At 63.5% G+C, this 57,671-nt stretch carries 52 protein-coding genes, 1 tRNA gene and 2 riboswitches (2 of these 55 cut by a window edge); of the genes, 18 read left to right on the top strand and 35 right to left on the bottom strand.

Annotated elements, in window-relative coordinates; all coding sequences use genetic code 11:
- The 15 genes from CI15_RS05445 to flhD form a co-directional block, all read right to left on the bottom strand.
- Positions 1–755, bottom strand: partial view of a DUF3443 domain-containing protein gene (locus CI15_RS05445; RefSeq protein ID WP_062125061.1) — the 5' portion only. 562 nt of this gene lie to the left of the window's left edge; the window shows 755 of its 1,317 coding nt (coding positions 1–755); its start codon is at positions 753–755; its stop codon lies off the left edge, out of view.
- Between the two features lie 14 nt (positions 756–769).
- Positions 770–1,318 (bottom strand): DUF2844 domain-containing protein, encoded by a 549-nt coding sequence (locus CI15_RS05450; RefSeq protein WP_062125063.1) that lies wholly within the window; start codon positions 1,316–1,318, stop codon positions 770–772.
- 338 nt (positions 1,319–1,656) lie between these two features.
- On the bottom strand, positions 1,657–2,367 hold the full coding sequence (gene cheZ, locus CI15_RS05455) for a protein phosphatase CheZ (protein WP_062125065.1): 711 nt from the start codon (positions 2,365–2,367) through the stop codon (positions 1,657–1,659).
- Position 2,368: 1 nt separating this feature from the next.
- Complete coding sequence (cheY, locus tag CI15_RS05460) at positions 2,369–2,764, bottom strand: chemotaxis response regulator CheY (protein ID WP_018418782.1); 396 nt, start codon at positions 2,762–2,764, stop codon at positions 2,369–2,371.
- A 61-nt stretch (positions 2,765–2,825) separates the two neighbouring features.
- Positions 2,826–3,914: a protein-glutamate methylesterase/protein-glutamine glutaminase gene (locus CI15_RS05465; protein ID WP_062126096.1), complete on the bottom strand. Its 1,089-nt coding sequence runs from the start codon at positions 3,912–3,914 to the stop codon at positions 2,826–2,828.
- A 5-nt stretch (positions 3,915–3,919) separates the two neighbouring features.
- Positions 3,920–4,645 carry a chemoreceptor glutamine deamidase CheD gene (cheD, locus tag CI15_RS05470; RefSeq protein WP_062125067.1) on the bottom strand — a complete coding sequence of 242 codons (726 nt, stop codon included), beginning with the start codon at positions 4,643–4,645 and terminating at the stop codon, positions 3,920–3,922.
- Positions 4,642–5,613, bottom strand: a complete 972-nt coding sequence (locus CI15_RS05475) for a CheR family methyltransferase (RefSeq protein ID WP_062125068.1) — start codon at positions 5,611–5,613, stop codon at positions 4,642–4,644. Before CI15_RS05475 ends, cheD begins: the two co-directional genes overlap by 4 nt.
- A gap of 204 nt (positions 5,614–5,817) precedes the next feature.
- Complete coding sequence (locus CI15_RS05480; RefSeq protein WP_062125070.1) at positions 5,818–7,674, bottom strand: methyl-accepting chemotaxis protein; 1,857 nt, start codon at positions 7,672–7,674, stop codon at positions 5,818–5,820.
- Positions 7,675–7,768: 94 nt separating this feature from the next.
- Complete coding sequence (locus tag CI15_RS05485) at positions 7,769–8,296, bottom strand: chemotaxis protein CheW (protein ID WP_062126097.1); 528 nt, start codon at positions 8,294–8,296, stop codon at positions 7,769–7,771.
- A 78-nt stretch (positions 8,297–8,374) separates the two neighbouring features.
- On the bottom strand, positions 8,375–10,720 hold the full coding sequence (cheA, locus tag CI15_RS05490; protein WP_062125079.1) for a chemotaxis protein CheA: 2,346 nt from the start codon (positions 10,718–10,720) through the stop codon (positions 8,375–8,377).
- A gap of 103 nt (positions 10,721–10,823) precedes the next feature.
- A complete protein-coding gene (locus tag CI15_RS05495) occupies positions 10,824–11,201 on the bottom strand; it encodes a response regulator (RefSeq protein WP_062125081.1) in 378 nt (125 codons plus the stop codon).
- Positions 11,202–11,283: 82 nt separating this feature from the next.
- Positions 11,284–12,291, bottom strand: a complete 1,008-nt coding sequence (gene motB, locus CI15_RS05500) for a flagellar motor protein MotB (RefSeq protein ID WP_062125083.1) — start codon at positions 12,289–12,291, stop codon at positions 11,284–11,286.
- A gap of 21 nt (positions 12,292–12,312) precedes the next feature.
- Positions 12,313–13,173: a flagellar motor stator protein MotA gene (gene motA / locus CI15_RS05505; RefSeq protein WP_062125085.1), complete on the bottom strand. Its 861-nt coding sequence runs from the start codon at positions 13,171–13,173 to the stop codon at positions 12,313–12,315.
- Between the two features lie 136 nt (positions 13,174–13,309).
- Positions 13,310–13,960 (bottom strand): flagellar transcriptional regulator FlhC, encoded by a 651-nt coding sequence (gene flhC, locus CI15_RS05510; protein ID WP_062125086.1) that lies wholly within the window; start codon positions 13,958–13,960, stop codon positions 13,310–13,312.
- Positions 13,960–14,280, bottom strand: coding sequence for a flagellar transcriptional regulator FlhD (gene flhD / locus CI15_RS05515; RefSeq protein ID WP_062125088.1), 321 nt, complete (start codon positions 14,278–14,280; stop codon positions 13,960–13,962). The genes flhC and flhD overlap by 1 nt, the downstream gene beginning before the upstream one ends.
- Before the next feature lie 801 nt (positions 14,281–15,081).
- On the opposite strand from flhD, the gene CI15_RS05520 reads away from it, so the two are divergent.
- Positions 15,082–16,146, top strand: coding sequence for a glycosyltransferase family 4 protein (locus tag CI15_RS05520; protein WP_062125090.1), 1,065 nt, complete (start codon positions 15,082–15,084; stop codon positions 16,144–16,146).
- Positions 16,147–16,448: 302 nt separating this feature from the next.
- On the opposite strand, the gene CI15_RS05525 is transcribed toward CI15_RS05520, so the two are convergent.
- A complete protein-coding gene (locus CI15_RS05525) occupies positions 16,449–16,751 on the bottom strand; it encodes an H-NS histone family protein (RefSeq protein ID WP_013090908.1) in 303 nt (100 codons plus the stop codon).
- A gap of 282 nt (positions 16,752–17,033) precedes the next feature.
- Here CI15_RS05525 and aqpZ point away from each other — a divergent pair, with 282 nt between their 5' ends.
- From aqpZ to CI15_RS05540, 3 genes are all read left to right on the top strand, one after another.
- Positions 17,034–17,774 (top strand): aquaporin Z, encoded by a 741-nt coding sequence (gene aqpZ, locus CI15_RS05530; RefSeq protein WP_062125092.1) that lies wholly within the window; start codon positions 17,034–17,036, stop codon positions 17,772–17,774.
- Positions 17,775–17,947: 173 nt separating this feature from the next.
- Positions 17,948–18,715, top strand: a complete 768-nt coding sequence (locus CI15_RS05535; RefSeq protein ID WP_062125094.1) for a histidine phosphatase family protein — start codon at positions 17,948–17,950, stop codon at positions 18,713–18,715.
- Positions 18,716–19,002: 287 nt separating this feature from the next.
- Positions 19,003–19,296, top strand: coding sequence for a PXPV repeat protein (locus CI15_RS05540; protein WP_062125096.1), 294 nt, complete (start codon positions 19,003–19,005; stop codon positions 19,294–19,296).
- 101 nt (positions 19,297–19,397) lie between these two features.
- Here CI15_RS05540 and CI15_RS05545 read toward each other — a convergent pair whose 3' ends face one another.
- Together CI15_RS05545 and CI15_RS05550 are read right to left on the bottom strand one after the other, a co-directional pair.
- A complete protein-coding gene (locus tag CI15_RS05545) occupies positions 19,398–20,219 on the bottom strand; it encodes a Cof-type HAD-IIB family hydrolase (protein ID WP_062125098.1) in 822 nt (273 codons plus the stop codon).
- A gap of 48 nt (positions 20,220–20,267) precedes the next feature.
- Complete coding sequence (locus tag CI15_RS05550; RefSeq protein ID WP_062125100.1) at positions 20,268–21,158, bottom strand: glucosamine kinase nucleotide-binding domain-containing protein; 891 nt, start codon at positions 21,156–21,158, stop codon at positions 20,268–20,270.
- 140 nt (positions 21,159–21,298) lie between these two features.
- Here CI15_RS05550 and CI15_RS05555 point away from each other — a divergent pair, with 140 nt between their 5' ends.
- Positions 21,299–21,907 (top strand): DNA-3-methyladenine glycosylase I, encoded by a 609-nt coding sequence (locus tag CI15_RS05555; RefSeq protein WP_062125101.1) that lies wholly within the window; start codon positions 21,299–21,301, stop codon positions 21,905–21,907.
- A gap of 122 nt (positions 21,908–22,029) precedes the next feature.
- Complete coding sequence (locus tag CI15_RS05560; RefSeq protein WP_062125103.1) at positions 22,030–22,455, top strand: hypothetical protein; 426 nt, start codon at positions 22,030–22,032, stop codon at positions 22,453–22,455.
- A gap of 101 nt (positions 22,456–22,556) precedes the next feature.
- On the opposite strand, the gene rpsU is transcribed toward CI15_RS05560, so the two are convergent.
- Entirely contained in the window at positions 22,557–22,769 is a 213-nt protein-coding gene (rpsU, locus tag CI15_RS05565) for a 30S ribosomal protein S21 (protein WP_006050883.1), read from the bottom strand.
- A gap of 413 nt (positions 22,770–23,182) precedes the next feature.
- Positions 23,183–24,127: an aldo/keto reductase gene (locus CI15_RS05570; RefSeq protein ID WP_062125104.1), complete on the bottom strand. Its 945-nt coding sequence runs from the start codon at positions 24,125–24,127 to the stop codon at positions 23,183–23,185.
- A gap of 322 nt (positions 24,128–24,449) precedes the next feature.
- Between CI15_RS05570 and CI15_RS05575 the strand changes: the two genes are divergently transcribed.
- A complete protein-coding gene (locus CI15_RS05575) occupies positions 24,450–29,339 on the top strand; it encodes an O-linked N-acetylglucosamine transferase family protein (protein ID WP_062126100.1) in 4,890 nt (1,629 codons plus the stop codon).
- Positions 29,340–29,442: 103 nt separating this feature from the next.
- Here the strand turns inward: CI15_RS05575 and CI15_RS05580 are convergent, their stop codons facing one another.
- From CI15_RS05580 to CI15_RS35155, 12 genes are all read right to left on the bottom strand, one after another.
- Entirely contained in the window at positions 29,443–30,117 is a 675-nt protein-coding gene (locus CI15_RS05580) for a DapH/DapD/GlmU-related protein (RefSeq protein ID WP_082814172.1), read from the bottom strand.
- 23 nt (positions 30,118–30,140) lie between these two features.
- The gene (locus tag CI15_RS05585; protein ID WP_062125106.1) at positions 30,141–31,286 is read right to left on the bottom strand and encodes an aromatic ring-hydroxylating oxygenase subunit alpha; all 1,146 of its coding nucleotides are present in this window, start codon (positions 31,284–31,286) and stop codon (positions 30,141–30,143) included.
- Between the two features lie 12 nt (positions 31,287–31,298).
- Entirely contained in the window at positions 31,299–32,468 is a 1,170-nt protein-coding gene (locus tag CI15_RS05590; protein WP_241495796.1) for an FkbM family methyltransferase, read from the bottom strand.
- 21 nt (positions 32,469–32,489) lie between these two features.
- Positions 32,490–33,407: a hypothetical protein gene (locus CI15_RS05595; protein WP_062125109.1), complete on the bottom strand. Its 918-nt coding sequence runs from the start codon at positions 33,405–33,407 to the stop codon at positions 32,490–32,492.
- Positions 33,408–33,426: 19 nt separating this feature from the next.
- The gene (locus tag CI15_RS05600; protein WP_062125110.1) at positions 33,427–34,626 is read right to left on the bottom strand and encodes an FkbM family methyltransferase; all 1,200 of its coding nucleotides are present in this window, start codon (positions 34,624–34,626) and stop codon (positions 33,427–33,429) included.
- The gene (locus CI15_RS05605) at positions 34,623–35,738 is read right to left on the bottom strand and encodes an aromatic ring-hydroxylating oxygenase subunit alpha (RefSeq protein ID WP_062125111.1); all 1,116 of its coding nucleotides are present in this window, start codon (positions 35,736–35,738) and stop codon (positions 34,623–34,625) included. The genes CI15_RS05600 and CI15_RS05605 overlap by 4 nt, the downstream gene beginning before the upstream one ends.
- Before the next feature lie 4 nt (positions 35,739–35,742).
- Positions 35,743–36,387 carry an acetyltransferase gene (locus CI15_RS05610; protein ID WP_062125113.1) on the bottom strand — a complete coding sequence of 215 codons (645 nt, stop codon included), beginning with the start codon at positions 36,385–36,387 and terminating at the stop codon, positions 35,743–35,745.
- A 1-nt stretch (position 36,388) separates the two neighbouring features.
- Positions 36,389–37,144: an SDR family NAD(P)-dependent oxidoreductase gene (locus CI15_RS05615; protein ID WP_062125114.1), complete on the bottom strand. Its 756-nt coding sequence runs from the start codon at positions 37,142–37,144 to the stop codon at positions 36,389–36,391.
- 2 nt (positions 37,145–37,146) lie between these two features.
- The gene (locus tag CI15_RS05620; protein ID WP_241495797.1) at positions 37,147–38,160 is read right to left on the bottom strand and encodes a ketoacyl-ACP synthase III; all 1,014 of its coding nucleotides are present in this window, start codon (positions 38,158–38,160) and stop codon (positions 37,147–37,149) included.
- A gap of 28 nt (positions 38,161–38,188) precedes the next feature.
- Positions 38,189–38,431, bottom strand: coding sequence for an acyl carrier protein (locus tag CI15_RS05625; protein WP_062125117.1), 243 nt, complete (start codon positions 38,429–38,431; stop codon positions 38,189–38,191).
- Complete coding sequence (locus CI15_RS05630; RefSeq protein WP_062125118.1) at positions 38,428–39,549, bottom strand: DegT/DnrJ/EryC1/StrS family aminotransferase; 1,122 nt, start codon at positions 39,547–39,549, stop codon at positions 38,428–38,430. The genes CI15_RS05625 and CI15_RS05630 overlap by 4 nt, the downstream gene beginning before the upstream one ends.
- 91 nt (positions 39,550–39,640) lie before the next feature.
- Complete coding sequence (locus CI15_RS35155; protein WP_075643656.1) at positions 39,641–41,317, bottom strand: glycosyltransferase family 2 protein; 1,677 nt, start codon at positions 41,315–41,317, stop codon at positions 39,641–39,643.
- Between the two features lie 365 nt (positions 41,318–41,682).
- Here CI15_RS35155 and CI15_RS05640 point away from each other — a divergent pair, with 365 nt between their 5' ends.
- From CI15_RS05640 to fliT, 3 genes are all read left to right on the top strand, one after another.
- Positions 41,683–42,900 (top strand): flagellin, encoded by a 1,218-nt coding sequence (locus CI15_RS05640; RefSeq protein WP_062125119.1) that lies wholly within the window; start codon positions 41,683–41,685, stop codon positions 42,898–42,900.
- Positions 42,901–43,048: 148 nt separating this feature from the next.
- The gene (fliD, locus tag CI15_RS05645) at positions 43,049–44,620 is read left to right on the top strand and encodes a flagellar filament capping protein FliD (RefSeq protein WP_062125121.1); all 1,572 of its coding nucleotides are present in this window, start codon (positions 43,049–43,051) and stop codon (positions 44,618–44,620) included.
- Between the two features lie 19 nt (positions 44,621–44,639).
- Complete coding sequence (fliT, locus tag CI15_RS05650) at positions 44,640–44,939, top strand: flagellar protein FliT (RefSeq protein WP_062125122.1); 300 nt, start codon at positions 44,640–44,642, stop codon at positions 44,937–44,939.
- A 92-nt stretch (positions 44,940–45,031) separates the two neighbouring features.
- Here fliT and gcvA read toward each other — a convergent pair whose 3' ends face one another.
- Positions 45,032–45,937 carry a transcriptional regulator GcvA gene (gcvA, locus tag CI15_RS05655; RefSeq protein WP_062125123.1) on the bottom strand — a complete coding sequence of 302 codons (906 nt, stop codon included), beginning with the start codon at positions 45,935–45,937 and terminating at the stop codon, positions 45,032–45,034.
- Positions 45,938–46,030: 93 nt separating this feature from the next.
- Here gcvA and CI15_RS05660 point away from each other — a divergent pair, with 93 nt between their 5' ends.
- Positions 46,031–46,870, top strand: a complete 840-nt coding sequence (locus tag CI15_RS05660; protein ID WP_062125124.1) for a DMT family transporter — start codon at positions 46,031–46,033, stop codon at positions 46,868–46,870.
- A gap of 19 nt (positions 46,871–46,889) precedes the next feature.
- Positions 46,890–47,612 (top strand): sulfite exporter TauE/SafE family protein, encoded by a 723-nt coding sequence (locus CI15_RS05665; RefSeq protein WP_062125126.1) that lies wholly within the window; start codon positions 46,890–46,892, stop codon positions 47,610–47,612.
- 285 nt (positions 47,613–47,897) lie between these two features.
- On the opposite strand, the gene CI15_RS05670 is transcribed toward CI15_RS05665, so the two are convergent.
- Positions 47,898–47,973 (bottom strand) — tRNA-Arg (locus tag CI15_RS05670).
- A gap of 307 nt (positions 47,974–48,280) precedes the next feature.
- Between CI15_RS05670 and CI15_RS05675 the strand changes: the two genes are divergently transcribed.
- Complete coding sequence (locus CI15_RS05675) at positions 48,281–49,174, top strand: c-type cytochrome (protein WP_062125127.1); 894 nt, start codon at positions 48,281–48,283, stop codon at positions 49,172–49,174.
- Positions 49,175–49,294: 120 nt separating this feature from the next.
- Here CI15_RS05675 and CI15_RS05680 read toward each other — a convergent pair whose 3' ends face one another.
- Positions 49,295–51,385 carry a UvrD-helicase domain-containing protein gene (locus tag CI15_RS05680; RefSeq protein WP_062125128.1) on the bottom strand — a complete coding sequence of 697 codons (2,091 nt, stop codon included), beginning with the start codon at positions 51,383–51,385 and terminating at the stop codon, positions 49,295–49,297.
- Between the two features lie 308 nt (positions 51,386–51,693).
- Between CI15_RS05680 and CI15_RS05685 the strand changes: the two genes are divergently transcribed.
- The 5 genes from CI15_RS05685 to gcvP all read left to right on the top strand — a co-directional run.
- Positions 51,694–52,743, top strand: a complete 1,050-nt coding sequence (locus CI15_RS05685; RefSeq protein ID WP_062125129.1) for an oxidoreductase — start codon at positions 51,694–51,696, stop codon at positions 52,741–52,743.
- A gap of 216 nt (positions 52,744–52,959) precedes the next feature.
- Complete coding sequence (locus CI15_RS05690; RefSeq protein WP_062125131.1) at positions 52,960–53,310, top strand: hypothetical protein; 351 nt, start codon at positions 52,960–52,962, stop codon at positions 53,308–53,310.
- A 207-nt stretch (positions 53,311–53,517) separates the two neighbouring features.
- Positions 53,518–53,621, top strand: a riboswitch (glycine riboswitch).
- A 22-nt stretch (positions 53,622–53,643) separates the two neighbouring features.
- Positions 53,644–53,806, top strand: a riboswitch (glycine riboswitch).
- An 80-nt stretch (positions 53,807–53,886) separates the two neighbouring features.
- Positions 53,887–55,005 carry a glycine cleavage system aminomethyltransferase GcvT gene (gene gcvT / locus CI15_RS05695; RefSeq protein ID WP_062125132.1) on the top strand — a complete coding sequence of 373 codons (1,119 nt, stop codon included), beginning with the start codon at positions 53,887–53,889 and terminating at the stop codon, positions 55,003–55,005.
- A gap of 61 nt (positions 55,006–55,066) precedes the next feature.
- Positions 55,067–55,447 (top strand): glycine cleavage system protein GcvH, encoded by a 381-nt coding sequence (gene gcvH, locus CI15_RS05700; protein ID WP_062125133.1) that lies wholly within the window; start codon positions 55,067–55,069, stop codon positions 55,445–55,447.
- An 82-nt stretch (positions 55,448–55,529) separates the two neighbouring features.
- Positions 55,530–57,671: the 5' portion of an aminomethyl-transferring glycine dehydrogenase gene (gene gcvP, locus CI15_RS05705; protein ID WP_062125135.1), read on the top strand. 795 nt of this gene lie beyond the right edge of the window; only the first 2,142 of its 2,937 coding nucleotides appear in the window; the start codon lies at positions 55,530–55,532; its stop codon lies beyond the right edge, outside the window.

A 57,671-nucleotide genomic window follows, 5' to 3' on the forward strand; every position in this document is an offset into this window, starting at 1 on the left:
AGCGGCACCGCCGTGCGGCTGCATGCGATGCCGTTCGGGCAGGCGAAGTAGTTGCTGTAGTTCGCCGCGGTCGCCGGGTTCGCGCACGTCGCGCCGCAGTCGGTCGGCGCGGTACCGACGCCGAGAATGCCAGTCGCGCCGAGATCGCTGACCGTGTTTTCGGCCGAGCCGTTGCCGCAGCCGCTCGTGGGTGTCGTGCTCGCGGCCTTGTCGCCGATGATCTGCAGCGGGATGCTGCTGGTCGTCGTTTCGCCGCCCATCGTCACGAGCGCGGTGCGCACCGAGCCCCACGTGAAACCGTCCGCGAACGTCGCGCACTCGGCGAGCTGCGCGCCGCTGCCGGCGATCGTGCTGACCGGCAACGCGTTGAGCAGCGTCGAATTGAGCACCGAGCCGACCACGCGCAGGCCAAATGAGCCCGTGTCGAGCTGGATGTTGTCGATCTTCTGGCAGTTGGTCGTCGAACCCGGCGCGCAGATCGTCACGCTGACGGTCGGAATGTTGATGACACCCGCCACGCCTCGGCCGACCGTGATGGGCACCGTGTTCGAGGCGTTCGGGGAGATCGGCTGCTGGGTCGGGCTGGCCGGCAGCGATCCGCCGTTCAGGCCGTTCGACGTGCCACCGCCGCTGTTGGAACTGGAGTTGTCGCTGCCACCGCCACCGCCGCAGGCGACTAGCGTCGCCGTGAGCAGCACGGCAAGCATGGCCTGCATCCAGCCTTTGAGTTTCGCGCTCGTGTGCATGGTTCGCATCGTCGTCCTCGCCGTTACTGGATGTCGGAACCGCTGACGCCGGCCGGCAGCTCGGACGGCAGCCAGGCGACGCCGCTAAATGCGCCCATGTGGCCGCCCGAGCGCACCACGAGCCCGCTGTCGTCGACGCTGACCGGGCCGCGCGCATTGCCGCGCGCGGCCCGAACGGCCTTCACACCGGCCACGTACTGCGGGAAATAACTGCCGAGCAGATCGTTGAGATCGGGCATCTGCGGACCATGCCACGAAATGCCGAATACGGCACCGCTCGTAGTGAGATATTCGCGCACGACGGTGCCGTTCCCGAAGGTGGTCTCGCGTACGGTGTAGGAGGCGGAGGTGGAAGACGTGGAGGACGCCGCGCTCGATTCGGAGCGCATGACGCTTTGGGTTGTGCCACTCGCGGGCTGCACCACACGGGACGACACCGAGGCGTCGGAGGGCGGCGTCAGCGGCGCGCTGCCCAGTGCCGCCTGGGCGGACTGTGACGCGGCCAGCGCCAATAACGAACATGGCAAGACCAGCGCCGTGACTCTCCCGGCGCGACGAATACGACTCCACATAGTGATGCTCCTCCCGAGCTGCTTCGCGCTTCGCTGACTGCGCGAACCGGTCGCATGTAGGCAGATGATACGGCACTGCCGCGGCCGTTACGCTGAGGGGTCTCCCTCATCGGGCAACCGCCCGGCATTGTGCTGACCGGGTGCCGTACCGCTTTGACCTCGTAGTATGCCTGCTGATCCTTTCAGCCAACAGCAGCCGCGCTCGCGTGCGCGACTTACCGACAATTACAGGGGGGAACCACACTGAAGCGTTGTATTCAGCGCGCATTAGCTGCGCGCCTCGCGCGAATCGCGGCAAGACCACCAGCCCGGGTCGCGCGCCGGGCCGTTTCAATCGATCAGAAGCCGAGGCTCGCGAGCAGATCGTCGACCTGCGATTGATCCTGCACCACGTCGGTCTTGCCTTCCGGATTGATCTGCGGACCGTTGAGCAGATGCTCGGGACTGCCCGTCGACGACACCTCGGCCTTCAGAGCCGCCGCGTTCGCCGCGAACTGCTCGCGACGCTCGAGCGCGATGTTCTCGACCAGCACCCCGAGCAGTTGCTGCTCGATCAGGTAGACGACGTCGGTGATCTTCTTGATCACCTGGCCGGTCAGATCCTGGAAGTCCTGCGCGAGCATGATCTCCATTAGCTGCGAGTTGGTCGCGCCGGTCGCTTCGGGTACGCCGCGCAGAAAGGTGCGCGTGTCGTTCATCAGCGCGCGCACTTCTTCGCGCTCGATCGGCGCCGCGTACCACTGCTCCCAGCGTGCGTCGAGCTCGCCCGCGTCTTTCTGCAACTGCTCCTGGATCGGCTTCGCAACGTCGATCGCCGACAGCACGCGCTCGGCGGCCTGCTCGGTCATATTGGCGATGTACTTCAGACGATCGCGCGCGTCGGGCACGGCTTCGGCCGCACGCTCGACGTGCTTGTCGAGCCCAAGCTCGCGCATCGAATCGCGCAAGGTGCGCGTCAGTTGTCCGATGCGCGCGAGGATGCGGTCCGACGCGAAGTCGCCGCTGTCATTGCCCGCTTCGGCGCCAGGCGTTTCGGTCGGCGGCGTCACGTCAGCTCCCGGCTTTCGCCATCTTCTCGAGAATCTTGTTGAGCTTCTCGTCGAGCGTCGCGGCCGTGAACGGCTTGACGACATAACCGCTCGCGCCGGCCTGCGCCGCCGCGATGATGTTTTCCTTCTTCGACTCGGCCGTCACCATCAGCACCGGCAGGTGCGCGAGGCTCGCGTCGGCGCGGATTTCCTTCAGCATCGCCAGACCGTCGAGGTTCGGCATGTTCCAGTCGGAGATCACGAACTCGTAGCTGCCGCTGCGCAGACGCGCGAGACCGGCCGCGCCGTCCTCAGCTTCGTCGACGTTCGAGTAGCCCAGTTCCTTGAGCAGGTTGCGGACGATCCGGCGCATCGTCGGAAAATCGTCAACCACCAGAATCTTCATTCCCTTATCCATTTCTATCCCTTTGCTTGATCCATGTTGCGGCGTTCGACCGCGTCATTCCATCCGGCACGCATCATACCCGCTGAACGCGTTCACCCATCGACGACAAACGCGCCATCACGCGCCGGCTCATGTCCGGCAGCGCGGCGATTTCGTCGGCGGCTCCGAGTGCGATCGCCTCGCGCGGCATGCCGAACACGATGCAGCTCGCTTCGTCCTGCGCCAGCGTGTAGGCACCGGCCTTTTTCATCTCCAGCAGACCGGCCGCGCCGTCGCGCCCCATGCCGGTCAGAATCACGCCGACCGCGTTCTTGCCCGCATGCTGCGCGGCCGAGCGGAACAGCACATCGACCGACGGACGATGCCGGTTCACCGGCGGGTCGTCGGACAGGTGCGCAATATAGTTCGCGCCGCTCCTCGCGAGCAACAGATGCGCGTGGCCCGGCGCGATGTACGCGTGCCCCGGCAGCACGCGCTCGCCGTGCTCCGCCTCTTTAACGGTAATCCGGCACAAACCATTGAGGCGTTGCGCAAAAGATTTCGTGAAGCCGGGCGGCATGTGCTGCGCGATCAGCACCGCGGGCGCATCGGGCGGCAGCGGCACGAGCACTTCACGGATCGCTTCGGTGCCGCCCGTCGAGGCACCGACGATGATCAGCTTCTCGGTACTCAGGAGCGGGTTGTTGAACAGCGGCGTGGCGCCGAGCGGCGCCTGCGCGGCGTGCGTGGCCGCATGCTGCGCGGGCGCGGCCTGGCGCACGCGCGCGCGGGCCGCGGCGCGCACCTTGTCGGCGAGCTTTTCCGCGTAGTCGAGCATGCCGTCGCGAATGCCGACCTTCGGCTTGGTGACGAAATCCACCGCGCCGAGTTCGAGCGCGCGCAGCGTGATTTCGTTGCCGCGTTCGGTCAGCGACGAGACCATCACGACCGGCATCGGCCGCAGGCGCATCAACTTCTCGAGAAAGTCGAGGCCGTCCATGCGCGGCATTTCGACGTCGAGCGTCAACACGTCCGGGTTGTGCTGCTTGATGAGCTCGCGCGCGACGAGCGGATCGGGCGCCGTCGCCACCACTGTCATGTCCGGCTGGCCATTGATGATCTCGGTCATCAGGCTGCGGATCAGCGCCGAATCGTCGACGCACAATACCTTGATCTTTTGCACAGCGCTCACGCCTCCTCTGTCGTTCTGGCGTTGTTTGAATGAGTCGGGCGCGGGTTCGCGCCGAACAGTTCGATTCTCGGCCGCGCGGCAGCTGCGGCCGCGGCCGGCTTCGCGAACAGCTCGACCCGCTTGCGCGCGGCAGCGAGCCGCTCGGCGCGCGCTTCGGCGCTTTGCCGCACGAGCGCCTGCTCGCGCTCGGCCACGCCCGCTTCCTGCTGCAAGCGCAACTTCTTCACCATCACCTGGCCGGTGCGCGGCATGAACGCCACCTTGCGCGGGTGCGAGCCCTGCAGGTCCTCGGCGACGATGCGGATCTTTTCGGTGGCCAGATAGCGGCGCACGAACTCCGAGTTGCGATCGCCGATGTTCATCGTCGTCATACCCGCGAGCACCGCGCCGCCGCCGAACACCTTGGCCTCGAAGCGCTCGCGCCGCCCGCCCGCCTTGATCAGTTCGTTGATCAGCACTTCCATCGCGTATGCGCCGTAGCGCATCGAGTCCGACGCCGCCTGCGCGACGTCGGCGCCGTCGTCGGGCAGCATGAAGTGATTCATGCCGCCGATGCCCGCGGTGCGGTCCTGAATGCAGGCCGCGACGCACGAGCCGAGCACGGTCACGAGCACCATGTCTTCGCTCGTCGTGTAGAACTCGTTGGGCAACAGCTTCACGCCGGGGCGCTGAAAGTGGTTGTCGTAGTACAGGTTCGAAGCGATCGGCAGCGTGCTGCTCATGCGGCCACCCCGCTCGGTTGATCCGCGCTGTGTGCGCCGTGCGCGTTGGCGCGTGACGATGCGCGAGCGCCGCCCGCGTCGCGTGTCAGTTCGTAGACGGTCTGGCCGCGCAGCCGGAACGCCTGCGTCACGTACGTGAAGTTTTCCGAATGGCCGGCGAACAACAGGCCGCCCGCTTTCATCAGCGGCTCGAAGCGCGTGAGCACCTGCGCCTGGGTCGGCTTGTCGAAATAGATCATCACGTTGCGGCAGAAAATCGCGTCGAACTGCGTGCGCAACTGGTAATCGCGATCGGTCAGGTTCAGCTGCTCGAAGCGCACGAGCGCGCGCACTTCGGGACGCACCTTGACCATCCCCGCATGCGCGCCCGTGCCCTTCAGGAAGAAGCGCTTGAGCCGCTCGGGCGACAGATGCTTGACCTGGTCGAACTGGTAGACGCCGGCCTCGGCCTTCGCGAGCACCTGGGTGTCGATGTCGGTCGCGAGCACCGATGCCTGGCGCGCGCCGCTCTCGCCGAGCGCTTCGATCAGCGTCATCGCGATCGAGTAAGGCTCCTCGCCCGTCGAGGCCGCCGAGCACCACACGGACACCGGCTGCGCGCGGCGTGGCGCGAACTCGGCGAGGATCGGAAAGTGATGGGCTTCGCGGAAAAACGCGGTCAGGTTCGTGGTCAGCGCATTGGTGAACGCTTCCCACTCGGCCGGATCGTTTTCCGCTTCGAGCAGATCGAGATACTGGCGGAACGTATCGATGCCACGCGCGCGCAAGCGGCGCGCGAGGCGGCTATACGCCATGTCGCGCTTGTGATCCGACAACGAGATGCCCGCCGCGCGATGAATCAGATCGCGGATACGGGCGAAATCGGCCGACGTGAATTCGAAATCGCGGCCCGTCTCGACGGACCTGGCCGGCTCTGTCCGGTCAGGAGCGGCCCGAGCGGGGCGTTGTGGTGCGCGCGTTGCCATCATGAAAATTCCTGTCTGCGATATGCGTCATCACGCTTGCCGCCCAGCCGCACTGCCTGGGGGGAAGGAATTGTCTTCGCGGAGTCGCGCCCTTCCGCGAATGTCATCGCCATACGGCCGGCTCGCGACACGCGTGATGCGCGTGCTTCGATGCTTCGCCCATCCGCGGGCGCGATACCGGTTGACCACATGTCGCTCTGCCGTTGCTTAAAACGTTTCCCAGTCCGCGTCCGAGCTTGCGCCCGGCGTGCTTGCCGCAGCGGCACGCGTGGGCGTGTCGGTCGTGGCGCGGGCCGCGGCTGCGGCCGGCCTGGGTTTCAATGCCGGTTCGACGCGTGCGGCCGCTTCGTGCTGACTGGCGGCCGTCGCTGCCGCCGCGCTTGCCTTCGTGTCGTTGCTCGCGCCTGCTGTGCCTACCGAAGTCGCCGCGCTCGCTGCTTTCGGTGCGGCTTTGGCGAACTGCGCGGGCGCTTGCGCACGCGTGGCAGCCACGCTCTGACGCACCGGTGAGCCGGCGACTTTCCAGCCGCTCAGCACCGACTGCAACTGCCGCGTCTGATCTTCGAGCGATGCCGCCGCGGCCGCTGCCTGCTCGACCAGCGCCGCATTCTGCTGCGTGACCGAATCCATCTGCACGACCGCGCGATTGACCTGCTCGATGCCGCCCGACTGCTCTTCCGACGCCGCGCTGATCTCGCCCATGATGTCGGTCACGCGCCGCACGGCCTGGACGATTTCGTCCATCGTCGTGCCCGCGCGGCCAACCAGCTCGGAGCCGCTCTTCACCTTGTCGGCCGAATCGCCGATCAGCTCCTTGATCTCCTTGGCGGCGCTCGCGCTGCGTTGCGCGAGGCTGCGCACTTCGCCCGCGACGACCGCGAAGCCGCGGCCCTGTTCGCCGGCGCGCGCGGCTTCGACCGCCGCGTTCAGCGCGAGAATGTTGGTCTGGAAGGCGATGCCCTCGATCACACCAATGATGTCGACGACCTTGTTCGAACTGGTCGCGATCTCCTGCATCGTCGTGACGACCTGGCTCACCACGTCGCCGCCGCGCGTCGCGATATCCGACGCGTTGACGGCAAGCTGGCTCGCCTGGCGCGCGTTCTCGGTGTTCTGCCGCACGGTGCCGGTCAGCTGGTCCATGCTCGACGCGGTTTCCTGCAGCGATGCGGCCTGCTGCTCGGTGCGCTGCGACAGATCGGTGTTGCCCATTGCGATTTCACGCGCACCGGTGTCGATCGATTCGGTGCTGCCGTGCACCGCGCGCAGCATCGTCGCGAGACTCTCCTGCATCCGTTTGATGCCCGCGAACAGGCGGCCGATTTCGTTGCCGCTGTAGACCTCGACGGTGCCCGACAGATCGCCGGCGGCGATCCGCTCGAAACACGCCGTCGCGTCGGCGAGCGGCTGCACGATCAGACCGCGCAACGCGAAGCGGATGCCCACCACCACCAGCAGCGCGAACACCGTGACCGCGCCGATCAGCGTGATCATCAGCGACGCGTTCGACTGCGCGCTCGCCTCCTGATCGGCCACGCTCTGCTGCAGCGCCTGGATGACCGTGGCCGCGGCCGCGTCGTAGGCGATGAACATCGGGCTGATCTTCGTGTCCGCTACCGCGTGATACGCATCGAGGTTGTTCGCGTTCAGCGCGGCGAATTCGACGTCGACGCCGTCATGCATGACCGTCGTGTGCTTCGCGAGCACATCGTCGAGCAACGCCTGATCGACGCCGTGCTTCGGCGCGTCGAGATACGCCTGCCAGCTCTGGTTGCTCTTGCCGAGCAACTCCTGCGCACGATCGAGCGCCTTCTTCGCCTCGTCCGCGTTGCCGGCCGCCGTCAGCGTGTTGAAGCGATCGATCGCGACGCGCGAGCGCAACAGATACGCCGACGCATCGTCGAGCGCATGAATCGCGACCAGTTCGCCGCGTGCGATGCGATCGAGCGAGCCGCTCGCGCGATTCAGCGCGCTCAGCCCGAGCGCGCCGACCACCACGGTCAGCGTCACCAGAAGAATCCCCACCATCGTCAACGATGTGCGGATCGACCACCTGCTCAGCATGTTGATGCTCCCTGTGCTGTGTTGCTGCTGTGTTGCTGCTGTGTTGCTGCTGTGTTCCTGCTGTGTTCCTGCTGTGATCCGTTCGCGCCTGCCGTCAGACGCCGAGCGTCTCGGTCAGCGACATCTCCGAGCTGGTCATCAGCTTCTCGATGTCCATCAGGATCAGCATGCGGCCGTCGACGGTGCCGAGACCGGTCAGGTACTCGGTCGTCAGCGTCGCGCCGAATTCCGGCGCCGGCATGATCTGGTCGACCGCGAGCGTCAGCACGTCCGACACGCCGTCCACCACCATCCCGACCACGCGATGCGCGACGTTCAGGATGATCACGACGGTCTGGTGGTCGTACTCGACGCGGCCCAGATGGAACTTGATGCGCATGTCGACGATCGGCACGATGATGCCGCGCAGGTTGATCACGCCTTTGATGAACTCGGGCGCATTGGCGATGCGCGTCACGTTGTCGTAGCCGCGGATTTCCTGCACCTTCAGGATGTCGATGCCGTACTCTTCCGCGCCGAGCGTGAAGACGAGGAATTCCTGACCGCCGGCGTCCGCCTGCGCGTCGCGGCGGCCATTCGTACCGCCCGCGACGCTCGAATTGATGGATTGGACTTCTGCCACGTTAGCCCCCAAACGGTTGGGATGAATTGAGTTGAAGTTGTATTGCGTTGTCTGTCAGTGCCGCAGCTGGCGCACGCCTCACGCGAAGCTCATCGCCTGATGCGCCTGCGCGTGCCCATGCGCATGGCGGGTTTCGCGGTTCAGCGCCGCGACGTCCACGATCAGTGCGACGCTGCCGTCGCCGAGGATGGTCGCCGCTGAAATGCCGTGCACCTTGCGGTAGTTCGTTTCGAGATTCTTCACGACCACCTGCTGCTGGCCGACGAGTTCGTCGATCAGCATCGCGAAGCGCCGTCCCTCGGTCTGCATGATCGTGACGATGCCCTGGGTCGGCTCCTGCTTCGCGTCCGACACGTTGAACACCTCGTGCAGCGCGACGAGCGGCAGGTATTCGCCGCGCACGCGCACCACGCGCTCGCCGTTGGCGACCGTGTAGATGTCTTCGGCTCGCGGCTGGAGCGACTCCATCACGAAGTTCAGCGGCAGGATGAAGATCTCGTTGCCGACCTTGACCGACATACCGTCGAGAATCGCGAGCGTGAGCGGCAACACGATCCGCGTGGTGCTGCCCTTGCCCGCGTGCGAGGTGATTTCGACGTGACCGCCCATCGACTGGATGTTGCGTTTCACCACATCCATGCCGACGCCGCGGCCCGACACGTCCGTGACCTGCTCGGCCGTCGAGAAGCCCGGCAGGAAAATCAGGTTCCAGACTTCTTCGTCGGTCATCGTTTCGCTGACCTGCATGCCCTGCTTGGCCGCCTTCGCGAGAATCTTGTCGCGGCGCAGGCCCGCGCCGTCGTCGCTGACCTCGATCACGATGTTGCCGCCGTGGTGCGCCGCCGACAGCACCAGCTGACCGGTCGAATCCTTGCCCGCCGCGCGGCGCGCCTCGACGGTTTCGATGCCGTGATCGAGACTGTTGCGCACGAGGTGGGTCAACGGATCGATGATCCGTTCGATGAGGCTCTTGTCGAGTTCGGTCGCCTGACCGAAGGTGACGAGTTCGACCTCCTTGCCGAGTTTTGCCGCGAGATCGCGCACCAGACGCGGGAAGCGGCTGAACACGTAATCCATCGGCATCATGCGGATCGACATCACCGCTTCCTGCAGATCGCGCGCGTTGCGCTCGAGTTGCGCCATGCCGTTGAAGAGCCGGTCGTGCAGCGCCGGATCGAACGTGCTGGTGGTCTCCGCGAGCATCGCCTGGGTGATCACCAGTTCGCCGACCAGGTTGATCAGCTGATCGACCTTCTCGACGCCGACGCGAATCGAGCTGCCTTCGCCGTTGGCCGCCGCGGCGGCCGGACGGGCCGCCTTGCGGTCCTGCTCGGCGGCGGCGCCGCCAGCCGGTTTGGCCGCCGCTTGAGCTGCGGCGGGTGCCGCTGCCGCCGGCTCGGCGGCGCCCGCGTGACTGGCCGCGCTGGCGGGCGCAGCGGTGTGGGCCACCGGGGCCGACGATGCCGCGTGCTCCGCGTGAATGACCGGCTGCGCTGGCGTCTGCGCTTGCGCCGCGGGAGCGGCGGGCGCGACGTGCGCAGTGGGCGCCGGTGTTCGGACGGCAGCGTCGGGCGTTCCAGGTTCGCCCTGCTGCGCGTCGTCCGCCGGCGCGGTGCCGCGGCCGATCGTGATCTGACTTTCGTCGATCACGAAGCAGCACACGGCGATGATGTCGTCGGAGGTGACGTCGGTCGAGAGCCACAGCATCAGATCGCTGCCGCTCTTGACCTGCCCGACGATATTGCCCAGGTTGCCCAGCTCTTCGGCAAGCAGTTCCTGGTCTTTCTCTCCCACGCCCCGTAGCGTAATTTTCAGATGAGGGCCGGCGCCGTCGCCCGTGCCCGCGGCCTGACCGGTCTGTGCCGGTTCGCCGCCCGTCCATTCACCCGCCGCCTGCACCGCCTGTTCGACGACGTGCTCGGGCGGGATGCCGCCTGGCTCCTCTAGTGCCATGGCGTGTGTTGCTGCTTGTGTTGCCGTCGCCGGCGCTGCCTCGACGACTGCCGGCGCCGGCTCCGGCGTGGCGCCCATGCGGCTTTCCGCGTGCAAGCGCTCGAGCTTCGCGCAGATCGCGCGCGCCACCGCCGCATCGGGCTCGGCGCTCGCGCGATAGTCGGCGAGCTGACCGGACAGCACGTCCTTGGTTTCGAGGAACGTGTCGATCATGTCCTTGCGCAGCACCAGCTCGTTGTTGCGCGCGCGATCGAGCAGCGACTCGAGAATGTGGGTCGTCTCGGTGAGCGCGGTGAAGCCAAAGGTCGCCGCGCCGCCCTTGATCGAATGCGCGGCGCGAAAGATCGCCGCGAGGTCCTCGGGGTCCGGGCGGGCCACGTCGAGATCGAGCAGCAATTGCTCCATCTGCGCGAGCAGTTCGTCCGCTTCGTCGAAGAACGTCTGATAGAACTGAGTGATGTCGAGTGTCATGCCTGGTTCACCGCTTGAGTGGCTGTCTGGCGTGAGCTGCCGTGCAGCCGCGTCGGGAGCTATCTGTCTGTACTGGGTCTAAAGGTGGCGTCGATGGCGCGGATCACACCGGGTCCGGTTCCGACAGCGCTGCCACCAGCTCGGTCAGCATGTCCGGGTCGAGCGGCTTTTCGATCCAGCCGGTCGCACCCGCCGCGCGCGCCGCCTCTTTGAAGGGTTCGCCCGATTCCGTCGTGAGGACGAGGATGGGCGTCGCCTGATAGGCCGGATTTCCGCGCAGCGCGGTGATCAGATCGAGACCGGTCTTGCCCGGCATGTGCTGGTCGGTCAGGACGAGATCGAACGCCATCGCGAGCGCGTTTTCGAGCCCTTCGTTGCCGTCCGCCGCGAGCGTGACTTCATAGCCGGCACCCGTCAGCGTCGCGGCGAGGATCTGCCGCATCGATGCCGAATCGTCGACTGCCAGGATGTGCCTGATCATGAAAACCTCGCTGCGCTTAACACTGGGCCGCCCGACGGTGCGCGCCGGTCAGGCGCGGACCACGTCCGGCGGCCGCGGTCCGTTACTGGGCCGGCGGCGCTGCCGCCGGCAACTTCGGTGCAACCATCATCGGCTGCGCAAGTTTTTGCAGCAGCGGCTTGGAGCCGGCTGCGTCGTCCGACAGGGTCGCCGTCGTGGAGTCGTCGTGATTGAGCGCGTCCTCCGACTTCCTGTTCAGCACGATGATGCTGATGCGGCGGTTCTCCGGATCGAGCGGGTCCGCCTTGTTCAGGTTCTGCGCCGAGGCGAGACCGAGCACGCGCATCACCTTCGCTTCGTCCATGCCGCCCGCGATCAGCTCGCGCCGCGACGCGTTCGCGCGATCGGCCGACAGCTCCCAGTTGCTATAGCCCTTCTCGCCGCCCGCGTACGGCACCGCGTCGGTGTGGCCCTGCACGATGATGCGGTTCGGCACGTCGTTCAGCGTATGGCCGATCTCGCGCAGAATGTCGCGCATGTACGGCTCGACGACGTCGCGCGCGGTCGCGAACATGGGCCGCTTCTGCGAGTCGACGATCTCGATGCGCAAGCCGGTCAGCGTCGAATCGATGCGGATCTGCTGCTTGAACTGGCGCAGCACCGGGTTGGCCTCGATCGCGGCCATCAGCTTGACCTGCAGGTCGTGCAGGCGCACCTGTTCCTGGCGCTCCAGCTCGCCTTGCAACTGCTTGACCGAGTCTTCGTTGTTATGCGAGGCGGTGCGCTCGGCGCGGCTGCTGCTGCCGTCGGTCGAGCGGGTCACGCCTTGCGCGTCGGTCGAGATGTCGCGTCCGCCGCCCTTCAGGATGCTCGAGTCTTCGGCGCTGCGATCGCCGCCCCACAGCGTGATCTTCAGCGGCTGGTTGAAGTAGTCGGCGATGCCTTTCAACTGCACGGTGGAGGCTGAACTCAGCAGCCACATCAGCAGGAAGAACGCCATCATCGCGGTCATGAAGTCCGCGTACGCGAGCTTCCACGCGCCGCCGTGATGACCGGACTTTTTGGGCGTTGCGCGCTTGACAACGATTGCGCGGTCTTTGTCCTTGCTCATCGGTTCGGTTCCGCCGCCTGCTTATTTGGCCTTGACGCGGCGCACGTGCTCTTCGAGCTCGGCGAACGACGGGCGCTCGGTCGAGAAGAGCACCTTGCGGCCGAACTCGACAGCAATCGCCGGCGCGTAGCCGTTCAGGCTCGCGAGGATCGTCACCTTGATGCACTGGAACATCTTGGTCGACTCGGTCACGCGCTGCTCGGCAACGCTCGCGAGCGGCCCGATCAGCCCGTACGAAAGCAGAATGCCGAGGAAGGTGCCGACCAGCGCCTGCGCGATCATCTCGCCGAGCACCGCGGGCGGCTTGTCGGCCGAGGCCATCGTGTGCACCACGCCCATCACCGCGGCGACGATACCGAACGCGGGCATCGCGTCGCCGACCTTGGTCAGCGCGTGCGCGGGCGCCTCGCCTTCCTGGTGGTGCGTCTCGATTTCCTCGTCCATCAGGCTTTCGATCTCGAACGCGTTCATGTTGCCGCCGACCATCAGCCGCAGGTAGTCGGTCAGGAACTCGATGATGTGCTTGTCGGCGAGGATCTTCGGGTACTGCGTGAAGATCGGGCTCTTCGACGGATCGTCGATGTCGGCTTCGAGCGTCAGCGTGCCTTCCTTGCGCGCTTTCGCGAGCAGCACGTACAGGAGCCCCATCAGCTCCATGTAGACGTCCTTGTTGTATTTCGCACCCTTGAACAGGGTCGGGATGACGCGCACTGTCGCCATGATCGTCTTCATTCCGTTGCCGAGAATGAACGCGCCAACGCCTGCCCCGGCGATCATCAGCACTTCAACGGGTTGCAGCAGCGCGCCGAGATGGCCGCCTTCGAGCGCGTAACCGCCGAAAACGGACAATAGCGTCACGAGTGTTCCCACGAAAATCAGCACTGCCGAGCCCTCACAAAAAAGCGACGGTCACCGTCGTTAGTCAGGTTTACGGCACCGGCGCGGAAAACTTTGGGGAAAAAGGGGGCGCCCGAGTCCGGTGTTAACCAGAGGCTTGCGCCACCTCAACGTGTGCTGCTCAGAGCTCGACGGTCTCGAGGGTTTCGAGCGCGGATGCGGTGCAGCGGGCCTCTTGAGCCCGTGCCTCGACCATGTGCGGTGATAGCGCCGGCACGCCGGGGACGGCAATTTGGCGCCCGGCACGCGTTTGCGCCGCCTTCTTCGTCTTGCCGGCGCGCGACGGCGGCTGGCACAGTCCGCAGACGAACGCGTGCTGCGGATCATGCGCGTGCGCGACGAAGTGACCGCTGCAGCGCCGGCAGGCGCTCATTTGCAGCATGCCCGAGTCGAAGAAGCGCACCAGCGTCCACGCGCGCGTGAGGCTGAGCACCGGCTCGTCGTCGTGCAACTGCACGTGTTCCAGGTAGAGCCGGTAGCTCTTCACGATCGATTCGATCGCGTGGCAGCCGCCGTGATCGGCCATGAAACGGTAGATGTTGTAGAACAGCGATGAATGAAAGTTCGGCTGCCAGGTCATGAACCAGTCGGTCGAGAACGGCAGCATGCCCTTGGGCGGCGAGACCCCTTTCAGTTCCTTGTACAGCCTGATGAGCCGGTCGCGCGACAGACTGGTTTCCGCCTCCAGCAATTGCAGGCGCGCACCCAGTCCAATCAGCTCGATCGCGAGGGTAATTTCCCGGACTTCGAGTACGACGCTCTTGCTGGCCATCAGCCGAGGTGCTCGACCGGCTGGCTCGCCATCAGGATCGCCGAATGCGCCTGGGCGATCGAGCCGGCCTTGTCCTTGTCCGCGAGAGCGGACAGCACCGCGTGGTCGTCGAAGCGGAAGCGGCACAGCATCTGGTTGGACGCCGCAAGCTTGACGGTCTGCGCCAACGACAGATTGGCGATCACATCGGCTAGCTGATCCGAAATTCCCATGCGGAACATGCCCATCGGCTTGTCTTCGCGCAGCAGACGCTGGGCGAGTAGCAGATAAGACAGGTTGACTTCCCTGATCTCACTGAGCATCTGACTAGTCGCGCTCATGATTTCCCCCGTACGTATGCCCGGCTGGTCAGGCCGATTTTTTTTGCGGAAACGTTTGCTCGAGCGCGCGCGATCAATCCGCGCGAATCGGCTCGTCTCTGGTCTGGCAAGCATTGTCTCGAAAGGGGACACAGTCGAAAATCGGAGAGACACCCCAGCTGTCTGACGGATTAATCCGTCATTTGTGTAGGAATAATTCCTACAAGTCTTGCCGTTGAAGACGCTGATTGGGATGAAACCGATGCGCGGGGCGGGTCTGACGATGCGCGAGGGATTTTCTGCGGCTGGGCCGTGTACCGGATGGTGAGCTTTCGGGACTTGACGGCCGCACCGCAAAAACGGTGGAAACCAATTATAAGACCTTTTCACTCGCCTGCAATGTGACTCGGTTAGAGGCATTTCCCGATTCATCCGACCCTCGGGTCCGCCGCTTGCTGCAGTGCATTCCACTTGCTAAGCGTTTGTTCGAATCGGGGGCATGACGCTGCCGGATCAGGTGACGGCCCGTGATCGAACCCCGCTCGAAAGCTGTAACGGCCGATGTTTCGCGCTGTAACAACATTAAGTGTTTGAAAAATAACTCGAATTAGCGCGGTCGATCCCGATAATGGAGGCTAAGGGATTACCCGACACCTATTTCGGGGCCCCCGGGCGGAAAGCAACCGCGCCCAACCGCCCGTCGGGCATACGCTGCGCGCACCATTCCAGCGGTCGTGCGCAGTCCCGGTAAGTTGCAGAAATCTGTCATGGAATCCGAGTCAGCGCTCCAGCGCCAGCTCCGATCGACACAGGAGAAAACGCATGCGAATCGCACAAATCGCGCCGCTTTATGAAGCTGTCCCACCGAAACTCTATGGCGGCACCGAACGTGTCGTGTCGTATCTGACCGAAGCGCTGGTCGACCTCGGTCATGACGTCACGCTGTTCGCGAGCGGCGACTCGGTCACCTCCGCGAATCTCGAGGCGTGCTGGCCTCGCGCGCTGCGCCTCGACCCGACGATTCGCGACGCATTGGCGCCGCATGTGCTGATGATGGAAAAGGTCCGCAAGGTCGCGCACGAGTTCGACGTGCTGCACTTCCACCTCGACTACATGCCGTTCCCCCTGTTCACGACGATGGACACGCCGTTCGTGACCACGCTGCATGGCCGTCTCGATCTGCCGGAATTGCAGCCGGTGTTCGACGCGTTCCAGCACGTGCCGGTCGTGTCGATTTCGGATTCGCAGCGCATCCCGCTGCAGCAGGCCAACTGGCTCAACACGATCTATCACGGTCTGCCGGAGCAACTGCTCACGCCGCAGCCGCACAAGAAGCCCGAATACCTCGCGTTCCTCGGCCGCATCTGCCCGGAAAAGCGCGTCGATACAGCTATCAAGATCGCCGCGCAAAGCGGTCTGCCGCTGAAGATCGCCGCCAAGGTGGACAAGGTCGACATGGAGTACTTCAAGCGCGAGATCGAGCCGCTGCTGTCGATGGCGCATGTCGAGTTCGTCGGCGAGATCAACGAAGCGCAGAAGCCCGAGTTTCTGTCCGGTGCGAAGGCGCTGCTGTTCCCGATCGACTGGTCGGAGCCGTTCGGCCTCGTGATGATCGAGTCGATGGCCTGCGGCACGCCGGTTATCGCGTTCAATCGCGGCTCGGTGCCGGAGGTGATCGACCACGGCGTGACCGGCTATATCGTCGAGGACGTGCAAGGCGCGGTCGCCGCGCTGCAGCGTCTCGACGAGCTGTCGCGCAGCGAAATCCGCGCGCAGTTCGAACGCCGCTTCAGTTCGAAGACGATGGCGCAGAACTATATCGACGGTTATTCGGCATTGATTGAAGCGACGCGGCGCCCGGTATTGCGCCAGGTGGCGGTCGGCTAAGCGCGCTTGAAAAAACCGGCCGGCGCTTTTGTGCCCGGCCGTTTTTTCGCTACGCTTTGAAGGCCCGCTGTGAGCCTTTGCTTATAACGCTCAATAGCGGTTGAAGCCGGCATCGAAGTCGTTTGCACGCACGGAATGCGAAGTTATCTCGCTGCCGGACGCGAAAAAGCCGCCCTGCCTGGGCGGCTTTTTTAATACGCGGATGGTTGCGCTTCCAGGGCGGATTAGCGCGCGGCCAATAAGCCGGGCAGCAACAACCTTCAGTCCGCTTTCACCCTGTCTCGCATCAGCCCGGGCGGAAATCAGGCCGAGCCAATCAGAAAGCGCTCGCGATTCTTGCCGACGATCCATTTGGGCGGTTTTCCGCGCCCGCTCCACGTATTGCCCGATTTAGGATCCTGATATTTTGCCGGCAGCGGTGTCTTCTTCGGCGGGCGACCGCGCTTGGCGGCGACCGCGAAGCCGAGATCCTGCGCCGTCAGACCGTATTCGGCGATTTTTTGGCGGATGTCGGCGACGACATTGTCGATTTCCGTGCGTCGCGCTTCTTCTGCCTGTGCCTGCAATTTAGCGATCTGCGCCTTGAGATCGGCGTATTGAGACATTTGGTTCTCCCCATTCTAGAACTCATTCGACCGCAGACTAGCTGCAATTATAAAAATTCGCAATGGCCACTAATACCGGTTTAGCAAGTTTTCCTCTGATATTTATTAAAGCGCGGGAATTGTAAAACCTGCGCCTTATCTCACAATAGCTTATAAATCCTGTGCAGATTGACAATCCTTGACACCCGATTTGGCGCTGCCTACCTAGAATTGAGCGTTCAATGCACGTACCGTCCTTTTCGATGCGTGCTTCTGAAGTACCCATTCTTTTCAGGATCAAGCATGCAGTTGTCAAAACGCCTCGCTGCCGAACTGTTCGGCACCTTCTGGCTCGTGCTCGGGGGCTGCGGCAGCGCGGTTCTCGCCGCTAATTTCGCCGGGCCAATTCATGGTCTGGGCATCGGCTTCGTCGGCGTGTCGCTGGCGTTCGGCCTGACCGTACTGACGATGGCATTTGCGATCGGCCATATTTCGGGCTGCCATCTGAATCCGGCGGTGAGCGTCGGCCTGATGGTCGCCGGCCGTTTTCCGGCGCGCGATCTGGTGCCGTACATCGTCGCCCAGGTGATCGGCGCGGTGCTCGGCGCCTTCGTGCTGTCGCTGATCGCGTCGGGTCAGCCGGGCTTCGACCTGGTCGCCAGCGGCTTCGCGACGAACGGTTACGGTGAGCAATCGCCGGGGCATTACTCGCTCGCCGCCGCCTTCATTTGCGAAGTCGTGATGACGGGCTTCTTCCTTTTCGTGATTCTGGGCGCAACCGACCGTCGCGCACCGGCCGGTTTCGCGCCGATCGCGATCGGCCTGTGCCTGACGTTGATCCACCTGATCTCGATCCCCGTCACGAACACGTCGGTCAATCCGGCACGCTCCACGGGCCCGGCGCTGTTCGTCGGCGGCGTTGCGATCGATCAGCTGTGGTTGTTCTGGGTCGCACCGATCATCGGTGCGGTGATCGCGGGCCTCGTGTATCCGCTGATCGCCGAGGATCGCCGCAGCGATGCGCGCTCGCTGGCGCTCGACTGACGGGCAGGTCGACGCGTCGGTCGCGTGATCGGCGAGTAGTCAGCATGAATGGGCGCCCCGGCGCCCATTTTTCATTGCGGCCATCAATGCGATGGGCATGCCGCGGCGGCCCCGTGCACGCGCGCACCGCTGCTAGAATCGGGCGACCTCCCAGCCTCGCACAGGTGCTTTCGATGAACCGTTTCCGCGGATTCCTGCAGGGCGTCGCCCTATCGTTCGGCGGCTTGTGCGCGAGCACGTTGGCGTTACCGCCTGCGTACGCAGCGACGAGCGAAGCGGCTGTCATTGCGAGCACGCCCCCCGCCCCCGCCGCGGCCAGTGGCAATATCGAAACCCTCATATTCGTTCGACACGGCGAAAAACCCGTGCAAGGCTACGGCCAGCTCGACTGCCAGGGGCTCAACCGTGCGCTCGCGTTGCCGGCCGTCATCGCCGCCAAATTCGGCAAACCCGATGCGATCTATGCACCGGACCCTGGCCAGCAAAAAAACGACAGCGGTCATCCGTACTATTACGTGCGCCCGCTCGCGACGATCGAGCCGACCGCGATTCAATTCCAGATGCCGGTGCAAACGCCGTACGGCTTTGCGCAGATCGACCAACTTGGCAACGCGCTCGTCGATCCGGCCAATCGCGGCAAGTTGATCGTCATTGCGTGGGAGCACAATCTGATCGAGAAGCTGCTGCGGCAGATGTTGAGCGCGCATGGCGGCAATCCCGAGGACGTGCCGAAATGGCAAAGCGACGACTTCGACAGCATTTACATCGTGAGACTCGACTGGCGCAACGGCACGCCACACGCGAGCTTCAAGCACGATCGCGAAGGACTCGACGGACGGGCGACCGACTGCCCTTGCGCGGCGTTGCCGGGTGGGACGGCGTCTTCCGCCGGGACGACTTCTTCGGCAGCATCGTCCGCGTCGGAGCGTGCGCCAGATTAATCGGGTAATACAGATGTAAGCCGTGATTACGCGTGCTGGTGCGTCAATCGGCAAGCGCGCGCGACGCGCCGTCTGGCGGCTTCGGTTCATCGGCCGCAAAGCCGCGTGGGGCGCGGCTGCAAGCGAGACGAGGTCACTGCGCCTAGCGCCCTCGCGACCTTTCCGCCTGCCGTCGATGGCTTCGACGATGCTTGCAGTCCGTAACATCTGGTCGCAGTCCCTCCTGCCGCGAGTGCGTACATTGGTCCTGTGCGACAAACCTACGTCGCCTCACAGGAGAGAACAACATGAAACGCATCGTCACTCACTTGCTGGTTGCTGCCGGACTCGCGGCGGGCGCATGCGGTGTCGCGCAGGCGCATACGGATCTGAGCGTGGGCCTATCGCTCGGCGCCCCGGTTTATGCCGCGCCGGCGCGCGTCTACGCGGCGCCGGAGCCGGTGTACTACGGTGGCTGGGATCATCGCTACGGGCGGGGCGATTACTACCGCGACTATCACCGCGATGACCGTGGTTGGCGCCACGACGACCATCGCTGGGGTCATGACGATCGCGGCCAGCATCGCGGCTGGCGGGATTGATGGGCGTGAGCGGAGTGCGCGCTTCGCGCTCCGCGAGTAATTTCTGCGGCCCGCATCCGTGATTGTGGATGCGGGCCGTTTTCAATCGCAGCGACTCAGGTTCAGGACGCCAGTTCGTCGTTGAGCGCAAACAGTTTGCGCAGATGATGCGCAACGCCCGCCTCGAAATTGTTGCCGATGCGTGGCACATGCGGCAGACGCGTGATCAGATCGGGATTGGCATTGTTCATCATGAATGGATGGCCGGCCGTCTCGAGCAGGTCGATGTCGTTCATGTTGTCGCCGAAGGCGACGCACTGCGATGCGTCGACACCGAGGCGCTCGAGCACGACCTGCAGCGCGCGCCCCTTCGACACGTTCGCGGTCATGACCTCGAGACAGTCCGGCAACGAATACGTCACGTACAGACGCTCACCGAATTCGCGTTCGAGATTGGCGGCCACCTGTGCGAGATCGGCGGGATCTCCGATATATAGCGCCTTGGCAATGTCGACGCCGTCGTGCTTCGGCAGATCGGTCACTTCGTACGTGAAGCCCGAGTCCTGGTGGAATTCCAGGAGATGGGGCGCGTCGCGGTCGATCAGCCACGCCTCGTCTGCAAACAGACTGACGATCACTCGACCATGCGCGCCGACAATTTCGGGCTGCACGAGACGCTGGACGATCTCTGGCGGCAGATCGTCGGCATGGATCACGGTGTTGTCGGGCGCGTGAATGCGCGCGCCGTTCGACGTGATCAGATACGGATTGATGCCGAGCAGGTCGCGGATGCCCGCGACGTCACAGTAATGCCGTCCTGTTGCGATCACGAACTGCAGCCCGTCGCTTTCGAGCTTGCGCACCGTGGCTATCGTGAACGGGTCCACCTGGTGATCGGCGTTGAGCAGCGTGCCGTCGAGATCCGTGGCGATGACTTTGTACATGGTGAAGTCCGACGGCCGAGCCGTCTTGGCAGCGTCAAACCTCGTATTTTACAGGTCTGAGCCAGCCACCCGCTGCGCCTCGCGCCGTGCCAGCTCCAAGCCGCCATGCGCCGAATCGGCCCGCGGCTCACGCAGACGGGCCTGATATGCGTGCGGCACGTACTCGCGCAACGGCGCACCGAGGCCACCGCACAACGCGACCGGCAGCACGTGCGTCGCGTCGAGCGCGGCGATCATCTTGCCAACTTCGACGCCCGCCTCGCCGAGCAGCCGCGCCGCGAACGGGTGCGCGCGGTGTGCGATTGCGATCGGCGCAAGCCGCGCATAGGCGGTCTGATTGGCCTCGCACAGCCACACGACGAGGCTGTCGCGATCCTGCGCGCCGGTATCGGCGAGCAGCGCATGCGTGAGATCGTCGACGGGCACGCGGCCGTCGAGCGCCTGTTGCGCATGCACGATCAGCCGCAGGCCGAGCCAAGCGCCGCTCGCTTCGTCGCCCGACGGAAAGCCGTAGCCGCTGGCCATGCGGAATTCGCCGTCGTTCGCGAGCGACGCCGCGACGCTGCCGGTACCCAGCGCGACGATCACGCCAGGCGCGCCGTCGTGCGCGCCGAGCAGGGTCGTGTAGGCATCACTTTCGACGGCCAGTCCGGCTAGCTGCGGCGCCTGCTCATGAAACTCGGCGAGCCAGTCGCGATTGTTGACGCCCGCGAGACCGCAACCGAGCACGCAGCGTGACCAGTCCAGCGCGATTCCAGCTCGCTCGAAGGCTTCCCCGCACGCGGCCTGAATGGACTGCCACGCGCGCGGGATACCGAGGCCAAGGCCCGACGGGCCGCTGGCCGCCTGCGCCAGTTCGCGGCCCTGCGCGTCGCCGAGCACGACACGCGTGCCGGTGCCGCCGCCGTCGACGCCGATCAGAAAGAAGTCGTGGTTCATCGAATCGAATCAGCTCCGTGGGTGAATAAGGCGTAGCGTGGCAGGTCAGTTTGAATCGCGCAATTAGCCGAATGGCCAACTTCCGACACGCACGGCTTCCGCTATGCTGGCAAACGACATGACCACGCGGGAGCGCGACAGTGACACAACGATGCAACTGGGTATCGAGCGAAGCGCTCGCACAGTATCACGACACCGAGTGGGGCGTGCCCTCGCGTGACGACCAGCACCTGTTCGAGATGCTGGTGCTCGAAGGCGCACAGGCCGGTCTGTCCTGGTCGACGATACTCAACAAGCGCGCCGGCTACCGGCGCGCGTTCGCCGACTTCGACATCGACAAGGTCGCGGCCTTCACGCCGAAGCACGTCGATGCGCTCGTTGCGGATGAAAGCATCGTGCGGCATCGCGGCAAGATCGAGGCGGCGATTGTGAACGCGCGCGCCGTGCAGCAGATCCAGGCCGAACACGGCTCGCTCGCGAGCTTCGTCTGGTCATTCGTCGACGACACGCCGATTCAGAACGAATGGGCTTCGTATAAGCAGGCGCCCGCCTCGACCGAAGTATCGGACGCGCTGAGCAAGGCGCTCAAGCGCTACGGCTGCAAATTCGTCGGCTCGACGATCTGCTATGCATTCATGCAGGCGGTCGGCATGGTCAACGACCATGAGACGAGTTGCATGTGTCGCGAGCGGTGTGTGTCGCTTGGCAAGAAGGGGCGTCGCATCAATAAAGCCAAAGCAGCGAAATAAGGCCCTTTCACGCTCGTAGTCGGCCCTTCGTCGGACCAAGCACGGTGGATACTCGATGCCATGCGCTCACGCGATGCGCGCATAGCAAAAATAACCACCGCCTCGGACGCGGGAGACCAACCATGAAATCCCTCAGCTTCCTGACCCATCAGGACATTTACGATCAGGCCGTCACGCATCTGTTCGACCAGAAGCGCGCCGCACTGCTGCCGAGGGGTGGCGGCGCCTACCGCGGCTATTGTGGCGGCTGCCCTGTCGGCAACTTCATCAAGCCGCGCGACTATATGACCGCGATGGAAGGGGTGCCGGTGCGCTTCATCGGCAAATCACCGGCCGAAGTGCCCGCTTACATGGACGTCGGCGTGGCTGCGCTGAAAAAGGCGCTGTTGCGCGCCCGGATCAACGTTTATGACCCGGTGACCATTTCTTTGCTCAGTTGCCTGCAAAACGTGCACGACGTGTTCGGCACATGGGAGTGGCAGGAGCGGCTGGGATCGATCGCGCGCGAGTTCGGTCTGTCGGCCGAGCGACTGAGAAGCGCGGCATAACAACGGTACGCGGACGGCAACAATCAGGCGCCCAAAAACAAAACGGCGATGTGGCTTCTTTCGAAGCTCACACCGCCGTTCGGCGTACGTAAAAAGCGTGCTTAGTGCAGCTTTTTCGGCAGCATCTGGCTGCGCAGACGCTTGTGCAGACGCTTAACAGCTGCTGCCTTCTTGCGCTTGCGAGCCGTAGTCGGCTTTTCGTACGACTGGCGCTCACGCAGTTCAGCGATCAGGCCATTCTTTTCGATGGCGCGACGAAAGCGGCGAATTGCCACTTCGAACGGCTCGTTTTCCTTCAGAAGAATCGTCGTCATGTAATTCCTAACTCAATCACTAGATACGGGTTTAATTGCATGGCGGCAACCATTCAGGTCACCACTCACGCGCCGGCCCTCCGGTCGCTCCGATTCATGGCCAGTAACAGGCAAACGCAGGATTGATATACAACCCCGGCCAAACCACGAATGAAGCGAGAGGCAAAGCGGCCACGGAGGCCGGAAAAGAGAGGTGGGGAGTTCACCGCGGAACGCGGACAGACGTAATGCAAAAGCCGCGTCTGTTGCCGTTTCGCCAACCTTTCATCAATGAAAAACACTGACGAAACAGGCAAAGATCTCAATTCACTCCCGATCATATCAGGAAACTCTCCATCGTACCAGGGGTTTACCGATTCCGCCAGGCTTTTCCCTGGCGCCAGCCGCCCCGGCGTGGGCGGCCGGACACCGGTCTATTGCGCGCTCGCTTCGTCCAGCTCACGGATATCGTCGGCTGTCAGGGACAGCTGGACGGCTGCGGCCAGGCTCTTCAACTGCTCGACCGAGGTTGCGCTCGCAATGGGGGCCGTAACGCTCGGGCGCGCAATCAGCCACGCGAGCGCGATTGCGGCCGGGGTGCTGCCGTGCCGTTGCGCGACGCGGTCGAGCGCGCCAAGAATCCGCAGGCCGCGCTCGTTCAGGTATTTTTCGACCCGGCTGCCGCGCGTCTTGCCGGCCAGATCGGCCGGGCTGCGGTACTTGCCCGACAAGAACCCGCTCGCAAGGCTGTAATAGACGACCACGCCGAGATGATTCGCGAGTGCCACCGGCTCGCTGTCGCGCTCGTATTGCGCGCGGTCATACAGGTTGTATTCGGGCTGCAGCAACTGATACTCGGGCAGCCCGTGCTGGCGCGCTACCGCGAGCGCTTCCTCGACGCGCGCGCCGCTGTAGTTCGACGCGCCGATCACCCGCACCTTGCCCGCTTCGATCAGCCTCTGATACGCGCCGAGCGTTTCGGCGAGCGGCGTCGCGGTGTCGTCGTCGTGGGAAAAATAGACGTCGATGTAATCGGTTTGCAGGCGGCGCAGCGAGTCTTCGACAGCCGCCCGGATGTTCGCGGCCGACAGCCCCTGGCGCTGCGGATGCTTCGACACCTTGGTCGCGAGCACGATCCGCTCGCGCTTGCCGCTCTGACGGAACCACTTGCCGAGGATCGTCTCCGACTCGCCGCCCTGGTTGCCGGGCACCCAGGCCGAGTAGACATCGGCGGTGTCGATGAAGTTGAGTCCAGCGTCGACGAACGCATCGAGGATCGAGAACGACGTCGCCTCGTCGGCGGTCCAGCCAAATACGTTGCCGCCGAACATCAGCGGGGAAACCTGCAATGAGGAAGTGCCGATCCTGCGTAGTTCCATGATGGCTCCAGGTGTGAATGGGCGAACGCAATGCGGGAACTGGCTGCGAACCCGAAACCGCTGAGAATACGCCGCCTTGAACAAGGCTGCAGCGCGGCGCCGCTGCTGGTCAGGCCATTGGCACGTCCGATCACCAGCTCGCCGCCACGATCGCCTGAGCATAGGGCGCCGCTCGCCCCGTCCTTGATTCGAGCCGGCCCCGCAGTTCCCGATGCCCCGCCAAATTGACGACTGTTTTGCCGTTAGCTCGACGCATCGAGACAGCAGCCCGCCCCGCATAATTGCAGCCTTAGTCTCCTGGCCCTCTATGCGCGAACTCGACATGTCCACTCGTTCCTTCCAAACCGCCGCCCCGGAGCTCGAGCAACAACTGGAGCAGGACATCGCGGTCGTCATGCAGGCGGCGTTCGAGCATCATCGCAGGCAGGAATTCGACCAGGCCGCTTCGCACTACACGGCGATTCTCGAGGCGATTCACGATCACGCCGGTGCCCATTACCACCTCGGCCTGCTGCTCGTGCAAACGGGGCGCTCTGCCGAAGCATGGCCGCATTTCGAAATCGCGCTCGGCCGTGAGCCGAACAACGGCGAGTATTGGGTCGGCTACATCAACGCCCTGATCGAGAGCGGCCAGAACGAAGCGGCCCGGGCCGCGTGTGAGCTGGCACAGCAACTCGGCGTGTGCGAGCCGGCGCTTGCTACGCTGCTCGCCCTGATGCCCGCAGGCAATACGCGTCGCGCGAGCACAGAGGAGCTCAACGAGCACGCCGCTCTTTTCAGCAAAGGAGAGATCGAGGCATCGCTGAAAATCGCCCTTCGCCTGACGACGCACTATCCGTCGCACGGAGAATGCTGGCGAGCACTGGCCCTGTCCCTGCAGCGTCTGGGGCAGTACGCCGAATCCGTGCCCGCTGCTGAGCACGCCGTGCGGCTGCTTCCAGACGATCTGGTTTCTCACATGCTGCTCGCAAGCGGACTGTGCGCCATCGCCGACTGGCCGCGCGCCGAGGCCGTCTGCCGCGAGGCGCTCAAGCAGTTCCCCCGTTACGCGGAACTGCATCGCATGCTGGCGAACAGCCTGACGGCGACGCACCGTTACACCGAGAGCATCGACAGTTGTCGCCGCGCCGCGGCGCTGGCGCCCGGCCATGCCGACATCTATGGCACGCTCGGCACCGCTCTGCTCGGACACGGCCAGAACGAAGAAGCGGAAACCGCGTTTCGCCGCGCACTCGAATTGACACCGATGGATGCGAGCGCGTACACCGCGTTGCTGCACTGTCTGATGCACAAGGTCGATCGGGACATGGCGATGTTCCGAGCCGAAGCGGGCGAGTTTGCGAAGCGACACGAAACGCCCCTTCGCGCGCAGTGGCCTCGCCATGAGAACCCGCGAGATCCGTCGCGACGCCTGCGCATAGGCTTCGTCTCGGGCGATCTGGTGGATCACCCTGTGACGTCGTTTCTTTTGCCGGCTGTCGAGCATCTCGCGCGGGACAATAGCCTTTCGCTGCACTTCTATTCGAACAACCCGGCCAGCGACAGCGTCACCGCCCAGATCCGCGGGCACGCCGACGGCTGGCGTGAAGTATTCGGTCTCGCCGACTCCGCGCTCGCGCAGCAGATTCGCGCGGACGGCATCGACATTCTGATCGACCTTGCGGGCCATTCGGGCCGCACCCGGCTTGCAGCGTTCGCGCACAAACCGGCTCCGGTTCAGGTCAGCTGGATCGGCAACCCTGCCACCACCGGCCTCGCGGCCATCGACTATTACCTGTCCGACCGTTTCGTCACGCCGCTCGCGCAGTTCGCCGACAAGTTCTCGGAAAAGCTCGTCTTCCTGCCCGCCCTCGCTCCGTTCAGGGCACCGGAGAACGCGCCGCCAGTCAACGAGTTGCCCGCGTCGCGCAATGGCTTCCTGACCTTCGGCAGTTTCAGCCGGATGAGCAAGATTGGGCCGGCAGTCGTGGCGCTCTGGGCGCGTGTACTGCGCGAGGTGCCGGATGCGCGTCTCGTCATCGGTTCGATTTCCGGTCAGGACGAGATGAACAAGCTGAGCGCGCAGTTCGCGGCTGAAGGGATCGACGCTGCGCGCCTCGGCTTTCTGCCGCGCAAAGGCATGCTCGATTATCTCGAGCAGCACCATCAGATCGACGTCTGTCTCGACGCGTTTCCGTTCGGCGGCTCGACCACGACACTGCAAGCCTTGTGGATGGGCATCCCCACCGTGACGCTCCCCGGCGATTCGATGGCAAGCCGCAGCAGCACGGGCTGGCTCTCACTGCTGGGACTCGACGCGCCCTTCGTCGCACAGGACAAGGACGACTATGTGCGCAAGTGCGTTGCACTCGCCGCCGACATCGAAGCACTCGCGATACTGCGCCGCGAGCTTCGCCCGCACTGCGCGCAATCGCCCGTGTTCAGCGCGAAACCCGTCGCGGACGCCGCATCGCGCGCGCTGCGCATCATGTGGCAGCGCTGGTGCGATGGACTCCCGGCCGAACATTTCGATGCCACTTCGCCGGTTCTCGCCGAATCCGCCGAGCGAGCCGCCGATCCGCAACGGGAACCCGACACCCCGGTAGCACACGCAGTTCCTCCCGCAAAAAGCGATGGCCGACGCGCAAGCGCCAAAGAAATGCGCGAATACACCGATCTCTTCGGTAAGGGAAAATTCGAAGCGGCGCTCAAGATCGCGCATCGCTTGACGAAGCGATACCCGTCGCACGGCGAATGCTGGCTCGCGCTCGCGTGCGCGTTGCAGCGCGTGGGCCAGCACATCGAGTTCGCGAGCGCCGCCGAGCGTGCCGCCACCTTGCTGCCCGGCACGCTCTCCGCGCAGACACTGCTGGCCGACGCACTGAGAATCACGCGCCAGTTCGAGCGCGCCGAAACGCACTGCCGCGAGGCACTCGAACGCCATCCTGAAAGCGCGGCACTGCATCACAGCCTGGGGGGTGTCCTGCAGTCAATGGGACGGCATGCGGAGAGCATCGCCTGTTTCCGCCGCGCGGTGGCGCTGACACCGGACAATGCCCTCGCCCACGACGCCCTCGGCGTCGCACTGCTCGAGTACGGCGAGCGCGAAGAGGCCGAGTCCGCCTTGCGCCAGGCACTCGCATTGGCGCCGACGCAGGCGCAGGTGCACAGCAACCTGCTGTTCTGCCTGATGCACAAAAATGGGCTCGATGCGGCGAGCGCCCTGGCGCAATACCGCGAATTCGCGACGCGTCACGAGGCCCCGCTGCGCGCGCGCTGGCCGAAGCACGCCAATGATCGCAATCCGTCGCGGCGTCTGAAGATCGGCTTCGTTTCCGGCGACCTGTTCAATCACCCGATCGCGTATTTCCTGCTGTCGATCGTCGAGTACCTCGCGCGCGACACGAGCCTCGCCCTGCACTTCTATTCGAATCACACGGTCAGCGATGGGTACGCCGAGCAGATCCGCGCCCATGCGCAAGGCTGGCACCCGGCTTCCGGCATCAGCGATGCCGCGCTCGCTGAAAAGATCCGCGGCGACGGCATCGATATTCTCATCGATCTGTCCGGCCATACCGGCCGCAACCGGCTCGTCACATTCGCGCACAAACCGGCGCCGGTGCAGGTCAGCTGGATCGGCAACCCATCGACGACCGGCCTGACCGCCATCGACTATTACCTGTCCGATCGCTTCGTCACGCCGCTTGAGCAGTTCGCCGGGCAGTTCTCCGAAAAGCTCGTGTTCCTTCCGGCGCTCGCGCCGTTCAAGCCACACCCGCACGCGCCGGACGTCAACGCGCTGCCGGCCCTGAAGAATGGCTTCATCACGTTCGGCAGCTTCAGCAAGATGCTCAAGATCGGGCCGGAAGTCATCGCGCTGTGGGCGCGGGTGCTGCGCGAGGTGCCGCATTCGCGCATGGTCATCGGCGCGATCGTGGCACCGGAGCAGATCGGCAAGGTGAGCGCGCTGTTCGCCAGCGAAGGGATCGACGGCAACCGCATCAGCTTCTTGCCGCGCGCCGGCATGGCGGCTTATCTGGAGCAGCATCATCAGATCGACGTGTGTCTCGACGCATTTCCGTTTGCCGGCTCGACCACGACCATGCACGCGCTGTGGATGGGCGTGCCGACCGTGACCCTGCCGGGGGTCTCGATGGCAAGCCGCGGCAGCACGGGATGGCTCTCGCACCTCGGCATCGACGAGGCGTTCGTCGCGCGCGACGAGGACGATTTTGTGAGCAAGTGCGTCGCGCTGGCCGCCGACCCGGACGCGCTAGCGATGGTGCGCCGCGAGCTTCGAGCACACTGCGCGCAGTCGTCGCTGATCAGCGCGGACTCGATCGCCGACGGCGCATCGCGTGCGCTGCGCACGATGTGGCAACGCTGGTGCGACGGGCTGGAACCCACCCACTTCGAAGTTGCGGCGCACGGCGCGAATGCGCCGACGCAGCCGGTCGCGGCGCGGGAAAGCGACACGCAACCCGCCGCCGGGCCAACGGCGGCAGCGGCCACGTCGAGCGAGACGGCAAACGACGTCCCCGCGGCGATCAAGCCGATCCGTTTCGTCTGCGGCACCCGTTGCAGCCGCGAGCAGTTCTGGAATGAAACCGCGCTGGGCCGCACGCTGAAGCCCTACGCGAACCAGCCCGACGTCCAGCTCCAACTGTTCGCCAACAACACACGCGGCCTCTCCAGCATCTACAACGAGGCCATCGAGCACGCGAAGCAGGATCCAGCGATTCTCGTCTTCATTCACGACGACATCTGGCTCAGCGACTTCTTCTGGAAGCTGCGCGTGCGTCGCTCGCTCACGCGTTTCGATGTGGTGGGCCTTGCCGGTAACCTGCGCCGCGTGCCGCATCAGCCGTCATGGGCCTTCGTCACGCCGGACTTGCGCTGGGACGAGCGTCGGTACCTGAGCGGGACGGTCGGCCACGGCAAGGGATTCCCGTGCCACGAGATATCTAACTTCGGTCCCGCCGCGCAGGAATGCAAGCTCCTCGACGGTCTCCTGCTGATTGCCGACAGCGAAACGCTCGCGAGCCGCGACGTCCGATTCGACGAGCAGTTCAAGTTCCATTTCTACGACATGGATTTTTGTCGAGAGGCCGAACTCAAGGGGCTGCGCATGGGCACCTGGCCGTTGAGCGTGGTTCACGAAAGCGGCGGGGCGTTTGGGTCGCCGGGATGGAGGGAGGGGTACGAGCGGTATTTGCGGAAATACGGGAGCTAGTAGATTGCAGGCGGTATCAGTGCATGGGGCTGATATTGCGCGCCTGCGCTAGTTGCGACTCAAATCAAGGAAATCTGCGCCAGCGGAAAACCAGAGGGCGGTGTTACATGCCCGCATTTTCCGCTGCAAGCCGACGGTCGACGATGCAAGCCGAAGCCCGCAGCGCCTCATGGATGAAAACAGGTTCCGTCAATGAAGAGCGAACATCCTCAAACGCCTTGAGATACGACCAGGCCGGAACCTCGACCGATTCGGCAATACGCACCTGGCTACCGATTGTGCAATGGTGGCCGATCTTTGCATAACGATCGACGAATACTGCCGAGCCGAAATAGGCATTCTCGCCGACTTCCGTACCCTGACCGAAAAAGCACCTGGCCCCGACGATGACGTTGTCGCCGAATTGCACATCGTATTGCGCGGTGACACCTTCGAGAACCAGACAGTGCTCGCCAATGACGACACGCGCACCGAGTTGCGCCGAAGGACTGACATAAGAAGCAAGCCGATAGCCCTGCTGTTTCGCAGTTGCGGCGATCTCGGCGCGCACGGTGTTCTGCCGTGCATGTTCTAGCGCAACGAACACCTCATATTCATGGGAAGGATGGCTCTGCGCCAATGTCTCGAACGGCACGAAAGGCAGATCGCCATGTTCGTCTTGCGGAATGAACCGCTGATGTGCCGTACGAACGACCGTATCCGCACCACTGTCCGCAAACAACGCGCAAACCATCCGGGAGAAAGGGCTAATGCCAAAAACGACGATCTTGCGACTCATGAAATAGCGGTCCCCTAGCCCCGTTATGCGCCGATATCGATACCGGCCCGCGTCATGGCGGCGACGTAGGCGGAATCGAAATTGATTATTTTGTCTTCACGTTTGCCCAATACGGCATGCCGCCGGACCGACGCAATGCCGCGCTGGCTGGATTCGACGGCCTCGATGTCCTCGTTGAAAACTCGCAAGCCGCTAAGCGCCAGGTGATAAAGGATGTCCGGCGTGACTCTGGACTGCCCATCTTTCTGACGCCCCGGCACAACCCACATGTCGATTTCCGTCGAGGACTCGGAGGTCGGACGATAACGCACGATGTTGTACCAAAGCCCCTGCACGGAAGTAATGATGACATTGGGCCAGAGTACAAAATGCATGTAGTGATCGAACGCAATTTCCCTATTCGCGAGGCAGCCGTCGAATATCGCAGCATTTCGCGCCTGCGCGGCTTGCGTCATCATCACCTTGAGCAACGCATGTCGGTTGCCGTAACCGTCGGGAATGCGTTCGACACTGCCGTCGAAAGGATGAGACAGCCATTCCGCGCCAATATAGTCCCGCGTATCGAGCGACGACAACGGATGCACGAACTGCGCGTGAATGTCGTCGTAGCCGTTGTGCATCAGGAATTTCCAGTTACACGCGGCATGGATACGGGTGCGGAAGCTGATGTCGTCGAGCGCGTTACCGATACTCGCCAGCAAGCCGGCGTGCTCTCCCAACTGCGAAGACAAGGCAGCGTCCGGCGCTGCCGAGACAAACACCATGTTTCCCAAGGCCGTATGGGAGAAGGACTTCGCAGCCAGACATTTGGCCTCCTCCACACTGATGGGATAGAACGCCTCGTTGTGCGGAATGCCGACCGGCACGCCGGATGGGTCATAGACCCATCCGTGATACGGGCAATGCAGGCCGCGATTACCGCGCTCCGTCGGCTGCAAAGGTGCGGCGCGATGCGAACACACGTTATGCAGGGCCGCCAGACGGCCGCGAAAGTTCTGCAAGACGTAAGGCTGTGAGCCGATCTTGCCAGTCACGAAATCCTTGTCGTCGCGTACGTCAGTCCGCAAGCATGCGAATTGCCAGGTTCGCTCGAACAGGATGGACTGCTCGGCAGCAAAGATTGCCGGATCAGAGAAACATCGCGGCGGAAGCTTCGATTCGAAACCCATATCGACTGCGTCCTATTCGGCCCGGGTCAGCGGCGCCCAATCATCGCGCGGCGAAGCGTAGATGATGCTGTCGTAGAAGAAGCTGTAGTGATGACGCAAGTGCAGGCGATGTCCAGGGACGATTTCGCGCAGCGTATCGGCCACGTCCAGCAGATCGTTCGCGTAGTGGTATGAGGCAATCGCCATTCGCGGTTTCGCACGGGCGATCAACTGCGCCGCGCCACGCAAGGCACGCGCCTCGAAACCTTCGACGTCCATCTTGATGAAGGTGGCGTCTTCCACCACGTCGTCGAGTTTCACGCAAGGCACCTCGACCCCGCCACTAGAACTGACGTGACTGCCCATCGTGCCGGTCTGGTGGAAACGCAACGTCTCGCTACGGTCGGATACCGCGCTGCAGTGCGCGTGCATGAAAGACAACGGATAGGGCATCAACTTGTTCAATGCCTCATAGTTTTGCGCATCCGGCTCGAACGCATGCACACTTGCCACGTTCCAGTCGGTCGCGCCCAACAACTTGGCGACGACGGTGCCCGTATGCGCACCGCAATCGACGAAGTGCTCATTGGTGCCGATCTTGAATGTTTCGCTATGTGCGCTACCCACGCCAAAATATTCGTCGTGCGGACTAGCCATGACCGCATCCAACGCATGGCGATCGAACTCCAGGCGCTGCAGCAGCACGGCATAAAGGGTCTCGCGGCTGCGTTCGTCTTCGAGTCTTTCGGCGAAGGCAAGCCAGTCATCGGCGCGCTCCTTGGTACGAGCACGATACTGCAAGACCGGCTCGTACACGCCGGGGCAATCGTATGCCGCAAGCAATTCCACCAGATCGTGAAGCGGCAAGCTCAAGTGCCTGGCCAACGCGCGGAAACGCGCCTGCCCATAGCGACTCTGCGTGAAATCGACGGCCTTGACCTCCGTGCCTTTTGGCACGCGCCGCGCCAGTTCCGCGGGCAATTGCGCCGACGTGCATACGGGGATGCCGGAAACCTGTTCCACGCGAGACCAGTCGTCGACAGCCAATACCACGTTCGCGCCACGCGCCAGCAAGCTCGGGAGATGAATCGATGCGAGGAATGAGCCGGGACCGAAGACGACCAGCGCCACGCCCTTCAGACTGGCAGCAGCACGTGCGGGCGCCGTATCGTCGGCAAAGGCGCGTAGCAAGCGCTCGCGCAAAGATGAGGAAGCGTTCGTCATTTATCTTGTCTGTTCAGTGAAATAGCGATCCAGTCCGGCATGGTCAAGCAAACTGTCTCCGAACAATGTCTGTTTGACCAGCTCACGGGCCTGTTCCAGGTCGTAGCGAAAACATGCGCGCAGCGTGTCGAACTTCCTGTCGTGGAAATCCGGTTTGGGCTCTTCGATCTCGATGTTTTCATTAGAAAAAAACGAAGGCACATCAGGCGTTTCGACGTCTTTCTCAAACACCTCGCGAACGAATTGGCGGCGTCGGTTCGGGTCGGCAAGCTGATTGACGGAAATCACGGCGATGTCCTGCGGCATGTACTTTTCCAGCAGCATTCGAATGGGCTGGTAAAAAAAGCCACCGCTGAGCACCGAGCAAAACGGCCACTGCCGTCGTGACAGATGGAAACCTATTTCGTATTCGACGCGCTCGAGAAAGCTATGTGTACGAATATGCTCCATTTCCTTTTCGATGTATCCCTTGAACACGCCACTAAGACGCCGCGGATAGTATTGCTCGACGGTTTCGAAAAGGGTCCGGCGACGGACTTCTTTTGCCCCCACCCTATTCCAGAACGAAAGGAAATAGCTGTCGAATTCGGGGCCGCTCCTTTCAAACACCTTCATCATCTTGTAGCAGGACCATGACCGATCGAACTGATTACGCCAGCAAATGACAATCCTGGTCTCGTGCTCGGGCAACAAGCGGATGTGGTCGGCACTCTTCGAATAGATCACCGTGGCGTCCAGCAACGGGCGCCCCGTTGGAACGCGGAATTTCCCGGGATGAGGCTCATCGTTGACATACAGCGCAGGTTCCTTGATTCCCGGCACCCTGTCTTCTGCCAAATCGTTAGCGACCATCCAATCGGACAGTGGAGTCGTTCCGCACTTGTCCATGCCGGCGATGAAGATATTACTGATTGCCATGCCTTTCCTTCTCGCTGGCTCAGTAAAAGTACAGGCAGGTGTCCCACCGGTCTTCCGTGTGGTGACGCAGGCCGATCCGGTAACCCGGTTCGATGGAGTCGACGAAGGCCGGGAGATCCAGCAAGTCCGTGGCACGGTGATAAGCCGAAATGGCCATCTTCGGATGCCCGGCCTGAATCGATTTGATGCTCCCCTTGAGCGCCGGCAGCTCGAAACCTTCGATGTCCATTTTGATGAAGGTGGGAGCGTCGTCGATGATCTCGTCGACGGGACGAAGCTCGACCATACCCGAGGGCTTTTCATCGCCGCCAGGGAGAATGGAACCCCCGTGCCCGCCTACATGATTGAACGGCACCCGTGCCCGACTCTCGCCGACGGCATAAGGATGCAGGCTGATCTTGCGTTCCAGTTCCGTACCGGCATACCGCCGCAGAAATTGCTGGAGCGTCTTGATGTTGATGCTATCCGGCTCGATCATCCACGCACGATCGAACTTGCCTCGAGTCGTCCCGATCAAGCCTGTCGTCGATTCCGCGATGGAAGCACCGCAATCGACGAATTTCTCGTGTTCGGTGAAAGACAACAGGCCGGAACGGAAATACAAGGTGCAATATTGCCTTGCGACGTTCAGATACCACTCCGGGTCGCACGTCAGATGAAAACTGAGGACGCGCCAAAGCGTTTCTTGCGAGTAGCTGTCCGCAAGCCGCTTCGACAGCGCAACGAACCCGTCGGCACGGTCTGCAATGACCGGACCCCAATCCGCCACGCGATAGTCGAGCGAACCGTTCAGGTCGAGCACACGCACCGCCTGCTCGAAATTCAGACACGGAATGTCGTGGCGACGGCAAAGGTCGTCGAAGAAGCGCTTGGAATGGTCGTAGCGGCAAGAATTGATCGCAACGATGGAAGGATCTTTTTTTACCAGGTCGAGGAACACGTCAGTGGAAATGATATCCACGCCCCAAAACTGCTCGCCGCGATGACATTTGAAATCGTCCACGACGTGCAGCGCCGTTCCCTTGTCGCCAAGCGCGGCAATAAACTGCGCGCCGAAATCCTTGGTGCCAAGCACGACGTATTTCGTCGCCTTGCCATACTGTGCGATTACCTTGCGTGCATTGTCGGGGACAAAGTAAGCCGCATCTTCGCGATACTGCTCCAACAGGCGATAAAACGATTCTTCGGCAGATTTACCTGCGATATCAACGGCACTCATTCCTGTCCTTCGATTGGTTGGGCTGCAACATAGGCGTGGTGAAAATGACGAACGCGGTCTTCGATTCCCTCGCCGAGAACCGCCAGCTTCGTCGCATTGCGCACACCCGCCTGCACCTTGGCGCAAATCCCGCCGTCTTCCGCAAACACCTTTTTGGTGAAGGCGTGTCCATCGGCGTAAATGTGTTCCATCATCTTTTTCCCGGCCTCCGTGCCGCCTTCGAATGCCACGCCGATCGTGCGCGAATGCACGGTCGAGGTCTCCGCGGTGGTCGGATCGAAACGCTGCACGTGAAAGCTGTAGCCCATGAAGGACGTCACGGTCAGGTTGGGAAAGATGTGATGATGCGTGTAGTGCTCGAAACGCCACGGCCAGCGGCCGATTCTGGATTCCATGCGCTGGAAGCGAGCGACCCAGTCGGCGTTGGCATCGTGCTCCAGATGACTGTGGCGGGCGTCGTCGAAGAAGAAGCGCGGAGCGTCTTTCTCGCGACTCATCCCGTCTACTTCCATGAACGTGCCGGAATGCACCGAGGGAACGTGATAGCCCTCCAGAGCGTTTTCGATGACGACCTTCCAGTTGGCCGCGACATCTTCGCGGAATTCATCCAGCACCGTGTCCATGCCTTCGCTGGCCCGTTCGAGGAAGCCATATTGCGAACCGAGATAGTCGCGCAGACTCGGTCCCGACTCCGACATGCGAACGAAAATGAATTGCCCTGCCGTCTCGCAGGCGAACTCATGCAAGCGGAACTTCTCCGGCTCCGCGACGACCTGCGGAAACGCCTGCTTTTGAGGCATGCTCAGCGGAACGCCGCCTTTGTCATACACCCAGCTGTGATACGGACAGCGCACGTAGCCGCGATGCTTACCGGGCTCGCACAAACGGGCATGGCGATGTGAGCACACGTTCAGGAAAGCGCGCGGCTTGCCCGACTCGTCGCATTGCAGAAGGATGTCTTTATTCCCGAGCCGCATGCCCTGATGCACGTTGCCCTGCAGTTCCAGTTTCAGGCCAGCGAAAATCCACGACTGGCGAAACAAGCCGTTCAGTTCGTTTTCGTGGTGGGCAGAATCGACGTAAGCGCGGGGCGGAATCTGTTGAGTCGACATAAAATCAGCGGAAAGAAAAGCGTTTGGCCGGATTGCCCAGGACCGTGATACCTGCCGGGATGCGACCAATGACGACGCTGCCCGGCGCGACAGTCACGCCATCGCCGATAACGGCGCGGCTGGTAATCACGCAGTTGGGATGAATCGTGACGAAGTTGCCGATACGAGCGCCGCCGGCAATCGTGCAATGGCTGTTTATCTGGCACCACTCGCCGATGCGGGCATCGTGACCGACCACGGTGTATTCCTGAATGCAGCTAAAGGCACCGACGTGCGTATCGACCGAGATGCCTACGCCAGGGCCGACGATGCAACCATGCGCCAGATGCGCATGCTTGCTGACATTCGCACGCGGATGCACGACCGTCGCGAAGTCGACGCGATGAACGTCACGCAGCGTAGCGGTGTACTTGAAGCGCTGTTGCGGATCGCCGAGCGCAGCCATGAACGCCTCGTTCGGCAACGGCTGGTACGTCAGCGGATCGCCGACGATCGGCACGTCGCGTGGCGTTGTATCGAGCGCATCGGTACGGCTGTCGAGAAAGCCCTTCACCTTGAATAAGGGATTGTCGTCCTCGATATAGCTCAGTACTTCGCGGCCGAATCCTCCGGCCCCGACGATCAGCAGGTGGCGATGAGCGTTCGACATGTCAGCTGATCGTCAAGCCGCCATCCATCACCATCGTCGTACCGGTGATCCAGCGGCTGGCGTTCGACAACAGGAAAATAGCGGCATTGGCCACGTCTTCCGGTTTGCCAAAGCCGAGCGGGTAGTTGTTTCGCTCCTGCTCCATCGAGCCGACCATGGTGGCCGTCGCATCCAGCAAAGGCGTTTCGACCAATGCTGGCGAAAGGCAATTGGCACGAATGCGGCGCTTGACCACTTCCATGGCAAGGCATCGCACGATGGCAATCAGTGCTGCCTTCGTTCCCGAGTAAGCCGCTACACCGGGAACGCCGATGTGCGCCGCAATCGAGGCGACAAAGACGAGCGAACCTTCCGGCGCTACCAGATTGCGCTTCAGCAGCGCCTGCGTCAGCATCATAGGCGCATCGACATTGATAGCCTGCACCTCACGCAAGTGCTGCTCCGTGAACATCCGCACCGGACTCAGCCGCGAGATACCCGCGCTATGTACGACGCCATTCACTGGAACACCATCAAGCGCAGCCACCAATGCCTCCCGCTCGTCCGCATTGGTCAGTTCGGCCTGGACCGCGTGATGTCCTGCCAAGGCCGATTTGTCCAGCATCTCCAGCGTCTGTTTCAGACGCTCGCGGTCGCGGCCCGTGATGACGACTTGCGCGCCCATCTGCGAGCAGGAGATCGCAATCTGGCGACCAATACCGGATGAAGCGCCTGTGACCAGGATGCGCTTGCCGGAAAGCGAAAACGGGTTATCCATACTCATGACTCGATCAATGCCGGAAACTTGGCGCCTTCGATATCCATAATGACCGTGCCCCACGACAGGCCAATGCCGAAACCACTCAACAGCAAGCGATGCCGTGCGCTGCCCAGCACCTCGTGCAGACGGGCCGTCATCGTCACCGGCAAGGACGCGCCGCTGGTATTGCCGAAATCCGGCAAGGTGGAAGGCACTTTCTCCACCGGCAAACCCAGCTTCTTGCGGATGGTTTCGTTGATCATCCTGTTGGCCTGATGGAAGACGAAGTAATCGATGTCGTCCTTGCTCATGCCGGTTTTTTCCAGAATCTTTTCGACGGCCGGCGGTACACGCTGCGTGGAAAAACTCAGCACGGCCGGACCGTCGAGCGTCAGGTCCAGCCCTGAATGGAAAAAGCCGCCTTCATCGCGAGTCGGAATCAGATGGTGGATGCCCACCGGTTCGCGATGTCCGCCGACCGGCAAGCAGATGGCCTTGTAGCCGCTGCCGTCGCTGTTGAGGTCGAAGTACATCGGCGGCGCTTTCTCGTCGAACTCGAGCGCCGTGGCGGTACCGGCATCGGAGAACAGGGGGTCGCGCAGATTCCCCGAGCGATCCCCGATCAGCAACAACGCCTTCTTGATCGCGCCGGCGGCAATCATGCTGCCCAGCAAATGCAGACCGAACGGATAACCTGAGCAGCCCAGGTTCACGTCATAGGCAATGGTCGCCTGCGACAGCTTCAGGCGATCCTGCAAGATGATCGCCGTCGACGGAATCGGGTAGTCCGGCGACTGCGTCACGACGACCAGCGCATCGATCTCGTCCCGCGCCCACTCCAATTCAGCGAGCAACGTCTCGGTCGCATCGAAAGCGAGGTCGGAAAAGCATTGCCACTCCGGGCAAAGGCGTCGCGTCTTGATGCCGATATTGCGCACCAGGCGCTCGCGCTCCGAACGGATTTGCGGCGGAGCATCGAGGACGTTGTCATAGACACGTCTGGGCACGCAGGTCGCCATGCCTGCGAAGCGCACATTGCGCAGAGTGGAAAACGCCATGTGCTTACCCGAGCAGTTTGTAGAGGTCGGTGATGGTCGCGCACTTCTTCAGGTCTTCACCCGAGATCACCTTGCCGAACTCCGTGTCGAACATCACGATCACGCCCAGCGCAGCCAGCGAGTCCCACTCGGGCAGGCTGTGCAATTCCGTTTCCGGTGTCACTTCCACCGACTCCTGGAAGTCGGTGACCACCAGGAAATTCTCGATGAACTGTTCGATGCTGGGGATTACAAATTCCGTATTCATTGGATACCTCTGATTAGTGCTGCAATGTTTTCGACCTCATCGTCCGTGAGGTTCGGATAAATCGGCAGGCAAATCACATCGGTCGCGACCTTGGTCGCCACCGGCAAATTGCTGCGCGAAGCGCCTGGCATGCCGCGATACATCGGGAACTCGGTGATCAAGGGATAGAAATAGCGGCGGCCATGAATCCCCTTTTCCCGCAACCGCTCGAACAGCGCATCGCGGCTGAGCGGATAGTCCTGCCCGACCAGGATCGGGTAGTACGAAAAATTGGTGCCGTTCCCCTCCCGTTGCTGGACGCATTCGATGCCGGGCACGTCTTTCAACAGCTCGCCGTATTTCGCGCCGATCTCGCGACGGCGCGCCAGTGCCTTGTCGATGTGTTTCAACTGCAGCAAGCCGAAGGCGGCATTGACCTCGGCCATCTTGCCGTTGATGCCAGGCGCGACGACCGTGGTTTCGTCGACGATCCCGAAGTTTTTCAGGTTGTCGATGCGGGCTTTGGTCTTTTTGTCCGGGCAGACGATGGCGCCGCCCTCGAAGGTCGTGAATACCTTGGTGGCGTGAAAGCTCAATACGGAGAGGTCGCCGTGCCGCAGGATGCTGCCGCCTGCGTCGCGCACACCGAAGGCATGCGCGGCGTCGTAGATCACTTTCAGGTTGTAGGTGTCGGCGATTTTCTGGACCGCCTCGACGTTGCAGGGATTGCCATAGCAATGCACCGGCAGGATAGCCGTGGTCTTGGGCGTGATGGCCGCTTCGATCTTCGTGGGATCGAGATTCAGCGTGAGCGGGTCGATGTCCACGAAGACCGGCTCGATGCCATTCCAACGAAGCGAGTGCGCCGTGGCGATGAAGGAGTACGGCGTCGTAATGACCTCGCCGGTGATGCGCAAGGCTTGCAAGGCCGTGACCAGCGCGAGCGTGCCGTTGGAAAAGAGCGCGATGTGCTCGACACCGAGATACTCGGCGAGCGCTTCCTCGAGGTGCTCGTGCATCGGCCCATGATTGGTCAGCCGCCTCGAGTCCCAGATTTTCTCCAGGTACGGAATGAAGTCCTCCAGCGGTGGCATGTACGGCTGGGTGACATAGATGGGCGTGTGGCCGGGCGATTTCATGGGCACTCGATATAAGTCGGTCCCGAGATTTTCTCCTTCAGGCCGCCATTTCAGTCCGATGAACTGAGGGGCTTTTCCCCCCTACTACGCCTCATTGGGCATAAACGTGCGTGACCGGCATGTCATGTCCCGCCTTTTCGCCGTATTTCTGCAGATACCGGTCATAGCCGTCGCGCCACGACTCGCTGCCGTAGCGACGCCCACCCTCGTGAATCACCGAGAGCGCCCACGTTCCCATTTTCAGGCCAGCCAGTTCGGCCTGGCGACAGAAGTCCAGATCGTGGAAGTCGAACCCGAACCGTTCGTCGAACCGGACACCGCGGGCAAGCAGCGTTTCGCTGTCAGCGACGAGCATCAAGCCATCGAGCAGCTTGCATTCCTGCTCCGATGGGCCGTATAGATCGACTTCGTCGCAGGGCATGTCACGACCGCGACCGACGCTCCCACTCAGATGCTCCGCGTCCGGTTCGAAGCTGAGCGTCGTCGAATGCCAGGCCGGCTGCCCCGGCACACGGCGCGTGTTGCCAGCGATACCGACCACGTCGAACTGCTCGAGTGCCGCGTGGATGCGCTGCGCCCAGAAGAAGTCGGCGAGCCAAACGTCATCGTGGATAAAGACGAGGATCGCGGGATCGGTGGCCGCCGCCTCGATCGCGGCGTTGTAGATCGCGGGCAAGCCCTGCGTATTGTTGATCGTCAGCCTGATCTGCACATCGTCTTCACGCATGGCGGAGCTGTACAGCCGCAGCGAACGGCCGAGCGCGGTTTCCGCCATGAACTGCTCCTGGCTTCCCCGCGTGGCGCAGATGAGCCGCAGGCGCTTGCGTTTCTTTGCTGCCGCTACCGCGCGCGCGTGGGCGATGCCGTCGAGGAACCGGCGAGACTCGGGCAGCTCGCGAGGCGGCACGCGCCCCAACTCCTCGAGGCTTTGCCGCAGTGGTTCGAGCCCCGACAGGCCACGCTGTTCAATCGCAAAGCTGTAAACCTCGCCGAGCCGCTCGCGAGCCCTGTCGAGCGCCTCCGCACCGATGGTCCCGGCGGCCGCCTCGCCGCGCACCATGATTTCCCATTCGTAGAAGCCCGCCGCAAGCCAGGGGTTCGACACGCCGGAGTTTTGCTCCGCATGCCGCCGAAAGCAGCCATGGTGGCCGCCCGCGAGAACGACCGGTCCCTGCTCCGCCATGTTCAGGTACATCGCGACATCGGTCAGATAGATGAAGTCGTGGTTCCTGTACTTCATCATGGAGCCGACATCGACCCGCTCGCGCACGAGCATGACGTTGCTGGGCTCACCGAGGAAGTTGTTCGCTCTCACCACGACGTTCTCGACCAGAAACGCGCGATCGAGGAGCGCCATTTCGCCGGGCTGGATCAGCGCGGCCGGCACGTCGATCACTTTGTCGTCGGCGTCGATGACGACGCGCTGGTGAAACGCCAGCGTCGATTCGGGATGCTTTTCGAGCGCGGCGACCAGCGTGGCGACCGAGGTCGGCATCAAGAGATCGTCGTCGTAAAGCCACTTGACGTATTGGCCGCTCGCGCGCGCCCACAACTTCTCCTGATTGCGCAGACCATCCTGAAAGCCGTGATGAAAATATCTGATTCGCGGATCGTTCGCGCCTTCGGCAATCTCGCGCAGGATGCCGTCAGGCGTGTCGTCGCCGACGAGGATTTCGATGTCCGTGAAGCTTTGGGCGCAAGCGCTCGCCAGAGTCTTGGCCAGGTATGTCGGCTTGAACGCGGGAATGAGAATGCTGACTGTTGGCATACGACTGGCGGCGGAATTAGGCGATCGGGCAGTGTAGCGGCCGCAGTCGACTATCGATCCGGCAGACAAGCACGCTTTTCGCGCTCAATTCCGTCGATGCGCAAACGAGGTCATAGCGGAAAATGTGCGTATTGAATAATGGCCAATCGTTGGGGGCGGCGCAGGTCCAATGAAAGCCAGATGCCAGACGGCGCCGGGCACACGCCCGGTCCCGTGCGGCGGGCTCGCGCGCGCCGTTTGACTTCTTTTATCGATTCTCCCCTTAAAGTTTTCCCGGTGCAGTCCGTTATCCCAAACAAGGCGGCCAACTCACTCACCGCTGCCGTTTTTGGGATCGGGCTTGTGCCCTACTCGGAGAATCGAAAATGCTCGGAATTAATACAAACATCAACTCGCTGGTCTCGCAGCAGAACCTGACCGGTTCGGGCAGCGCACTGTCGCAAGCGATCACGCGTCTGTCCTCGGGCAAGCGTATCAACAGCGCAGCGGACGACGCGGCAGGCCTCGCGATCTCGAACATCATGCAGACCCAGATCAACGGTCTGAACCAGGGTGTGTCGAACTCGAACGACGGCACGTCGATGGTGCAAACCGCATCGAGCGGTCTCGCCTCGCTGACGAGCAGCCTGCAACGTATCCGCCAGCTGGCCACGCAAGCAGCGAACGGCTCGATGACCTCGGACGACCGCGCGGCCCTGCAACAGGAAGTCTCGCAACAGATCTCGGAAGTGAACCGTGTCGCGTCGCAGACGACGTTCAACGGCATGAACCTGCTCAACGGTTCGCTGGGCACCGTGTCGTTCCAGGTTGGCGCAAACGTCGGCCAGACGATCAGCCTGAACCTGACGCAAGACATGTCGGCTGCGAAGCTCGGCACCGGTAGCGTGCAAGCAGGCAACACGCTCGGTTCGTTCGGCAACCTGTCGCTGAACAACAGCGGCCAAACGGTTGCTACGGGCGCCTCGATCACGGCCATCAACGTGATCGCCGATGGCAAGGGCGGCTATACGCTTACGGACCAGAACAACCAGGCACTGACGGCAGCCACCGCTACGACTGTGCTGAGCGGCGTCACCATCACTGCCGACTCCTCCGGCAATGCCACCATCACCGCTGCTAATGCTACCGGCGCAGGCGCGGCGATTGCGACGGCCCTTAACACCGACATGTCGACGACGGTCGGCGCCTCCACCGCGACCCTCACGACGTCCTTCACCGCGGCTTCGAACACCACCACCGGTGCGACGATCGACGCACTCAACGTCCCGACGAACGTTGCGAGCATCGACATCAGCAGCCAGAGCGGCGCAAGCGCAGCGATGGAATCGATCGACAACGCGCTGACCACGCTGAACAACCTGCAAGCAACGCTCGGCGCGGCACAAAACCGCTTCAGCGCAATCGGCTCGACGCAGCAAGCGCAATCGACCGACCTGTCGAGCGCCCAGTCGTCGATCCAGGACGCGGACTTCGCGCAGGAAACGGCGAACCTGAGCAAGGCACAGGTTCTGCAGCAAGCTGGTATCTCGGTGCTGGCGCAAGCGAACTCGCAACCGCAGCAGATCCTGAAGCTCCTCCAGTAAGACGCTTCCGGCTGCAGGCATCCGGCGCGCAACGCAGCGCGCGCCGGACGCAAATCCGTCGGGAGGCTTGCCTCCCGATTGTCGTTTTCAGCACTGAACCGCGAATCAACCCGTTTTAACCGGCCTAGCCGACGCACGGAGCCTTCTCATGTCCACCGTAACCGGATCCACGACTGCCGCGATCTCGAGCGCAGTCGCCACCACGAACGCTGACACGCAAGCCTCGATTCAGGCCGCCGCCCAGTCGATCATCAGCGGTTCGACCAATTCGTCGATGGACACGAGTTCGCTCGTCACCGCGCTCGTCAACAGCAAGACCGCTGGCCAGGCCGCGACCATCGCCGCCTCGCAGACCGCGGACAACACGTTGATCTCGGCCTACGGCACGGTCTCCGCGGCACTCGGCGCGTTGCAGGCAGCCGTCGAGCCGCTCAGCGACGGCGCCACGCTCAATACGTTCGCAACCACGCTGACCGGCACCGGCGTCACCGCCACGGCCGCGACCGGCGCGGTGGCAGGTTCGTACTCGCTCAATGTGTCGCAGGTCGCCACGTCGCAAGTGCTCACCTCGGCGGGCTATAGCGCGTCCGAAAACCTGGCCTCCGGTGCAGCCACGATGACCTTGTCGGTCAACGGTCAGAGCACCACGATTTCCCTGAACAGTTCGAACAGCACGATTGCCGGCATTGCCTCGGCGATCAATTCGGCCAACAACAATCCCGGCGTGACCGCGACCGTGGTGACCGGCGCGGATGGCGCCCACCTCGTGCTGCAATCTACCGCGACCGGTGCGTCGAGCGGCATCAGCATCGCGATCAGCGATTCGGCCGGGACCGACGACCTGAACAAGCTCGCGGTGACGACTACCGCAGGCAAATCGATCGCCACGGCGAGCGACCTGACCGGTACCGATAGCAGCGGCAAAACGATCAACCCCAGCCAGTCGACAATTTCCGGCTCGGGCTGGAGCCAGACGCAGGCCGCCCAGGATTCGTACTTCACGCTCGGCGGCGTCGGCGTGAGCAGCTCCACCAACGCCGTGACGACGGCCCTCTCCGGCGTGACGCTGAATCTCACGGCAGCGGCAGTCGGCACCACGCAGACACTGACGATCGCGCAGGACACCAGCGCGGAGTCCTCGGCGATCAACAATTTCGTCACGGTGTACAACACGCTCGTCACGACGATGAGCGCACTGACGGCGTTCAACGCGAACTCGACGTCGCAGGGCGTGCTGATCGGCGATTCCACCGTGGCCATGATTCAGAACCAGCTCGCCCAGATCGTCGGCAGCGGGGTGGGCACCGGCAGCTCGAAGACGACGCTCGCCGCGCTCGGCATTACGCTCCAGTCGGACGGCACGCTGTCGATCGACGACTCGACGCTCAGCAATGCGCTGCAGAACAACCAGTCGGCCGTGTCCTCGCTGTTCAACATGACGAACGGTATCGCCGCGCAACTGGACAACAACATCACGAGCTATACCTCGCCCGGCGGCATCATTCAAAACCGGACGGACGCGATCAACACGGACCTGACGAGCCTCACGAACCAGCAGACGACGCTCACCGCGTGGCAGGCCCAGCTCACCAGCCAGTACACCGCGCAGTTCACCGCGCTCGACACGCTGATGGCAACGATGAACAACAACTCGCAGTACCTCACGCAACTGTTCGGCGGCACCAGCAGCGCAGGTGCACTCGCCACGAACAAGGGCTGAGCGCGGCGGGGAGAGAAACATGCAGAACGAAGCTCCGATCGAAAGCATCTGGCGGATGACGAAGGACATCGAACTGGCGGCCGCCGTCGGCGACTGGCAGCGCGCCGCGCAGCTCGCCGACGAGCGCACGCCGCTTTTGACGGCGCTCGGCGTGAAGCCGCCGCACGAGGTGATGGCACAGCTCAGGGCAATCCACGAGATCGACAACCGCATCGTCGAAGCGGCCCGTGACGCGCAGCAGGAGCTGGGCGCGGAGTATCAGGCGAGCATGCAGAAGAGTCGCAACGCCGGCAGGTATTTGAGCATGGCGCGCAGTTAAAGCAGAAAGAACGATTCGCTGCGTATTTGCGTACCTTGGCCCGCCTTGCGCGGGCTTTTTCTTTGGCGAGCCGCGAGGATCGACATAGCCAGTTACGCTGCGCCCTTTTGCCGCCTGGCGCCCTCGCGTTCCAGCCACGCACAAAACAGCGCAACCAGTTCGTCCTGAAACTTTGCTTCCGGCACGTAGGTGCAGTAGCTACGCGACGGAAGAGGCGGGCCCGCGAATGGCGTGACCAGTCGACCCGCAGCAAGATCGTCGGCGACGAGCGCGGTCGGCCCCATCGCGACGCCGACGCCGTCGAGCGCAGCCTGCAATGTCAGATAGAAGTGATCGAACGTCAGGCTCGCAGTCGGCTCGAGCAGGGAGACGCGTGCTTTCGCCAGCCAGTCCGGCCAGAGTCGCGGAAGACTCGACGTATGCAGCAACGTATGCGCGCGCAGGTCATCGGGAACCGCAAGCGGCTTGCGCTGCAGAAGCGCCGGACTGCATACCGGAATCCTGTCCTCCGACAGGAACGGCCGCATCACATAGCCATAGAACGTATCTGGGCCGCCCCGGATGATCACGTCCCAGTTTTCTTCCAGGCTTTCGAGCGGCTCGTTCGACGTTTCGACCTTCACGTCGATGCCCGGATGCGCGTCGCGGAACATGCCCAGTCGAGGCACCAGCCAGCGCAACGTGAACGTCGCCAGCGCATTGACCCGCAACGTCCGCGCGACGGGCTTCACGAGACCGTATTTCGCGGTCGCCCGCGAGATCTGGTCGAACGACGGACCGATCTCTTCCAGGTAGGCCCTTGCCGCAGGCGTGAGCACCACGCGCCGATGCTGCCGCTCGAACAGCGCTGCGCCCAGCCACTCCTCTAGCAGGCGGATCTGCTGGCTGACCGCGCCGTGCGTCACGTGCAGTTCCTCGGCGGCTTCCTTGATGCTGCCGAGCCTGCCCGTCGCTTCAAAGGCACGAAGCGCGTTCAGAGGGGGCAATGCCCGTTTCATATGCGAGAGCTTTTCTAACGGAAAAGGCCAATTTATCTGGTTTGTCAGCCTCCGACAAGATAGGTAATCTCGCCTGAAAGACCGGAGTCACTCATGCCTACAGATGTCCTGCTTCTCGTCCTTCTGGCCGCGTTTCTGCACGCAAGCTGGAACGCCGTCGTGAAATCGAGCCCGGACAAGTTTCTCGACATCGTGTTTGTGACCGCCAGTGCGGCCATGCTTTGCGTGGTTGCGATCCCGTTCCTGCCGTTGCCTGCAGGCGGCAGTTGGGCTTACATCACGGTGTCGGCGGCGATTCACGTGCTGTATTTCGTGCTGATCGGCGCGGCCTATCGCAGCGGCGACATGAGCCACGCGTATCCGCTGATGCGGGGCGCTCCACCGCTGCTCGTTGCGCTGGCGAGCGGTCCGCTGATCGGCGAGCGGCTAAGTGCGGGCGAATGGAGCGGCATCCTGCTCATCTGCGCCGGCATCCTGGGGCTGCTGATGGCGAATCCGCCGGCCATCGATACCGCGCGCACCACGCGCCTGGCGCTGCTGAATGCCGCGACCGTCGCCGCCTATACGCTGGTCGACGGGACAGGCGTGCGTTTGTCCGGGCATCCGGCGTCCTACACGATGTGGATGTTCGCTCTCACGGCGCCGCCGATCCTGGCGTGGGCGATCGCGCGGCGGAAAGAAGACGCGCTGCGGCATCTTCGGGCCCGCTGGTATCTCTTGCTCATGGGCGGCGCTTGTACGCTGGCAGCGTACTCGCTCGTGTTGTGGGCGATGACGCACGCGCCGATCGCGATGGTTGCCGCCCTGCGCGAGACCGCGATTATCTTCGGCACCGCTATTTCAGCGGTCGTGCTTCGCGAGCGCTACGGTTATGGCCGGCCCGCTGCCGCGTTCGTTATTCTGCTCGGCGTGCTCGCGCTTAAAACGATGTGACACGAAATACGGGGATGCGATGGGACATCTGGTCGTTCTCGCAGTCGGGTTGATGGCGGGCGTATTGAGCGGCGTGATCGGCACGGGGTCGTCGATGCTGCTGATGCCCGTGCTGGTGATCCTGTACGGCCCCCAGCAGGCCGTGCCGATCATGGCCATCGCCGCAATCATGGGCAATCTCGGCAAGGTGCTCTCGTGGTGGCGCGAGATCGACTGGCGCGCCTGCGCCGCCTACTGCGCGACCGCGGTGCCCAGCGCAATCGTCGGCGTGCGCACGCTGCTCGCACTGCCGCCACACGTCATCGACGTCGCGCTCGGCGTCTTCTTCATCGCGATGGTGCCAACGCGCCGATGGCTAGCGCGGCGCTCGATCCGGTTTACGCTCGTCCAACTTTCGCTGATTGGGGCGGTGGTCGGCTTTCTGACGGGCATCGTCGTGTCCACGGGGCCGATCACCGTGCCGGTCTTCATGGGCTATGGGCTCGTCAAAGGCGCGTTTCTCGCCACCGAGGCCGCCGGTTCTTTGGCGGTGTATGGCGCCAAGGTGTCAGTGTTCGAGCATTTTGGCGCGCTTCCTGAGCATGTGATGGTGGACGGCCTGGTTACCGGGTCGTCGATCATGCTTGGGACCTTCTGTGCGCGGCGTATCGTTGCGCGAATGTCGCCTGGGGCGTTCAGGCTCGTGGTCGATGGGTTGATGGTTTCGTCGGGGTTGTCGCTGCTCTTTGCGGCTGGGCGGTAAGCGAAGGCTATCGGCTCTATCGATGCGCGCAGACGGCGCGGATTCCAGAGAGGTCGGCCGGATCGAAGTGCTGGTGAACAATGCAGCGATCATCGCGCGGCAGTCCCGCCTGGAGGACCTCGAATTCGAGCGCATGCGGCGTATCTTTGCGGCAAATGGGAGCGGCGCCGAACCGTTCGCATATGAGAGGCTTACGGTCGCGCTCAACAAAGAAAAAGGCCCTTGGCTTATGCCTAAGGGCCTTGTCTGGCGCGGGTTTCCGCGATATTTACTGTTCTTTCAATTTGGCGCGCCCGGCTGGGATCGAACCAGCAACCCCTGCCTTCGGAGGGCAGTACTCTATCCATTGAGCTACGGGCGCATCACCACAAACTGCGGGGAATCTTCGCGAAAGCCTGACGACCAGAACGGCCTCGACGCCAACGCGAGAGACCGCAAGGATACCCGGTTTCGGCCGCACCGTCCACCGGACGGCCTCCCACGCCCACTCCGGCCACCTCGACCCAGCGCGCCACCGTTCTCACCGATGCGGGTAAACGCCTGCTGAACACCGTCCGGGCCCCCTCGCCGTCGCTGAAACCTTGCGTCTATAATCGTCCGTGGCTGATTAAGAACAAGAAGTTGCCGTCGCGCTGTACCGCTCACATACCCACGGAGACGAGACAAGCATGAGCGAAGCACCACACGGAGCCCCGATCAAAACCCCAGCACAGCTCATCGCCGCGGTCATCGCCGGGTTTGCTGTACCCATCATCATCATCGTTCTGCTCGCCGTCTACGTCGACAATTCGACGCGCACCGGCGCCGGCACCGACTCCCTCGCCGAAGCCCAAGTCAACTCCCGTATCCATCCGCTCGCCCAGGTCGACATCCGCGACGCCAACGCGCCGCGCGTCTACAAGAGCGGCGAGGAAGTCTACAAGGCGGTCTGCTCGGCGTGTCACGCATCGGGCGCGGCAGGCGCGCCGAAATTCACCAACACCGCCGACTGGGCGCCGCGCATCGCGCAAGGCTTCGACACGCTGTGGCACACCGCGCTGTCCGGCAAGGGCGCCATGCCGCCGCGCGGCGGCACGAGTCCCGACGACTACAGCGACTTCGAAATCGCGCGCGCGGTCGTCTATATGGCGAACAACTCGGGCGCGAGCTTCCCCGAACCGGCGCAGCCGGCGGCGGGTGCGGCCGCGGCATCGGGTGCTGCCGCCGCGGCGGGCGCCTCCGACGCGGGCGCTGCACAGCAGGCCGCCGCAGCCATGGCCGCGATGGCCAGCGTGCCGCAAACTGCCGCCCCCGCAGCAGGCGGCGCGCAAAGCGCAGATGCCTCGCAAGCCGGCAAGGCGCTGTATCAGTCGGTATGCCAGGCCTGTCACGCGGCCGGCGTGCTGAACGCGCCCAAGTTCGGCGACAAGGAAGCGTGGGCGCCCCGCCTGAAGGATTCGATGGATACGGTCTACAACTACGCGCTGCATGGCAAGGGCGCCATGCCGCCGAAAGGCGGTTCGAACGCGTCGGATGCGGACGTGAAGGCCGCGGTCGACTACATGGTTAGCGCGGTGAAGTGAAGCGGGCGGCAGCGGCCGCCGATGAAATGAAAAAATCCCTGCATGCGCGAACGCGATGCAGGGATTTTTTTATGAGCAACGGCACGCGAGCGCACCTGGCAGCCACTAAAAGCCGCCCCATCAAGCCTTCTGCAACAAAGCCTTCAAACTCGCGAGCCGATCCTTCGGCGACATCGGCGCCTCTTCCGGCGTCGGCGGCGGCGCATCGTCGAGCAGCATCTCGTTGATAAAGCGCGACGGCTCGCAGACGATCGTCTCCCGCGCGCGCTTGCGCTTCTTGCACCAATTCAGATGCAGGCTGCGTTGCGCGCGCGTGATCGCGACGTACATCAACCGACGCTCCTCCTCGATACGCGCGTCGTCGATCGGTTCGTCGTCCGCGCCGCCGCGATGCGGCATGATGCCTTCCTCGACGCCGACCAGGAACACGTGCGGATACTCGAGTCCCTTCGACGCATGCACGGTCGACAGCCGCACCGCATCAGGATCTTCCTCGCGGCCTTCGAGCATCGACATCAGCGCGACGGTCTGGATCAGGCCGAGCAGATTCTTGCCGGTGTCGCCGAAACCGTCGGCGGTGTCGTAGCCGGTCGCCTCGCTGCCGCTGCCGGGTTGCGGCTCTTCCTTCGTGCCCTTGCGCTTCAACCACTCGATGAACTCGAGCACGTTCTGCCACTTCGCTTGCGCCTGGCGTTCGTCGAACGCGTCGTACAGATAGGCCTCGTAGTGGATCGCGTCCATCAGCTCGTCGAGCAGCGTGCCGGCCGCGTCTCTTTCCGCGCGGTCGGTCAGGCGCTGCATGAAGTCGCAAAACGCGCGCATCGGCTCGATCTGGCGCGGCGACAGACGCGCTTCAATGCCGCCCATGTAGACCGCCTCGAACAGCGACACCTTCGCCTGACCCGCGAACGAGCCGAGCGCCTCCAGCGTCGTATTGCCGACCCCGCGGCGCGGTGTCGTGATCGCGCGAATGAAGGCGGGGTCGTCGTTCGCGTTGGCGATCAGGCGCAGGTACGCGCAGATGTCCTTGATCTCGGCCTTGTCGAAGAACGACTGGCCGCCCGACAGCACATACGGAATCCGTTCACGGCGCAGCACCTGCTCGAAAATCCGCGCCTGGAAGTTGCCGCGATAGAGGATCGCGTAGTCGCGAAAATTCGTGCGCCGCTCGAACTTGTGCGCGGACAGCCGGAACACGACGGACTCCGCCTCGTGCTCTTCGTCGTTGCAACCCGTCACGGTGATCGTGTCGCCCATACCGTGCTCGGACCACAGCTTCTTCTCGAACAGCTTCGGGTTGTTCGCGATCACGTTGTTCGCGGCGGTCAGGATGCGCACCGTCGAGCGGTAATTCTGTTCGAGCTTGATCAGGTGCAGATTCGGAAAATCCTTGCCGAGCTGCCCGAGGTTTTCGAGGGTCGCACCGCGCCAGCCATAGATTGCCTGATCGTCGTCGCCGACCGCCGTGAACGCCGCACGCTTGCCGGCCAGCAGCTTCACCAGTTCGTACTGGCACGCGTTGGTGTCCTGGTACTCGTCGATCAGCAGATAGCGCAGCTTGTTCTGCCAGCGGTCGCGCACCTGCTCGTTACTCGCGAACAATTCGGCGGGCAGGCGGATCAGATCGTCGAAATCGACCGCCTGGTACGCGTGCAGCGTCGCCACGTAGTTGCGATAGACGATCGCCGCCTGATGCTCGTCCTCGGTCGACGCGGTCGCGATCGCCTGCTCGGGCATGATCAGGCCGTTCTTCCACAACGAAATGATCGACTGGATCTTGCGGATGAAGCCTTTGTCGGTCGAGCCGACCTGCTCCTGGATCATGCCGAAGCAGTCGTCGGAATCCATGATCGAGAACTGCGGCTTCAGGCCGACGTGCTCCGCCTCCTGCCGCAGAATCTGCACGCCGAGCGAATGGAAGGTACACACCGTCAACTGGTTCACCGGCACCTTGCGGCCTTCCTTGCCCGGCGTCGTCAGGGTCTTGCCTTCGAGCAGCTTGCCGACGCGCTCGCGCATTTCCGCCGCGGCCTTGTTCGTGAACGTGACGGCGGCGATGTGGCGCGGCTCGAAGCCCTTCGCTTCGATCAGGTGGGCGATTTTCTGCGTGATCACGCGCGTTTTGCCACTGCCCGCGCCGGCGAGCACGAGACAGGGACCGTCGAGATAACGGACCGCTTCACTTTGAGCGGGATTCAGGCCTGCGGACATCGTGTGTGGATGGGTAATACGGTTGAGGGCCGCTGAGGTCGGACTGGCGGGAGGTGCCGGCCGAAGGCCCGGGACATGCTGCGCGGCGCAATGCGCGCGAGAGGTGCGATGTTAACACGGACGACGCGACGGACACCGCGATGGGCCGCGCAATCCACGCCCTCGCCGACCCGGACGCCCGACGGACCGCGCGCGAGCGCCGACCGCAATGCTGAGCCCCCAGCCCCGCCCACAAATGCCACAATAATGAGATTGCGCGCCCCCGCCGCGGTGGCAAGACGGCGCGCCGTTCCTCCAGGAAGACTCGCATGTCCGGATCGCTGAAGATTGGATTGATGGGCTACGGCTTCGCCGGCGCGACGTTTCACGCACCGGTAATCGAACATTGCGGACGCGCGAGCGTCGCCGCGATTGCGACGGGCCAAGCCGAGCGCGCGCGCGCCGACTATCCGCACGCGAGAATCGTCGCCGATCTCGACGCGCTGCTTGGGCTCGACGACATCGACTGCGTCGTGATCGCGACCCCCAACGACACGCACTTCGACCTCGCGCGCCGCACGCTCGAAGCCGGCAAGCACGTGGTCGTCGACAAGCCGGTCACGCTGAGCGCCGCCGACGCCCACACCCTGGCCAACATCGCGCTCGCGCGCGGCAAGCTGTTCGCGCCCTTTCACAACCGGCGCTGGGACGGCGATTTTCTGACTGTGCGCGATCTGCTCGCGCGCGTGGAACTGGGTCGCGTCACGCATTACGAATCGCATTTCGACCGCTTCCGGCCGGGTGTGCGCCAGCGCTGGCGCGAGGACGTGACGCGCGGCGGCGGTCTGCTGTTCGATCTCGGTCCGCATCTGATCGACCAGGCACTCGCCCTCTTCGGCGCGCCGCAGACGGTCTCGGCGACGGTACGCACGCACCGCGACGAAGCGGGCGCACCTGACTACGTGCACATCCAGCTCGGCTATGAAGATTTCGAGGTGATGTTGCACGCAAGCGCGCTGACCGCATTGCCCGGGCCGCGCTATGCGATCCACGGCACGCGCGGCAGCTATGTGAAGTACGGGCTCGACACCCAGGAGGATCAGCTGAGAGCCGGCCTGCGCCCTGGCGACGAAGGCTTCGGCGCCGGCAATACCCCCGGTGTGCTGCGCGTGTTGGAAGGCGACGAGGAAGTCGAGCGCGAATGGCCGACCCGCAACGGCGAGTACACCGGCTTCTATATTGCGTTGGCCGACGCGATCCAGAACGGCGTCGCGTTCCCGATCCGCACGCAGGACGCGGTCGACGTGATGACCATCATCGAACTGGCCGCGCGCAGCTCCGAGCAAGGTGTGCGGCTGCCGTTCGAGCGCATTCGCTGAACCTCGCGCCGCTGGGCTCCGGCATCGCCCCACCCCGCTTTGTGTACCAAAAACGGCGCGGCCTTTCGCGCTGCGAAGACGGTCGGTGCGGGCCTTCCTGACACGCCGGAAAGGAACATAACGTTACAAATTCGCCCGCTGCCGGGTCAGCGGGCGTTCGTCGTCATCCGTTGCTAGCGGGGTATCCCCCATACGACAACGACTCCTGGAGAATCCATGTCTCGAATCATCCGTGCCCTTGCCGCTTGCGCGCTGCTCAGCTCCGTCGCCGCCTGCGTGGTGACGCCTCCGCCCGCGCCGCATCCGGGCCCCACGCCGCAGCAGATCGCGGATCAGCGCCTGCATCAGGTCGACGGCCGCATCGACAATCTCGCGCACCGCGTCGACGTCCACGTGAATCAGGGCTATTACCCGCCGCCGCAAGGCGCCGGGCTGCATCACCGTCTCGAGACGATCCGCCAGGAAGCGCATGACATGGCCGCGCAGCATGGCGGCGGTTTGTCCGCGGAAGAGCAGCGCGTGCTGAATCAGGAGCTGGATAACGCCGCTCATGCGATCGGCGAGTAAATCGGCAAGCCCGGTCGGCAACCGGGCTCACAGCTGAGCACCCACTCCCGCTCATCGTGCGGTGACGGATAGCGCCGGCAGAAGCAATCCCAAAGCGCGGGCCTCCCGGTTCGCGCTTTTCTTTTTGATGCCTCCGCACCGCCGCGCCCGCCTCCACACTGCTCCCGGGCCTTTATTTGACAAGCCTCGGCCCGTCGCGTACATTCGCCGCACGCGTCGGGAGAGCGCGCTGGCAGGCGAAAAAAACGCCGGCCGCGCCGCCGAAGGGGCACACCCGCAAACTCTCAGGCAAAAGGACCGACTGCGTCGAAAGAACCCGCCTTTCCGGCGGTTTTTTCGCACTCTGGAGAGCGGCAGTAGCCATCCGCGTCGCACGTCGTGCACAGCAGGCAGGCTGCCCACCGAAGGGGCGCGCGTTTCACGCTGACTCATCGAGCTCATTGAGCAGGAGTCGCGGCGACGCAATCTCTCAGGTATCGAGGACAGAGGGGTCATGTAGCACCACGCTCGCAGGCACATCGCCGCGAGGCGTTGCGCCGCATGGCCTTTTTTGTTTCGCGAGACGCCCGAGGCCCCATGACCGTACTCAAACACACCCCGCTTCACGCCGCTCACCGCGCGCTCAACGCCCGCATGGTCGACTTCGGCGGCTGGGACATGCCCGTCAACTACGGCTCGCAGATCGAGGAACATCGCGCGGTGCGCACCGACGCCGGCATGTTCGACGTGTCCCACATGTGCGTGGTCGACTTCACCGGCGAGCGCGTGCGCGCGTTCTTCGAATACGCGCTCGCGAACAACGTCGCGAAGCTGCAAACGCCGGGCCGCGCGCTCTATTCCTGCATGCTGAACCCGAACGGCGGCGTGATCGACGATCTGATCGTCTATTACTTCGCCGAAGACCACTTCCGCGTGGTCGTCAACGCCGGGACCGCCGATAAAGACATCGCCTGGTTCGGCCAGCTCAACGCCGACGGCGGCTTTGGCCTCACGATCACGCCGCGCCGCGATCTCGCGATCGTCGCGGTGCAAGGCCCGAACGCGCGCGAAAAAACCTGGCAAACGGTGCCGGCCGCGCGCGCCGCGACCGAAGCGCTGAAGCCGTTCAACGCCGCGCGCGTCGACGGCACGCCGTTTGGCGAGCTGACCATCGCGCGCACCGGCTATACCGGCGAAGACGGCTTCGAGATCATCGTGCCGGCCACGCATGTCGAAGCGCTGTGGAACGCACTCGCCACCCAGGGCGTGCGCCCGGCCGGTCTCGGCGCGCGCGACACGCTGCGCCTCGAAGCCGGCATGAACCTGTACGGCCAGGATATGGACGACAACGTCTCGCCGCTCGACGCCGGCCTCGCCTGGACCGTCGACCTCACCTCGCCGCGCGACTTCGTCGGCAAGAGCCGGCTCGCAGCCGATGGCTCGCGCACCGCATTCGTCGGCCTGATCCTGTTGAAGGACAACGGCAAGGCGGCTGGCGTGCTGCGCGCGCATCAGAAAGTCGTCACGCCGCACGGCGACGGCGAAATCACCAGCGGCACGTTTTCGCCGACCATGCAGGAATCGATCGCCTTCGCGCGCGTGCCGAAAGGCGTGCAGCCGGGCGACACCGTGCACGTCCAGATTCGCGACAAAGCCTGTCCCGCAAGCGTGGTAAAACTGCCGTTCGTGCGCAACGGCAAGGTGCTGGCGGTCTGAGCGGCCGGCGCACGCACCCAACATTCAAACCACTACCGAACCTACCGTTTAGGAGCATCCGATGAGCATCCCGGCCGATCTGAAATACACCGAATCGCACGAATGGGTCCGCACCGAAGCGGACGGCACGCTGACGGTCGGCATCACCGACCACGCGCAGGAAGCGCTCGGCGACATCGTCTTCTTCGAGGTCCAGGAACTGGGCAAGTCCGTGAGCGCGGGCGACACCGTCGCCGTGATCGAATCGGTGAAGGCCGCTTCCGACATCTACGCGCCGGTTTCGGGCGAAGTCATCGAAGCGAACCCGGCCGTCTCCGACTCGCCGGACAGCGTGAACAGCGCGCCGTACGACAGCTGGCTGTTCAAGATCAAGCCGGCCGCCGATGCGACGCTCGACCGCCTGATCGACGCCGACGCGTACGCGAAGTCGATCGGCGCCTGAGTCGCAGTCTGAGTCACCTTTTGTTTTAACCGTCAGGCACGGCGCCCGCCCATCGGCGCGCGCCGCGCCGCCAGGAACACCCATGAAGCTCGAACACCCGGATCGTCTGATGAACCGCACTCCTCTCTCGCTCGCCGCGCTCGAAGTGCACGACGCCTTCGCCGAACGGCATATCGGCCCGGATGCGGCCGACCAGCAAGCGATGCTCGAAGCACTCGGCTTCGCGTCGCGCGCGGCATTGATCGATGCCGTCATCCCGAAGACGATCCGCCGCACCGAAGCGCTGCCGCTCGGCCCCTTCGCGCAGCCGAAGAGCGAAGCCGAAGCGCTCGCCTCGTTGCGCGAACTCGCGGACAAGAACCAGGTGTTCCGCTCCTACATCGGCCAGGGCTATTACAACGCCCATACGCCGACGGTGATCCTGCGCAACGTGCTGGAAAATCCGGCGTGGTACACCGCGTACACGCCGTATCAACCTGAAATTTCTCAAGGCCGTCTGGAAGCGCTGCTGAACTTCCAGCAGATGGTCACCGACCTGACCGGCCTCGCGATCTCGAACGCGTCGCTGCTCGACGAAGCGACCGCCGCCGCCGAAGCGATGACGCTGCTGCAACGTGTGGGCAAGCCGAAGTCGAACGTGTTCTTCGTCGCCGACGACGTGCTGCCGCAGACCATCGAAGTCGTGAAGACGCGCGCGACGCCGGTCGGCATCGAAGTGAAAGTGGGCCCGGCCGCTGACGCCGCCAACGCGAACGCGTTCGGCGTGCTGCTGCAATACCCGGGCGTGAACGGCGACGTGCGCGACTACCGCGCGCTGACCGAAGCGATCCACGCGGCGGGCGGCCATGTCGTGGTCGCCGCCGACCTGCTCGCGCTGACGGTGCTCACGCCTCCGGGCGAATGGGGCGCGGACGTCGCGGTCGGCAACACGCAGCGTTTCGGTGTGCCGGTCGGCTTCGGCGGCCCGCATGCCGCGTACCTCGCGGTGCGCGACGAATTCAAGCGGCAGATGCCGGGGCGCTTGGTCGGTGTGACGGTCGACGCGCAAGGCAACCCCGCGCTGCGTCTCGCGCTGCAAACGCGCGAGCAACACATCCGCCGCGAAAAGGCGACCTCGAACGTCTGTACCGCGCAGGCGCTGCTCGCGATCATGGCGAGCATGTATGCGGTCTATCACGGCCCGCGCGGCCTGAAGACGATCGCGCTGCGCGTGAACCGCATCGCCGCGCTGCTCGCCGAAGGCGCGAAGCAACTCGGCTACAAGCTCGTCAACGAGACGTTCTTCGACACGCTCACGTTCGAGACGGGCGCACGCACCCAGGCATTGCATGACGCCGCCGCCGCCAAGCGCATCAATCTGCGCCACGTGAGCGACACGCGCGTCGGCATCTCGATCGACGAAACCACGACCCGCGGCGATCTGGCCGACCTGCTGGCTACGTTCGCGCAAGCCGCGTTTGCCGGCGATGTGCCTCAAGTCGATGCACTCGACGCCGCGTTGAGCGCAGCGGATGTGTCGTCGGTGCCGGCTGAACTCGAACGCACGAGCGCGTACCTGACGCATCACGTGTTCAACCGTCACCATTCGGAAACGGAAATGCTGCGCTATCTGCGCAGCCTGTCGGACAAGGACCTCGCGCTCGATCGCTCGATGATCCCGCTCGGTTCGTGCACGATGAAGCTGAACGCGACCTCGGAAATGCTGCCGGTCACGTGGCCCGAGTTCGGCCAGATCCACCCGTTCGCGCCGGCCGAGCAGACCGTCGGCTATCGCGAGATGATCGATCAGCTCGAACAGATGCTCGTCGCCGCCACCGGCTACGCGGCCGTGTCGCTGCAGCCGAACGCGGGCTCGCAGGGCGAGTACGCCGGCCTGCTGATCATTCACGCGTATCACGCGTCGCGCGGCGAAGCGCATCGCAACGTCTGCCTGATTCCCGCTTCGGCGCACGGCACGAACCCGGCGTCGGCGCAGATGGCCGGCATGCAGGTCGTGGTCGTGGCATGCGACGCGCAGGGCAACGTCGATATCGAAGACCTGAAGAAGAAGGCCGCGCAACACGCCGACAAGCTCGCGGCGATCATGATCACGTATCCGTCGACGCACGGCGTGTTCGAACAGAACGTCCGTGAAATCTGCGAGATCGTGCATGCGCACGGCGGCCAGGTGTACGTGGACGGCGCGAACATGAACGCGATGGTGGGTCTATGCGCACCGGGTCAG

This window comes from Paraburkholderia monticola (assembly GCF_001580545.1).
Classification (GTDB): Bacteria; Pseudomonadota; Gammaproteobacteria; order Burkholderiales; family Burkholderiaceae; genus Paraburkholderia; species Paraburkholderia monticola.

Bases quoted from the DNA above. Each gene is read 5' to 3' on its own strand.
- CI15_RS05450 (WP_062125063.1), bottom strand. From the start codon at position 1,318: ATGTGGAGTCGTATTCGTCGCGCCGGGAGAGTCACGGCGCTGGTCTTG.
- cheY (WP_018418782.1), bottom strand. From the start codon at position 2,764: ATGGATAAGGGAATGAAGATTCTGGTGGTTGACGATTTTCCGACGATG.
- cheD (WP_062125067.1), bottom strand. From the start codon at position 4,645: ATGAGCAGCACGCTGCCGATCGCTTCGAACCTGTACTACGACAACCAC.
- CI15_RS05475 (WP_062125068.1), bottom strand. From the start codon at position 5,613: ATGATGGCAACGCGCGCACCACAACGCCCCGCTCGGGCCGCTCCTGAC.
- CI15_RS05480 (WP_062125070.1), bottom strand. From the start codon at position 7,674: ATGCTGAGCAGGTGGTCGATCCGCACATCGTTGACGATGGTGGGGATT.
- cheA (WP_062125079.1), bottom strand. From the start codon at position 10,720: ATGACACTCGACATCACTCAGTTCTATCAGACGTTCTTCGACGAAGCG.
- CI15_RS05495 (WP_062125081.1), bottom strand. From the start codon at position 11,201: ATGATCAGGCACATCCTGGCAGTCGACGATTCGGCATCGATGCGGCAG.
- motB (WP_062125083.1), bottom strand. From the start codon at position 12,291: ATGAGCAAGGACAAAGACCGCGCAATCGTTGTCAAGCGCGCAACGCCC.
- flhC (WP_062125086.1), bottom strand. From the start codon at position 13,960: ATGGCCAGCAAGAGCGTCGTACTCGAAGTCCGGGAAATTACCCTCGCG.
- flhD (WP_062125088.1), bottom strand. From the start codon at position 14,280: ATGAGCGCGACTAGTCAGATGCTCAGTGAGATCAGGGAAGTCAACCTG.
- CI15_RS05520 (WP_062125090.1), top strand. From the start codon at position 15,082: ATGCGAATCGCACAAATCGCGCCGCTTTATGAAGCTGTCCCACCGAAA.
- CI15_RS05525 (WP_013090908.1), bottom strand. From the start codon at position 16,751: ATGTCTCAATACGCCGATCTCAAGGCGCAGATCGCTAAATTGCAGGCA.
- aqpZ (WP_062125092.1), top strand. From the start codon at position 17,034: ATGCAGTTGTCAAAACGCCTCGCTGCCGAACTGTTCGGCACCTTCTGG.
- CI15_RS05535 (WP_062125094.1), top strand. From the start codon at position 17,948: ATGAACCGTTTCCGCGGATTCCTGCAGGGCGTCGCCCTATCGTTCGGC.
- CI15_RS05540 (WP_062125096.1), top strand. From the start codon at position 19,003: ATGAAACGCATCGTCACTCACTTGCTGGTTGCTGCCGGACTCGCGGCG.
- CI15_RS05545 (WP_062125098.1), bottom strand. From the start codon at position 20,219: ATGTACAAAGTCATCGCCACGGATCTCGACGGCACGCTGCTCAACGCC.
- CI15_RS05550 (WP_062125100.1), bottom strand. From the start codon at position 21,158: ATGAACCACGACTTCTTTCTGATCGGCGTCGACGGCGGCGGCACCGGC.
- CI15_RS05560 (WP_062125103.1), top strand. From the start codon at position 22,030: ATGAAATCCCTCAGCTTCCTGACCCATCAGGACATTTACGATCAGGCC.
- rpsU (WP_006050883.1), bottom strand. From the start codon at position 22,769: ATGACGACGATTCTTCTGAAGGAAAACGAGCCGTTCGAAGTGGCAATT.
- CI15_RS05570 (WP_062125104.1), bottom strand. From the start codon at position 24,127: ATGGAACTACGCAGGATCGGCACTTCCTCATTGCAGGTTTCCCCGCTG.
- CI15_RS05575 (WP_062126100.1), top strand. From the start codon at position 24,450: ATGTCCACTCGTTCCTTCCAAACCGCCGCCCCGGAGCTCGAGCAACAA.
- CI15_RS05580 (WP_082814172.1), bottom strand. From the start codon at position 30,117: ATGAGTCGCAAGATCGTCGTTTTTGGCATTAGCCCTTTCTCCCGGATG.
- CI15_RS05585 (WP_062125106.1), bottom strand. From the start codon at position 31,286: ATGGGTTTCGAATCGAAGCTTCCGCCGCGATGTTTCTCTGATCCGGCA.
- CI15_RS05595 (WP_062125109.1), bottom strand. From the start codon at position 33,407: ATGGCAATCAGTAATATCTTCATCGCCGGCATGGACAAGTGCGGAACG.
- CI15_RS05600 (WP_062125110.1), bottom strand. From the start codon at position 34,626: ATGAGTGCCGTTGATATCGCAGGTAAATCTGCCGAAGAATCGTTTTAT.
- CI15_RS05605 (WP_062125111.1), bottom strand. From the start codon at position 35,738: ATGTCGACTCAACAGATTCCGCCCCGCGCTTACGTCGATTCTGCCCAC.
- CI15_RS05610 (WP_062125113.1), bottom strand. From the start codon at position 36,387: ATGTCGAACGCTCATCGCCACCTGCTGATCGTCGGGGCCGGAGGATTC.
- CI15_RS05615 (WP_062125114.1), bottom strand. From the start codon at position 37,144: ATGGATAACCCGTTTTCGCTTTCCGGCAAGCGCATCCTGGTCACAGGC.
- CI15_RS05625 (WP_062125117.1), bottom strand. From the start codon at position 38,431: ATGAATACGGAATTTGTAATCCCCAGCATCGAACAGTTCATCGAGAAT.
- CI15_RS05630 (WP_062125118.1), bottom strand. From the start codon at position 39,549: ATGAAATCGCCCGGCCACACGCCCATCTATGTCACCCAGCCGTACATG.
- CI15_RS35155 (WP_075643656.1), bottom strand. From the start codon at position 41,317: ATGCCAACAGTCAGCATTCTCATTCCCGCGTTCAAGCCGACATACCTG.
- CI15_RS05640 (WP_062125119.1), top strand. From the start codon at position 41,683: ATGCTCGGAATTAATACAAACATCAACTCGCTGGTCTCGCAGCAGAAC.
- fliD (WP_062125121.1), top strand. From the start codon at position 43,049: ATGTCCACCGTAACCGGATCCACGACTGCCGCGATCTCGAGCGCAGTC.
- fliT (WP_062125122.1), top strand. From the start codon at position 44,640: ATGCAGAACGAAGCTCCGATCGAAAGCATCTGGCGGATGACGAAGGAC.
- gcvA (WP_062125123.1), bottom strand. From the start codon at position 45,937: ATGAAACGGGCATTGCCCCCTCTGAACGCGCTTCGTGCCTTTGAAGCG.
- CI15_RS05660 (WP_062125124.1), top strand. From the start codon at position 46,031: ATGCCTACAGATGTCCTGCTTCTCGTCCTTCTGGCCGCGTTTCTGCAC.
- CI15_RS05665 (WP_062125126.1), top strand. From the start codon at position 46,890: ATGGGACATCTGGTCGTTCTCGCAGTCGGGTTGATGGCGGGCGTATTG.
- CI15_RS05675 (WP_062125127.1), top strand. From the start codon at position 48,281: ATGAGCGAAGCACCACACGGAGCCCCGATCAAAACCCCAGCACAGCTC.
- CI15_RS05680 (WP_062125128.1), bottom strand. From the start codon at position 51,385: ATGTCCGCAGGCCTGAATCCCGCTCAAAGTGAAGCGGTCCGTTATCTC.
- CI15_RS05685 (WP_062125129.1), top strand. From the start codon at position 51,694: ATGTCCGGATCGCTGAAGATTGGATTGATGGGCTACGGCTTCGCCGGC.
- CI15_RS05690 (WP_062125131.1), top strand. From the start codon at position 52,960: ATGTCTCGAATCATCCGTGCCCTTGCCGCTTGCGCGCTGCTCAGCTCC.
- gcvT (WP_062125132.1), top strand. From the start codon at position 53,887: ATGACCGTACTCAAACACACCCCGCTTCACGCCGCTCACCGCGCGCTC.
- gcvH (WP_062125133.1), top strand. From the start codon at position 55,067: ATGAGCATCCCGGCCGATCTGAAATACACCGAATCGCACGAATGGGTC.